The organism is Streptomyces sp. NPDC043746 (assembly GCF_056436485.1).
This window is the reverse complement of sequence record NZ_JBWKCM010000001.1, coordinates 348,155-398,096: the sequence shown is the minus strand read 5'-3', so window position 1 is coordinate 398,096 and position 49,942 is coordinate 348,155. Positions and strand designations below refer to the sequence as shown.

41 protein-coding genes and 1 riboswitch are annotated in these 49,942 nt (G+C 72.0%); of the genes, 8 read left to right on the top strand and 33 right to left on the bottom strand.

Going from position 1 to position 49,942, the window contains the following annotated elements:
- Positions 1–99: 99 nt before the first annotated feature.
- Positions 100–882: an SAM-dependent methyltransferase gene (locus AC0682_RS01880; RefSeq protein WP_478530469.1), complete on the bottom strand. Its 783-nt coding sequence runs from the start codon at positions 880–882 to the stop codon at positions 100–102.
- 118 nt (positions 883–1,000) lie between these two features.
- A complete protein-coding gene (locus AC0682_RS01875) occupies positions 1,001–2,380 on the bottom strand; it encodes a peptidase C39 family protein (protein WP_478530468.1) in 1,380 nt (459 codons plus the stop codon).
- 233 nt (positions 2,381–2,613) lie between these two features.
- Here AC0682_RS01875 and AC0682_RS01870 point away from each other — a divergent pair, with 233 nt between their 5' ends.
- Complete coding sequence (locus tag AC0682_RS01870) at positions 2,614–3,243, top strand: uridine kinase family protein (protein ID WP_478530467.1); 630 nt, start codon at positions 2,614–2,616, stop codon at positions 3,241–3,243.
- A gap of 359 nt (positions 3,244–3,602) precedes the next feature.
- A complete protein-coding gene (locus AC0682_RS01865; RefSeq protein ID WP_254813024.1) occupies positions 3,603–5,516 on the top strand; it encodes an AAA family ATPase in 1,914 nt (637 codons plus the stop codon).
- A 13-nt stretch (positions 5,517–5,529) separates the two neighbouring features.
- On the opposite strand, the gene AC0682_RS01860 is transcribed toward AC0682_RS01865, so the two are convergent.
- From AC0682_RS01860 to ribD, 8 genes are all read right to left on the bottom strand, one after another.
- The gene (locus AC0682_RS01860) at positions 5,530–5,988 is read right to left on the bottom strand and encodes a PH domain-containing protein (protein WP_478530466.1); all 459 of its coding nucleotides are present in this window, start codon (positions 5,986–5,988) and stop codon (positions 5,530–5,532) included.
- A gap of 60 nt (positions 5,989–6,048) precedes the next feature.
- Positions 6,049–6,897: an ATP phosphoribosyltransferase gene (hisG, locus tag AC0682_RS01855; protein WP_478530465.1), complete on the bottom strand. Its 849-nt coding sequence runs from the start codon at positions 6,895–6,897 to the stop codon at positions 6,049–6,051.
- A gap of 65 nt (positions 6,898–6,962) precedes the next feature.
- A complete protein-coding gene (locus AC0682_RS01850) occupies positions 6,963–7,235 on the bottom strand; it encodes a phosphoribosyl-ATP diphosphatase (RefSeq protein WP_161268897.1) in 273 nt (90 codons plus the stop codon).
- A 35-nt stretch (positions 7,236–7,270) separates the two neighbouring features.
- Positions 7,271–7,756 carry a 6,7-dimethyl-8-ribityllumazine synthase gene (ribH, locus tag AC0682_RS01845; RefSeq protein ID WP_028419750.1) on the bottom strand — a complete coding sequence of 162 codons (486 nt, stop codon included), beginning with the start codon at positions 7,754–7,756 and terminating at the stop codon, positions 7,271–7,273.
- A 42-nt stretch (positions 7,757–7,798) separates the two neighbouring features.
- Positions 7,799–9,103: a bifunctional 3,4-dihydroxy-2-butanone-4-phosphate synthase/GTP cyclohydrolase II gene (locus tag AC0682_RS01840; protein WP_254813021.1), complete on the bottom strand. Its 1,305-nt coding sequence runs from the start codon at positions 9,101–9,103 to the stop codon at positions 7,799–7,801.
- Complete coding sequence (locus AC0682_RS01835; protein ID WP_254813020.1) at positions 9,100–9,744, bottom strand: nicotinamide mononucleotide transporter family protein; 645 nt, start codon at positions 9,742–9,744, stop codon at positions 9,100–9,102. Before AC0682_RS01835 ends, AC0682_RS01840 begins: the two co-directional genes overlap by 4 nt.
- On the bottom strand, positions 9,741–10,415 hold the full coding sequence (locus AC0682_RS01830) for a riboflavin synthase (protein WP_254813019.1): 675 nt from the start codon (positions 10,413–10,415) through the stop codon (positions 9,741–9,743). The genes AC0682_RS01835 and AC0682_RS01830 overlap by 4 nt, the downstream gene beginning before the upstream one ends.
- Positions 10,416–11,516 carry a bifunctional diaminohydroxyphosphoribosylaminopyrimidine deaminase/5-amino-6-(5-phosphoribosylamino)uracil reductase RibD gene (gene ribD, locus AC0682_RS01825; protein WP_478530464.1) on the bottom strand — a complete coding sequence of 367 codons (1,101 nt, stop codon included), beginning with the start codon at positions 11,514–11,516 and terminating at the stop codon, positions 10,416–10,418.
- 160 nt (positions 11,517–11,676) lie between these two features.
- A riboswitch (FMN riboswitch) is annotated at positions 11,677–11,807 on the bottom strand.
- Between the two features lie 326 nt (positions 11,808–12,133).
- On the opposite strand from ribD, the gene AC0682_RS01820 reads away from it, so the two are divergent.
- Positions 12,134–14,515: a chitinase C-terminal domain-containing protein gene (locus AC0682_RS01820; protein WP_478530463.1), complete on the top strand. Its 2,382-nt coding sequence runs from the start codon at positions 12,134–12,136 to the stop codon at positions 14,513–14,515.
- Between the two features lie 203 nt (positions 14,516–14,718).
- Here AC0682_RS01820 and AC0682_RS01815 read toward each other — a convergent pair whose 3' ends face one another.
- The gene (locus AC0682_RS01815) at positions 14,719–15,900 is read right to left on the bottom strand and encodes an ROK family transcriptional regulator (protein WP_478530462.1); all 1,182 of its coding nucleotides are present in this window, start codon (positions 15,898–15,900) and stop codon (positions 14,719–14,721) included.
- Between the two features lie 161 nt (positions 15,901–16,061).
- Here AC0682_RS01815 and AC0682_RS01810 point away from each other — a divergent pair, with 161 nt between their 5' ends.
- From AC0682_RS01810 to AC0682_RS01800, 3 genes are all read left to right on the top strand, one after another.
- Positions 16,062–17,327 (top strand): MFS transporter, encoded by a 1,266-nt coding sequence (locus AC0682_RS01810; RefSeq protein ID WP_478530461.1) that lies wholly within the window; start codon positions 16,062–16,064, stop codon positions 17,325–17,327.
- 253 nt (positions 17,328–17,580) lie between these two features.
- Complete coding sequence (locus AC0682_RS01805) at positions 17,581–18,993, top strand: uracil-xanthine permease family protein (RefSeq protein WP_478530460.1); 1,413 nt, start codon at positions 17,581–17,583, stop codon at positions 18,991–18,993.
- A 401-nt stretch (positions 18,994–19,394) separates the two neighbouring features.
- On the top strand, positions 19,395–20,054 hold the full coding sequence (locus AC0682_RS01800; protein ID WP_478530459.1) for a DUF5995 family protein: 660 nt from the start codon (positions 19,395–19,397) through the stop codon (positions 20,052–20,054).
- 27 nt (positions 20,055–20,081) lie between these two features.
- On the opposite strand, the gene AC0682_RS01795 is transcribed toward AC0682_RS01800, so the two are convergent.
- The 5 genes from AC0682_RS01795 to AC0682_RS01775 all read right to left on the bottom strand — a co-directional run bounded on the left by AC0682_RS01795 (position 20,082) and on the right by AC0682_RS01775 (position 26,531).
- Positions 20,082–21,776, bottom strand: coding sequence for a flavin monoamine oxidase family protein (locus AC0682_RS01795; RefSeq protein ID WP_478530458.1), 1,695 nt, complete (start codon positions 21,774–21,776; stop codon positions 20,082–20,084).
- A gap of 55 nt (positions 21,777–21,831) precedes the next feature.
- Positions 21,832–22,629: a carbon-nitrogen hydrolase family protein gene (locus tag AC0682_RS01790; RefSeq protein ID WP_254813015.1), complete on the bottom strand. Its 798-nt coding sequence runs from the start codon at positions 22,627–22,629 to the stop codon at positions 21,832–21,834.
- 184 nt (positions 22,630–22,813) lie between these two features.
- Positions 22,814–23,272 carry an Lrp/AsnC family transcriptional regulator gene (locus AC0682_RS01785; protein ID WP_018490190.1) on the bottom strand — a complete coding sequence of 153 codons (459 nt, stop codon included), beginning with the start codon at positions 23,270–23,272 and terminating at the stop codon, positions 22,814–22,816.
- Between the two features lie 139 nt (positions 23,273–23,411).
- Positions 23,412–24,869 (bottom strand): aldehyde dehydrogenase family protein, encoded by a 1,458-nt coding sequence (locus tag AC0682_RS01780; RefSeq protein ID WP_254813014.1) that lies wholly within the window; start codon positions 24,867–24,869, stop codon positions 23,412–23,414.
- Between the two features lie 195 nt (positions 24,870–25,064).
- Positions 25,065–26,531 carry a GuaB1 family IMP dehydrogenase-related protein gene (locus AC0682_RS01775; RefSeq protein WP_478530457.1) on the bottom strand — a complete coding sequence of 489 codons (1,467 nt, stop codon included), beginning with the start codon at positions 26,529–26,531 and terminating at the stop codon, positions 25,065–25,067.
- A gap of 319 nt (positions 26,532–26,850) precedes the next feature.
- Here AC0682_RS01775 and AC0682_RS01770 point away from each other — a divergent pair, with 319 nt between their 5' ends.
- Positions 26,851–27,945 (top strand): terpene synthase family protein, encoded by a 1,095-nt coding sequence (locus tag AC0682_RS01770; RefSeq protein ID WP_254813012.1) that lies wholly within the window; start codon positions 26,851–26,853, stop codon positions 27,943–27,945.
- 79 nt (positions 27,946–28,024) lie between these two features.
- On the opposite strand, the gene AC0682_RS01765 is transcribed toward AC0682_RS01770, so the two are convergent.
- From AC0682_RS01765 to fmt, 4 genes are all read right to left on the bottom strand, one after another.
- Entirely contained in the window at positions 28,025–29,020 is a 996-nt protein-coding gene (locus tag AC0682_RS01765) for a sugar-binding transcriptional regulator (RefSeq protein ID WP_018490194.1), read from the bottom strand.
- A gap of 132 nt (positions 29,021–29,152) precedes the next feature.
- Positions 29,153–29,836 (bottom strand): ribulose-phosphate 3-epimerase, encoded by a 684-nt coding sequence (rpe, locus tag AC0682_RS01760; RefSeq protein WP_254813011.1) that lies wholly within the window; start codon positions 29,834–29,836, stop codon positions 29,153–29,155.
- A gap of 159 nt (positions 29,837–29,995) precedes the next feature.
- Positions 29,996–31,429, bottom strand: coding sequence for an RsmB/NOP family class I SAM-dependent RNA methyltransferase (locus AC0682_RS01755; protein ID WP_478530456.1), 1,434 nt, complete (start codon positions 31,427–31,429; stop codon positions 29,996–29,998).
- A gap of 131 nt (positions 31,430–31,560) precedes the next feature.
- Entirely contained in the window at positions 31,561–32,493 is a 933-nt protein-coding gene (gene fmt, locus AC0682_RS01750) for a methionyl-tRNA formyltransferase (RefSeq protein WP_254813010.1), read from the bottom strand.
- Between the two features lie 429 nt (positions 32,494–32,922).
- Here fmt and AC0682_RS01745 point away from each other — a divergent pair, with 429 nt between their 5' ends.
- Complete coding sequence (locus AC0682_RS01745) at positions 32,923–33,468, top strand: hypothetical protein (RefSeq protein WP_478530455.1); 546 nt, start codon at positions 32,923–32,925, stop codon at positions 33,466–33,468.
- A 377-nt stretch (positions 33,469–33,845) separates the two neighbouring features.
- Here AC0682_RS01745 and AC0682_RS01740 read toward each other — a convergent pair whose 3' ends face one another.
- The 13 genes from AC0682_RS01740 to AC0682_RS01680 all read right to left on the bottom strand — a co-directional run bounded on the left by AC0682_RS01740 (position 33,846) and on the right by AC0682_RS01680 (position 49,875).
- On the bottom strand, positions 33,846–36,011 hold the full coding sequence (locus AC0682_RS01740) for a primosomal protein N' (protein ID WP_478530454.1): 2,166 nt from the start codon (positions 36,009–36,011) through the stop codon (positions 33,846–33,848).
- A 156-nt stretch (positions 36,012–36,167) separates the two neighbouring features.
- The gene (gene metK, locus AC0682_RS01735; protein WP_254813009.1) at positions 36,168–37,376 is read right to left on the bottom strand and encodes a methionine adenosyltransferase; all 1,209 of its coding nucleotides are present in this window, start codon (positions 37,374–37,376) and stop codon (positions 36,168–36,170) included.
- Positions 37,377–37,612: 236 nt separating this feature from the next.
- Positions 37,613–38,821, bottom strand: a complete 1,209-nt coding sequence (coaBC, locus tag AC0682_RS01730; RefSeq protein WP_478530453.1) for a bifunctional phosphopantothenoylcysteine decarboxylase/phosphopantothenate--cysteine ligase CoaBC — start codon at positions 38,819–38,821, stop codon at positions 37,613–37,615.
- Between the two features lie 146 nt (positions 38,822–38,967).
- Positions 38,968–39,240, bottom strand: a complete 273-nt coding sequence (gene rpoZ, locus AC0682_RS01725; RefSeq protein ID WP_015607348.1) for a DNA-directed RNA polymerase subunit omega — start codon at positions 39,238–39,240, stop codon at positions 38,968–38,970.
- Between the two features lie 60 nt (positions 39,241–39,300).
- Entirely contained in the window at positions 39,301–39,894 is a 594-nt protein-coding gene (gene gmk, locus AC0682_RS01720; protein ID WP_216327851.1) for a guanylate kinase, read from the bottom strand.
- A 62-nt stretch (positions 39,895–39,956) separates the two neighbouring features.
- A complete protein-coding gene (locus AC0682_RS01715; protein WP_014157387.1) occupies positions 39,957–40,280 on the bottom strand; it encodes an integration host factor in 324 nt (107 codons plus the stop codon).
- A 244-nt stretch (positions 40,281–40,524) separates the two neighbouring features.
- A complete protein-coding gene (pyrF, locus tag AC0682_RS01710) occupies positions 40,525–41,364 on the bottom strand; it encodes an orotidine-5'-phosphate decarboxylase (protein WP_478530452.1) in 840 nt (279 codons plus the stop codon).
- Positions 41,361–42,473 (bottom strand): quinone-dependent dihydroorotate dehydrogenase, encoded by a 1,113-nt coding sequence (locus AC0682_RS01705; protein ID WP_478530451.1) that lies wholly within the window; start codon positions 42,471–42,473, stop codon positions 41,361–41,363. Before AC0682_RS01705 ends, pyrF begins: the two co-directional genes overlap by 4 nt.
- A 57-nt stretch (positions 42,474–42,530) precedes the next feature.
- Positions 42,531–45,839 carry a carbamoyl-phosphate synthase large subunit gene (carB, locus tag AC0682_RS01700; RefSeq protein WP_478530450.1) on the bottom strand — a complete coding sequence of 1,103 codons (3,309 nt, stop codon included), beginning with the start codon at positions 45,837–45,839 and terminating at the stop codon, positions 42,531–42,533.
- Complete coding sequence (carA, locus tag AC0682_RS01695) at positions 45,832–46,971, bottom strand: glutamine-hydrolyzing carbamoyl-phosphate synthase small subunit (protein WP_478530449.1); 1,140 nt, start codon at positions 46,969–46,971, stop codon at positions 45,832–45,834. The genes carB and carA overlap by 8 nt, the downstream gene beginning before the upstream one ends.
- Complete coding sequence (locus tag AC0682_RS01690; RefSeq protein WP_478530448.1) at positions 46,968–47,549, bottom strand: PH-like domain-containing protein; 582 nt, start codon at positions 47,547–47,549, stop codon at positions 46,968–46,970. Before AC0682_RS01690 ends, carA begins: the two co-directional genes overlap by 4 nt.
- Positions 47,546–48,835: a dihydroorotase gene (locus tag AC0682_RS01685; RefSeq protein ID WP_478530447.1), complete on the bottom strand. Its 1,290-nt coding sequence runs from the start codon at positions 48,833–48,835 to the stop codon at positions 47,546–47,548. The genes AC0682_RS01690 and AC0682_RS01685 overlap by 4 nt, the downstream gene beginning before the upstream one ends.
- A 2-nt stretch (positions 48,836–48,837) precedes the next feature.
- Positions 48,838–49,875, bottom strand: coding sequence for an aspartate carbamoyltransferase catalytic subunit (locus AC0682_RS01680; protein WP_478530446.1), 1,038 nt, complete (start codon positions 49,873–49,875; stop codon positions 48,838–48,840).
- Positions 49,876–49,942: the final 67 nt, after the last annotated feature.

Genomic DNA, 49,942 nt, shown 5'->3' with positions numbered 1-49,942 from the left:
TCCCTACGGCGATGTGGGGGGGGGAGTTGGGGTGGGGAGGAGGGCGGGGCTGGCCCCCCCCCGGCCCGGATCACTCCGGCCGGGCGGCCCCCGCCTCACTCATTTACGGGCGACGCCCGCGTACATCGCCACATCCGCGCCCGGGGTCTCCGGCCGCCACGCGGAGCAGGAGACCACCCCGGGCTCCAGCAGCTCCAGGCCGTCGAAGTAGCGCGCGACCGCCGCGGGGGTCCGCTGGGTGAGCTTCGGGGTGCCGTGCTCGTTCCAGAACGCCACCGCCTCGTCGACGTCCGGCATGTCGGGGTGGGTGACCGTGTGGGAGAGGACGAGGTGGCTGCCGGGGGCGAGCGCGTCCATGAGCCGGCGGACGATGGCGTACGACTCCTCGTCGTCCTCGATGAAGATGACGACGCCGAGCAGCATCAGGGCGACCGGCTGCGAGAGGTCGAGCGTCTTCGCCGCGGCCGACAGGATCGTGTCGATGTCCCGCAGATCGGCGTCCAGGTAGTCCGTCCGCCCCTCGGGCGTGCCGACCAGCAGGGCCCGGGCGTGCGCGAGGACGAGCGGGTCGTTGTCCACGTACACGACCCGGGCGTCGGGAGCGACGCGCTGGGCGACCTCGTGCGTGTTGTCCGCGCTCGGCAGCCCCGTACCGATGTCCAGGAACTGCCGGATGCCCTGCTCCTGGGCCAGATACCGCACGGCACGCCCCAGGAAGAGCCGGTCCGCCTTCGCGTACTCCCCGATGCCGGGGTGCAGTTCACCGATCCGGTCGCCGGCTTCCCGGTCCACCGGGTAGTTGTCCTTGCCGCCGGTCCAGTAGTTCCATATCCGGGCGGTGTGCGGCCGGGACGTGTCGATGCGCGATTCGATGTCGGTCACCCCGTCAACGTAGCGCAACGCCCGTAACTCCCCGGTGCCGGCGACGTGTTGCCCCCGGTTGTCCCCGTTGTCCGGGCCGGGCCCGGCGTGGCGTGGCTCCCCCGCCGGGCCCGGTGGGTCACAGGAGTCCCAGCGAGCGGAGCACGAGCCGCTGGGCCGGTGTCGGGTCCTGGGGCCAGAAGACGTAGCAGACCCCGCCCGAACCGCTCCTGACCCGGCCGGTCGCGTCGTAACGCTTGGTGCGGAGCCAGATGTTCTCGAATTCCCGGCGGCGGTAGACGCGGCGGACCGCCGGGTTGTCCGGGGACGCGGGGTCGTTGGCGACCACGTCGCCGGTGGGGGTGAAGCCGACCACCGTCATCAGGTGGCCCGCCGTGCCGTAGCCGGCGCCGGTCAGCTCCTCCTCCAGGAAGGACTGCGAGGTGATGACGGGGATTCCGGCGCGCACCAGCCGTTCCAGGTCGGTGAGCGTGCCGAGCCGGGTGACGACCGCGTTCAGGTCCCGGTAGGTGGCGGCGTAGGCGGCGTTGAAGGGCCAGTTGCCGCAGCCGCCGTACTGGTAGTCGTAGGTGAAGCGGGCGGCGTGGCAGACCTGGGGGTCGGGCAGGCCCGGCCGGACCCAGGCGAGGTCCTCGGCGGTGGGCTTGCGGCCCCAGTACTCGATGATCATCTGCGAGGAGGTGGGGCTGCACCAGGCCTGGCCTCCGTTGTCGTACTCCGGGTACTGGCCGACGTGGACGTTCTGGGAGTAGCGCGGGACCCGCAGTTCGCGGGAGTGGGCCGGGGCGGACGCCGGGACCTCGAAGCGGTCGGGGACGGCGGACGCCATCGCGCCGACCCGCCAGACGGTCGGGGTGAGGCGGCTGCCGGGGGTGCGGTAGAGGGTGACGCGGATGCGGTACGAGGTGAACCGCACACCGGTCGACGCGTCGTCCACCGAGAGTGCGTCGGTCCACACCGAGCTGTGCGCGTCCCCCTGGTCGTCCACCGAGGTGCGGCGGATGTCGCCGTCGCCCGAGGCCCAGCGGCCCATCACGAACCAGGGGGTGGTGGTGGAGTCGGCGTAGGTGGCGCTCAGCTCCACCGCGATCCAGGTGCCCGCGGGCGTGCGGGCGTTCCAGGAGGTGATCAGCTCGGTGGCGGGGACGGCGCAGCGGTGGGCGGGCGAGGTCCAGGTGGCGTACTCCCAGGCGGCCGTCTCCCCGGTGTGCGGGTCGGTGTAGTCGGTGCGGTCGGCGGGGTCGGCGATGGCCAGACCGGGGCGGGTGCCCGGGAGGACCCGGGTGCCGTCGCCGGAGCCGTGGCGCCAGTCGGTGTACGTGTGCCAGAAGCGGTTGTCCACGAGGGGGGCGGCCGGTCGCGGGGCGGAGGGCCGGGGAGGGGCGGGCGCCGGTGCCGGTGCGGCCGAGGCGGGGACGGCGGCGGCCGCGGTGCCCGCTCCGGCCGCCGCCACGAGTGCGGCGGTCAGGACGGTTCTGCGCGTGGTCGGACTGGTCATGGACGAGACCCCCGGGTCGTGGGTGGGAGCGGGCCGCGAGCGGCCCGCCGGGTGGGTGGTGCTGTGCGCCGCCATGTGGCGCGCCAACTATGGCGGTTCCCGGGGCGGGGGCGTCGTCAAACTGCCTCCGCCGTCCCGAGTGTCACCACTATTGGTCTCGACCACTGGCGTGACCTGCGGCGGGCCGGTTCCACGCGGGCGGGACGCCGGGGCGGGGCCCGTACGCTGGGGTCATGGACGACCTGGCCCGCCATGCCGACACCCTGCGCTCGCTGCCCGCCTCCTGCGGGCCGGTCCGGCTCGTCGCGGTGGACGGGCACGCGGGGTCCGGGAAGAGCACGTTCGCCGGGCGGCTGGCGGCGGCGCTCGGTGGTGCGCCGGTGCTCCATCTGGACGATCTCGCCACCCACGAGGAGCTGTTCGGCTGGACGGGGCGGCTGCGGGACCAGGTGCTGCGGCCGCTCGCGCGCGGGGAGGACGCCCGGTACACCCCGTACGACTGGACCGGGCGCCGCTTCGGCCCGGCGCGGACGCTGGAGGCGGCCCCGGTGGTCCTGGTGGAGGGCGTCGGAGCGGGGCGCCGGGCGGTGCGGCCGTGGCTGGCGGCGCTCTGCTGGATGGACCTGGGGCCGGCGGAGTCCTGGGGGCGCGGCCGGGCGCGGGACGGCTCCGGGCTCACGGAGTTCTGGGACGGCTGGACGGCCGCGGAGGAGCGGCACTTCGCCGCCGACCCGTCCCGCCCGTACGCCGATGTGCTGGTACGCCAGGTGCCCGAGGGATACGTGTGGGCGGAGGGACCCCGTGCGACCGCGGGAGTGAATCGTTTCGTCACCGAGGGTAGGCAGACACCCCCTCCATACTGACCAGTCGGAAGTCGACCCGGAAGTGCCCCAACTCCGCTTGACCGGGGGCCCTTACTGGTCTTACGTTCTCATTGTGCGGCTTTTCGGAGCCCCCACAGATGCGAAGCCCCCGGTTGTTCCCCCGTGACCGGGGGCTTCGTCCTGTGCGCGCACCGCCGCCCGGCGACCACACAGAGCGATACGCTCACCCTCGGTCACCGCCCGCATGATCCGCCGTTGACCGACCCGCTCCCACCTGCGCGGGTACGATGCACCTCGGTGTGGTCAATTCCCCTCCCCCGCGCAGTGATTCGGCGTGCTCCGGTGGGCATGCTGTGCGGGCGGGACATCCTGGGGGAACAGTTGGCGTGGGGGACCTGATGGACATCGGCACACAGGGCGCACAGGCCCCCGCCGACCTCGCCTGGCTGCGCGGCATGGACGCCTACACGATGGGCGCCTACCCGCAGGCCGAGGAGGAGTTCAGAGCTGCGGTACGGATCGATCCCGGCATGGCGGACGCGTGGCTCGGCCTCCACGCGCTGCGCATCGACACCGCCACCGCGCTCCTGCGCATGTACCGGCACCGCGACCGCTTCGGCGAGCAGCGGGCCCGGCACCGCCGCCCGCTCAACTCCTGGTACTGGCTGGGCTGGTGGGTGCAGCCGCTGTTGGAGAGCCCGCGCGACCTGCTGCTCGCGCACGCCTCGCACTGGCTGGACGGGCGCCATGTGCCGGAGCTGGACCGGGCGTTGGCGGGGCTGCCGCCGGTGGACGCGGACCCGCAGGTACGGTTCCTGCACGCCTGCCGCTCGTATCTGGTCAAGGACTGGGAGCAGCTCGTGCGGTACACCGAGCAGCTCGTCGACGATCCGATGCTGGGCATCGAGGCCGGGCTCTTCGGCGGGATGGCCCGGGTGCGGCTGGAGATGTACGGGCAGGCCGAGCCGCTGCTCGCGGCCGCGCTGATGCGCTGTCGCAGCGAGCAGCCGCAGCGCAAGGAGCTGCGCTACTGGCTGGCGCGGGCCCACGAGGGGACCGGGCGCAGTGCGGCGGCCCTGCCGCTCTACCGGGCGGTGCACCGGGTCGATCCGGCGTTCATGGACACCTCGGCCCGGCTGGCGGCGATCTCGGAGGGCGACGGCTACGACGACTCCGCCGATCTGGCCGCCGTACTGCTGACCGGCATCGGCTCGGAGGGCTCCGGTGGCGCGGGGGCGGAGGTGCTCCCGGACGGCGACATCCCGCTGGGGACGGAGCCGGCGGACGGCCGCGAGCCCTGGCCGGTCGGGGAGGCCGGGCTGCTCGACGAAGGGCCGGAGCCATCTCCGGTCGCCCCGGTCGAGGGGTTACGCCGCACGCGGACCCGGAAGCCACCGCCCTTCCCGGCCGGACCGACCGATCCCGTCCTGCTGGCCGAGGCGCTGGCCCAGCTGGAGCGGATGGTCGGTCTGGAGCCCGTGAAGCGGCAGGTGAACGCGCTCTCCGCGCAGCTGAACATGGCCCGGCTCCGGGCCGAGCAGGGGCTCCCGGTCCAGCCGCCGAAGAGGCACTTCGTCTTCTCCGGCCCGTCCGGCACGGGCAAGACGACGGTGGCGCGGATCCTGGGGCGGGTCTTCTACGCGCTGGGGCTGCTCGGCGGCGACCATCTGATCGAGGCCCAACGCTCCGATCTGGTGGGCGAGTTCCTGGGGCAGACGGCAGTGAAGGCCAATGAGCTGATCGACTCGGCGCTCGGCGGGGTGCTCTTCGTCGACGAGGCGTACAGTCTGGCCAACTCCGGCTACAGCAAGGGGGACGCGTACGGTGACGAGGCCCTCCAGGTCCTGTTGAAGCGGGCCGAGGACAACCGGGACCACCTCGTCGTCATCCTCGCGGGGTACCCGGAGGGCATGGACCGGCTCCTCGCCACCAACCCGGGGCTCTCCTCCCGCTTCACCACCCGGGTCGACTTCCCCAGCTACCGCCCACGCGAACTCACCGCGATCGGGAGCGTGCTGGCCGCCGAGAACGACGACGTGTGGGACGAGGAGGCGGTCGACGAGCTGCGCTCCATCAGCGGCCACGTGGTGGACCAGGGATGGATCGACGAGCTGGGCAACGGCCGCTTCCTGCGCACGCTGTACGAGAAGAGCTGCGCCTACCGCGATCTGCGGCTCTCCGGGTACAGCGGGGCGCTGAGCCGGGAGGACCTGTCCACGCTGCGGCTGCCGGACCTGATGCAGGCGTACGGTGAGGTGCTGTCCGGGCGCGGCCCGGTGGGCCGGGGGCAGCAGGAGCCGGGCGGGGTCTGAGGCGCCCCTGCCGTCAGCGGGGGCCGTCGCCGCCCGAGCGGGACTCCACGAGGGCCCGCAGGGCGCGGGCGTCGCGGATGGCCTGCTGCTTGGCCATGCCCGGCTGGATGCCGAGGGCGGGCAGACTGGTGCCGTCGCTGAGGTCGAGGAAGACCCAGGGGTCGCCGGAGCGCAGGTTGACGCGGAGGATCTCCTCCCAAGCCAGCCTGCGGCTCCGGGTGAGGTTGACGACGGTGACCCCGGCCTCGTCGGCTGTCACCCTGGGCCTGCTGAGCAGGGCCAGGACGCCGAAGAAGAGCGCCGCGACGAAGACGAAGCTGATCCGCTCCGCCACGTTGAGCCGCTCCAGCATCAGCGCGACGACGGTGATGACGAGGAACATCGCCAGTCCCACGCTCAGCAGGACCACCCGGGTGAGGGTGGGCCGGAAGGTGACCGGGAGGGCGGGGGCTTCGGGCCGGGGCGCGGACATCGGATCTTCTCTCGCGGGGTGTGCGGTGGCCGCAGGGCGCCCCGGGGGACGCCGGGGCGCTCAGAGGCGGCAGGCGTGGATGGACGTGGTGAGGATGGCACGGGCGCCCAGCTCGTACAGGTCGTCCATGATCCGCTGGGCCTCCTTGGCGGCGACCATGGAGCGGACGGCGACCCAGCCCTCGTGGTGCAGCGGGGAGATGGTCGGGGACTCCAGGCCGGGGGTGAGGGCGACGGCGCGCTCCAGGTGCTCGACGCGGCAGTCGTAGTCCATCATCACGTAGGACCGGGCGACCAGGACGCCCTGGAGGCGGCGGAGGAACTGCTGGACCTTGGGGTCGTCGGCGGGGGCGCCGTTGCGGCGGATGACGACGGCCTCGGAGGTCATGATCGGGTCGCCGATCACTTCGAGTCCGGCGTTGCGCATGCTGGTGCCGGTCTCGACGACGTCCGCGATGATCTGGGCCACGCCCAGCTCGATGGCGGTCTCGACCGCGCCGTCGAGGTGGACGATGGACGCCTGGACGCCGGACTCCTTGAGGTGGGCGGCGACGATGCCCTCGTAGGAGGTGGCGATCGTCATGCCGTCGAAGTCCTGCGGGCCCGCGGCGGTGCCGGGCTTGGTGGCGTAACGGAAGGTGGAGCGGGCGAAGCCGAGCTGGAGGATCTCCTCGGCGTCGGCGCCGGAGTCCAGGAGCAGGTCCCGGCCGGTGATGCCGATGTCGAGCCGGCCGGAGCTGACGTAGATCGCGATGTCCCGGGGGCGGAGGTAGAAGAACTCGACCTCGTTCGAGGGGTCGACCAGGACCAGCTCCTTGGACTCCTTGCGCTGCTGGTACCCGGCCTCATGGAGCATGGCCATCGCAGAGCCGGAGAGTGCACCCTTGTTGGGGACGGCGATGCGCAGCATGAGGTCAGGTTCCTTTGTGCGGAGGGAGAAAGAAGGGGCTGTGACGTGCGGTGCTCGGGATGTGCTCAGAGATGGGCGTAGACGTCGTCGAGCGAGATCCCGCGGGCGACCATCATCACCTGGACGTGGTACAGCAACTGGGAGATCTCCTCGGCGGCGGCTTCCTTGCCCTCGTACTCGGCGGCCATCCAGACCTCGGCGGCCTCCTCGACGACCTTCTTGCCGATGGCATGGACGCCCTTGTCCACCAGTTCGGCGGTGCGCGAGGTGGAGGGGTCGCCTTCGGCGGCCTTGAGCTGGAGCTCGGCGAAGAGCTCTTCGAAGGTTTTGTGTCCCATGATGGTCCTCAGAATACGGGGTCGCCGCAGGGCACTCAGCGCCAGGGTTCGCTGACGGTCCGCAGCGTGGCGGCGGTGGCCACGGCGGCGGTGACCGCTTCGTGCCCCTTGTCCTCGTTGGACCCTTCGAGCCCCGCCCGGTCGAGCGCCTGCTCCTCGGTGTCGCACGTCAGTACGCCGAAGCCGACGGGGACGCCGGTGTCGACGGTGACCTGGGTGAGGCCGACGGTGACGCCCTGGGAGACGTACTCGAAGTGGGGGGTGCCGCCCCGGATGATCACGCCGAGCGCGACGATCGCGTCGTAGCCGCGTCCGGCGAGCACCTTGGCGACGACGGGCAGCTCGAAGGAGCCGGGGACGCGGAGCAGCGTCGGCTCGTCGATGCCCAGCTCGTGCAGGGCGCGCAGGGCGCCGTCGACGAGGCCGTCCATGACCTGCTCGTGCCACTGGGCCGCGATGACGGCCACCCGCAGGTCGGCGCAGTTGCGTACGGACAGTTCGGGTGCACCCTTGCCGCTCATGGTTCTCCTGAAGCTCGTTGCGTGGACGTGGTCGGTCGGTCGTTACTGGTTGGCGCAGGGCGACGCGGGGGCGCTGTCGAGCCAGGGGAGGTCGTGGCCCATGCGGTCGCGCTTGGTGCGCAGGTAGCGCAGATTGTGCTCGCCGGCCTGGACGGGCATGGGTTCCCGGCCGGTGACGGCGAGTCCGTGGCGCAGCACGGCGTCGGTCTTCTCGGGGTTGTTGGTCATCAGCCGGAGGCTGCGTACGCCGAGGTCCTTGAGGATCTGAGCGCCGGCCGCGTAGTCGCGGGCGTCGGCGGGCAGGCCCAGCTCCAGGTTGGCGTCGAGGGTGTCCGCGCCGCGCTCCTGGAGCTCGTACGCGCGGAGCTTGGAGAGCAGGCCGATGCCGCGCCCCTCGTGGCCGCGGAGGTAGACGACGACGCCCCGGCCCTCCTCGGTGATGCGCCGCATGGAGGCGTGCAGCTGGGGGCCGCAGTCGCAGCGCTGGGACTGGAAGATGTCGCCGGTCAGGCACTCGGAGTGGATGCGGACGAGGACGTCCTCGCCGTCGTTCTCGGTGACAGCGCCGTGGACGAGGGCGACGTGCTCGACGCCGTCGACGGTGGAGCGGTAGCCGTAGGCGGTGAAGTCGCCGAACTGGGTGGGCAGCCGGGTGGCGGCCTCGCGGCGGACGGTGGGCTCGGCGCTGCGGCGGTAGGCGATCAGGTCCTCGATGGAGATGATCGTCAGCCCGTGCTTGCGGGCGAAGGGGACCAGCTCGGGCAGGCGCAGCATGGTGCCGTCCTCCCCCGCGATCTCCACGATGGCCCCGGCCGGGCGCAGGCCCGCGAGCCGGGCGAGGTCGACGGCGGCCTCGGTGTGGCCGTTGCGGACGAGGACGCCGCCGGAGCGGGCGCGCAGCGGGAAGATGTGGCCGGGGCGGACGAAGTCGCCGGGTCCGGCGGTGCCGCCCGCGAGCATCCTGAGGGTGGTGGCGCGGTCGGCGGCGGAGATGCCGGTGGTGACACCGTGGGCGGCGGAGGCGTCGACGGAGACGGTGAAGGCGGTCTGCATCGACTCGGTGTTGTCGGTGACCATCTGCGGGAGTTCGAGCCGCTCCAGTTCGTCGCTCTCCATGGGCGCGCAGATCAGGCCGCGGCACTCGCTCATCATGAAGGCGATGATCTCGGGGGTGGCCATCTCGGCGGCGATGACGAGGTCGCCCTCGTTCTCGCGGTCCTCGTCGTCCACGACGACGACGGGGCGGCCCGCGGCGATGTCACGGACGGCCTGCTCGACGGGGTCCAGGGCGAGGTCCTCGGAGAGCGGGTCGTGGCCGGGGTGCAGCCAGGTGGGCTGGGCAGTCATGCCGTGGCTCCTTCCAGAGCGGGTGTCCGCGTACGCAGCCACCAGTCGCGCATGCCCCACAGGACGAGGGCGCCGTAGATGATGTAGACGAAGCCGGAGAAGGCGAAGCCGTTGGCGAAGTTCAGGGGGACGCCGACCAGGTCGACCAGGAGCCAGGCGAACCAGAACTCGACCAGGCCCCGGGCCTGGGCGTACATCGCGACGATGGTGCCGACGAAGATGTACGCGTCCGGCCACGGGTCCCAGGAGAGCGAGGGGAAGGCGGTGAACAGGCCGCCGACGGCGAGGGTGCCCAGGGCCGCCCCGCCGATCAGCACCCCGCGCTCGCGCCAGCTGGCGAAGCGGACGGCGATGGAGCCGTCCTGTGCCTGCCGTTTGCCCCGGTTCCAGGACCACCAGCCCCACAGGGCGACGACGATGACGACCAACTGCTTGCCCGCGCTGCCGGAGAGGTGGGCGGAGGCGAAGGCGACCAGCAGGATGGCACCGGCGAGGAGCTGGGCGGGCCAGGTCCAGATGGAGCGCCGCCAGCCGAGGGCCAGAGCGGTCAGACCGATGAGGTTGCCGATCATGTCGGCCCACTTGATGTGCTGGCCGAAGACGGTGAAGGCCTCGGAGTTGAGCCAGGCGACAGCGTTCATCGCGGGTCCTGCCCGGCCCGGTCGCTTCCCGGCAGCGGGTCCTGCCCGGTCTGGTCGCTCAGCGGGCCCTGTACGGATCCGGACCGGTCGCCCAGCAGCCGCTCGACGTACTTGGCGATCACGTCCACCTCCAGGTTGACCGGGTCGCCGGGCTGCTTGTGGCCGAGCGTGGTCAGGGCGAGGGTGGTGGGGATGAGGCTGATGGTGAAGTAGTCCTGCGCCGCCTCGACGACGGTGAGGCTGACGCCGTCGACGGTGATGGAGCCCTTCTCGACGACGTACCGGGTCAGCTCGGGCGGCAGGGAGACCTTGACGATCTCCCAGTGCTCGGAGGGGGTGCGCTCCACGATGGTGCCGGTGCCGTCCACATGCCCCTGGACGATGTGTCCGCCGAGCCGTCCGCCGAGCGCCATCGGTCGCTCCAGGTTGACGCGGGAGCCGGTGGTGAGGGCGCCGAGGCTGGAGCGCTTGAGGGTCTCCGCCATCACGTCGGCGGTGAACTCGCCCTCGCCGGTCTCCACCACGGTGAGGCAGACGCCGTTCACCGCGATGGAGTCGCCGTGCTTCGCACCCTCGGTGACGAGGGGGCCGCGCAGCCGGAAGCGGGAGGCGTCGGCGAGCTGCTCGACGGCGGTGACCTCACCCAGTTCTTCGACAATTCCGGTGAACACTCAGTTTCCCTTCCGAGCAGGGGCGGGGGCGGCGGTGATGCGCAGATCGGGGCCGATCGGAACGGTTTCGGTCACTTCGAGGCGCAACGCCTGCGCGATCGTGGTGACTCCGGCGTCACCGAGGGCGGCGGGGCCGGCCCCGAGCAGGACCGGGGCGAGATAGCCGACGAGCTTGTCGACCTTTCCCGCGGCGACGAAGGCACCGGCGAGAGTGGGTCCGCCTTCGAGGAGTACGGAGCGGACGCCGCGCCCGTGCAGGGCGGTGAGGAGGGCGTCCAGGTCCAGGCCGGGGCCGGTGGCGGCGCGGGGCAACCGCAGGACGGTGCCCTCGGGGAGGTGGCCCGCCGGGGCGTCCTCGGCGACCGCGATCAGGGTGGGCGCGGTGTCGTCGAGGACCCGGGCGCCGGGCTTCACGGCCGTGGCGTTCGTGTCGACGACGACCCTCAGGGGCTGGGTGGCGCCGTCGATGCCGCGGACGCCGAGCTGGGGGTCGTCGGCGCGGGCGGTGCCGGAGCCCACGATCACCGCGTCGGCCTCGGCACGGAGCCGGTGCACGTCGGCGCGGGCCTCGGGCGAGGTGATCCAGCGGCTGGTGGCGTCGGCGGCGGCGATGCGGCCGTCGAGGGTGGCGGCGTACTTCCAGAGGACGTACGGGCGACCCAGGCGCACCGAGGTGAGCCAGGCGGCGTTCCCCGCCTCGGCCTCGGCGGCGAGGAGCCCCTGCTCGACCTCGATCCCGGCCGCGCGCAGGGTGTCGGCACCCCCGGTGGCCTGCGGGTTCGGGTCGCCGACCGCGTAGACGACGCGGCTGATCCCGGCGGCCAGGAGAGCCTGGGCGCAGGGGCCGGTGCGGCCGGTGTGGTTGCAGGGTTCGAGGGTGACGTAGGCGGTGCCGCCCCGGGCCCGTCCGCCGGCCGCGCGCAGGGCGTGGACCTCGGCGTGCGGCTCTCCGGCTCGCTGGTGGAAGCCGTCGCCGACCATGGCTCCGGAGGCGTCGGTGATCACACACCCGACGACCGGATTGGGGCTGGTGGAGCCGAGACCGCGGGCGGCGAGCGCGATCGCTCGGCCCATGGCGGTGATGTCGGCTGCGGTGGCCACCGGGTCCTCCTGCCTCTTCGGGCACGGACTCCGGGGCCTGTCGATGACGACAGATGAAGCGGCTCACCAGGAGAAACGCCGCAAACCGAAGAGAGGACGCAGGGGTCCGGCGAAACCCGGCCATGCGTCCGCCGACGGCGGCGTACCCGATGACGAACCGCCGCGCACTGCCTCCCATCCGGACTTTAACCGTCGGTCCAGGAATCCCACCTGGTCAACCGGCCGCTGGCTGCGGACGGGTCGCGGACTATAACCGCCGGTTCGGAATTGCACCGACCCCGGAGTGCGCTGCTACTGGTACGGAACCAGTCTGCCACGGACACCCCTCGGCCATGCGGGTGATCCCTGTGGGCTGGGTCACAGGAGCGGCGGGCCGGGTCGCACGGACAACGGGCGCGAACAGGTCGACACGGAACGCGACACGCGGTCGACAACGTAGTCATTCAGAAAGTTGAGCCGTAAAGGTCCAGACCTATTGACGCACTGGTCTAGTCCTCTTAATCTCTGCGTCACCTCCGAGGTTCGGTCCCACGGTGTGCGCACACCGGGACCCCGACAGACCCGCCCCCTTTCTTAGCCAGTTGTGTTCTGCCGACCTCCCCAGGAGGAACGACCACATGCTGTCCCCCACCCGAGCGAGAGCCACGCTCCTCGCCGCCGGCGCCGCCGTCGCCGGCCTGTTGATGACCTCCCTCGCCGCCACTCCGTCGGCGGCCGCCACCGACCACGAGTCCTGTCGCCCGGACGGGCTGTACAAGACCCCCGGCGTCGACACCCCGTACTGCACCGTCTACGACACCGACGGCCGCGAGAAGATGGGCGACGACCACCAGCGCCGCGTCATCGGGTACTTCACCAACTGGCGTACCGGCAAGGACGGCCGGGACCCCTACCTGGTCCCGAACATCCCCTGGACCAAGGTCACCCACCTCAACTACGCCTTCGCGCACGTCGACAGCGCCAACAAGCTCTCGGTCGGGCCCGACAGCCCCGACAACGCCTCCACCGGCATGACCTGGCCGGGTGTCGCAGGCGCCGAGATGGACCCGTCGCTGCCCTACAAGGGGCACTTCAACCTGCTCACGAAGTACAAGAAGCAGTACCCGGACGTGAAGACCCTGGTCTCCGTGGGCGGCTGGGCCGAGACCGGCGGCTACTTCGGCCCGGACGGCAACCGCGTCAACTCCGGCGGCTTCTACTCGATGGCCACCAACGCCGACGGCTCGGTCAACACGGCGGGCATCAACACCTTCTCCGACTCGGCCGTGGACTTCGTCCGCAAGTACGGCTTCAACGGCGTCGACATCGACTACGAGTACGCCACGTCCATGAAGGACGCGGGCAACCCGATGGACCACGCGCTGGCCAACGGCCGCCGCGCGGGCCTGGTCAAGGGCTACGACGTCCTCATGAAGACCCTGCGCGAGAAGCTCGACCGCGCGGGCGCCGCCGACGGCAAGCACTACCTGCTGACCGTCGCCGCCCCGTCCTCCGGCTACCTGCTGCGGGGCATGGAGACGTACCAGATGCAGAAGTACCTGGACTACGTCAACATCATGTCCTACGACCTGCACGGCGCCTGGAACGAGTACGTCGGCCCGAACGCCTCGCTCTTCGACGACGGCAAGGACAACGAGCTGGCACAGGCGGGCGTCTACACCACCTCGCAGTACGGCGGTGTCGGCTACCTCAACACCGACTGGGCCTACCACTACTTCCGCGGCTCCATGCCGGCCGGCCGGATCAACATCGGCCTGCCGTACTACACCCGCGGCTTCAAGAACGTCCAGGGCGGCACCAACGGCCTGTGGGGCAAGGCCGCCGCGACCAGCTGCCCGGCCGGTTCCGGTCTGACCAAGTGCGGTGACGGCGCGGTCGGCATCGACAACCTGTGGCACGACAAGGACGACAACGGCCAGGAGGCACCGGCCGGTTCCAACCCGATGTGGCACGCGAAGAACCTGGAGAAGGGCATCGTCGGTGACTACCTCACCGACTACGGCTTCCCCGCGAACACCCAGCTGACCGGCACCTACGTCCGCAACTACGACTCGACGCTGGTCGCGCCGTGGCTGTGGAACGCCCAGAAGAAGGTCTTCCTCTCCACCGAGGACGAGCAGTCGGTGAAGCGCAAGGCCGACTACGTGGTCGACCAGGGCATCGGCGGCACGATGATCTGGGAGCTGGCGGGCGACTACCAGTGGAACGCGGCCAAGGGCCAGTACGAGACCGGCGACACGCTGACCACCGCGATGTACGACGCCTTCAAGACGGCGGCCCCGTACGGCGCGAAGCGCTCCACGGTCGACCTGCCCACCCAGGCCGTGAACATCGACGTCTCCTTCGGCCAGTTCGCCCTCGGTGACTCCAACTACCCGATCAGCCCCAAGCTGAAGATCACCAACAACACCCAGGCCACGCTGCCCGGCGGCACGGAGTTCCAGTTCGACTACGCCACCTCCGCCCCGGCCAACGCCAAGGACCAGTCCGGCTTCGGTACGTCGATCATCCGCAGCGACCACACCGCCGCCAACAACATCGGCGGGCTCAAGGGCCCCTACAACCGGGTCTCCCTGAAGCTCCCGGCCTGGCAGACCCTGGCACCGGGCGCCTCGGTGGAGCTGGACTTCGTCTACTACCTGCCCACCTCCACGCCGTCCAACTGGACCGTGACCTTCGGCGGGAAGTCCTACGCCCTCGCCGGTGACCTGGCCCGCGGCACCACCCTGGTCGAGCCCGGCACCGGCACCAACCCGACGCCGACCCCGGACCCGACCGGTCCCACCCCCACCCCGACCCCGACCCCGACCCCGACCCCGACCCCGACGCAGCCGGGTGGCACCTGCTCGGCCCCGGCGTGGAACGCGGGCACCGAGTACCAGGGCGGCGCGGTCGTCAGCCAGGACGGCCACGAGTGGAAGGCCTCGTGGTGGACGAAGGGCGAGAAGCCCGGCACCACGGGCCAGTGGGGCGTCTGGAAGGACCAGGGCGCCTGCTAGCCCCCGCACGGAGGTGAGCCCGTCACCTCCGTGACCTCCCCGCACCGCGGGTGAAGCCCCGGCAGCCTCTGCCGGGGCTTCACCCGTCGTCGGCCGTGCCCGGTGCCGTACGGCACGCGCCGGCCGTACGCCCCGCGGGCCGTGCCGCCTCGGCTGTCGTCCGCCCGGCTGCTCGTGGAGCCGCCGTTGCGCCGTCCGCCGCCTCAGCCCCCCGGCGCGAACAGCGCCTCCTGGGCCGCGTCCCGGGCGGTGAGCAGCGCTCCGCGCAGCACCGCCCCGTCCCCCAGCGAGCCCGCCCGGACCTCGGTGCGCAGCGGGGACATGCGGGCCAGCCGGTCCTCGACCCGGGCTGCGAGCGGGGCGCCGCCCGCCTGCCCGACCGCACCCGCCAGGAGGACGCAGCCGGGGTCCAGGACCGAGACCACGGCCGCGGCCCCGAGGGCGAGCCGGTCGGCCAACTCGTCCAGGAAGAGCTCCCCCCGCTCCCCCGCCGCCGGTGCCCCCCGTACGGCCGCAGCGGCGATGGCGTCGGGGGCCGAACCCTCGGGCAGCTCGATGCCGTGCCGGGCGGCGAGTTCGCAGAGGGCCGTCGAACCGGCCAGGGAGTAGAAGCCGCCCGCGCAGTCGACCGCCGAGGGCAGCCCGGTCACCCCGGGCACCGGCAGGAAGCCGATCTCCCCCGCGCCCCCCGAGGCGCCCTGCCGCAGCCTGCCGTCCAGCATCACGGCGGCCCCGATGCCCTGGCCCAGCCAGATGAGGACGAAGGTCTCGCGGTCCCGGGCGGCCCCGGCCCGGTGCTCCGCGACGGCGGCGAGGTTGGTCTCGTTCTCCACCAGGACGGCCGTCGGCAGCCGCTGCTGGAGGGCCCGGACCAGGGCCCGGTGCCAGGCGGGCAGTCCGGAGCTGTCGCGCAGTTCGCCGGTGGCCGGGTCGATGAGGCCCGGGGCCCCGATGCCGACGCTGTGCAGGGGGACGGACCCCGCCTCGCGGGCCGTGCGCTCCAGGAGGGCGACGGCCTGTTCGACGGCGGGCCCGGTCCCGGCCTCTTCGGTGATGGGCAGAGCCGCCTCCGCGAGGGTGGTCCCCAGCAGGTCCGCGACGACCACGGAGACGCTGCCGGTGCGCACGTCGAGGGCGGCCAGGTGGGCCCGGTCGGCGACGATCCCGTACAGCTTGGCGTTGGGTCCCCGGCGGACGGCGCCGGACTCGCCGACGACATGGATCAGACCGGCTCCCCGGAGCCGTTCGACCAGGTCCGCGACGGTCGGGCGGGAGAGACCGGTCAGGGTCTTGAGCTGTGCGGCCGTCAACGGACCTTCCTGCTGGAGCAGTTGCAGGGCGAGGCGGTCGTTGATGGCCCGAGCCGTGCTCGGTGATGCGGGCATACCGGGATCCTTCCAGACCACGACGGAGCCTCTTTCCCGGGTCGGCGGAGAGGGGCCGACCGAAAGAACTATTTATCAGGCAAGGTTCCTGATAGTTTACGCGACGCAGTCCGGCCGCCTCGCGAAGCACGCGGCACTCTCAGGGGAAGGGCACAGCCCGTATGACCAAGGAACCGACCGCCGCGGCGGTCCACAGCAGGGAGCAGGTGAAGCGGGCCCGGGTCGCGGTCGCCGCCGTCTTCACGGTGCACGGGGCGGTGACCGGCAGCTTCGCCACCCGGGTGCCGTGGATCCAGGAACACGCCGGGGTGAGCGCGGGCCAGCTCGGCCTGGCGCTGGCCTTCCCCGCGATCGGCGCCTCGATCGCGATGCCGCTGGCGGGCCGGATCAGCCACCGGTTCGGCGCCCGGACCGCCCTGCGCGGGCTGCTGGCCCTGTGGACGCTGGCGCTGGTCCTGCCCGCCCTGGCACCGAACCTGCTGACGCTCTGCGCCGCCCTCTTCGTCTACGGGGCGACCGCCGGGATGTCCGACGTGGCGATGAACGCCCTGGGCGTGGAGGTGGAGAACCGCCTCGACAAGTCGATCATGTCGGGGCTGCACGGCATGTGGAGCGTGGGCGCGCTGATCGGCTCGGCCGCGGGCACGGTCGCCGCGCACATCGGCGCCGACGCCCGGCTCCACCACACGCTGGCCGCGCTGGTGCTGACGGCTCTGGGACTGGCCGCCTGCCGGGGCGTGCTGGACCTGCGCGGCGAGCCGGACGAGGAGCCGCCGCCGCGCTTCACCCTGCCGCCGAAGTCGGCGCTGGTCATCGGGGCCGTCGGATTCTGCGCGGTCTTCGCGGAGGGGGCCAGCCTGGACTGGTCGGCGGTCTACCTGCGGGACGTCCTGAGCAGCTCGGCCGGGGTCGCCGCCGCCTCCACCACGGCCTTCGCCCTGACGATGGCGGTGGCGCGCCTCGCCGGGGACCGGATCGTGGACCGGTTCGGTGCGGTGCGGACCGTGCGGGTGGGCGGGGTGCTGGCCACGGCGGGCGGGCTGCTCGTGGTGTTCTCGCCCTCCCCCGCGGCGGCGATGGGCGGCTTCGGGCTGCTGGGGCTCGGCGTGGCCGTCGTGGTGCCGCTGGCCTTCGCCGCGGCCGGGCGCAGCGGGCCCAACCCGAGCCAGGCCATCGCGGGCGTCGCCACCATCACGTACACCTCCAGCCTGATCGCCCCCTCGGCGATCGGCGCACTGGCCGAGACGACCTCGCTGGTGGTCTCCTTCGGCGTGGTGAGCGCCCTGGCGTTCGGCCTCGTGGCGGGGGCCGGGGTGCTGCGGGCGGGCGACCGGAAGGGGACCGGCTCCGGCCCGGCGGCCGGTGGCGCGGCCGCGGGCGGTACGACGGCGGGCGGTTCGGCGGCCAAGAGCCCGGTCGGAGGCTGAACCGCCCGGGCAGGAGCCGTAGCGCCGCTCCCGCGGGCCGCCGCCCGGCCTGCCGGGGGCTGAACCCGTCGCACCGGCGGGGCGTCCGGCAGCCCCGGCTCCCGCCCGTCAAAGGCCGGGGCCGCCCCGACGGCGGGGCTTCCCGGCGCACCACTACCATGGCGCTGATCTTTTCCGCAGGTGAACACCGAACACCGGGTCACGCGGCACCGCAGACCGGCCGGCACACCGAGCAGACCTTCAGGGAGCAACCATGAGCCTCGGCGTGCGCTGGACCTTGCACGGCGACGGGAAGACCCCCGCGCCCGGGGCGGTGGTCCGCCCCGACGAGCGGCTCTCCTGGCCCCGTACGTTCGGACTCGGCGCGCAGCACGTGGTGGCGATGTTCGGGGCCTCGTTCGTCGCCCCGGTGCTGATGGGGCTCGACCCGAACCTCGCGATCATGATGTCCGGGGTCGCGACCGCCATCTTCCTGCTCGCCACCAAGGGCAGGGTGCCCAGCTATCTCGGGTGCTCGCTCTCCTTCGTCGGGGTCGCGGCCACCATCCGGGCGAGCGGCGGTGACAGCGCGACCGTCACGGGTGCGGTGCTGGTGGTCGGTGCCGCACTGCTCCTGGTGGGCCTCGCGGTGCAGCGGTTCGGCGCGCGGATCATCCACGCGGCGATGCCGCCGGTGGTGACGGGCGCCGTCGTGATGCTGATCGGGTTCAACCTGGCCCCGGTGACCGCCTCGACGTACTGGCCGCAGGACCAGTGGACCGCGCTGCTGGTGATGCTCTTCACCGGCCTGGCCGTGGTCTGCCTGCGCGGCTTCCTCTCCCGGATCGCGATCTTCCTCGGTCTGGTCTTCGGCTATCTGCTCTCCTGGGTGCTGGACCTGGTCCTCGGCAAGATCCACTCCCCGGCGGGCGGTACGGAGGCCGTCGACCACTGGCGCCTGGACCTCTCCGCCGTCGGCCAGGCCGACTGGATCGGGCTGCCCTCCTTCCACGCCCCGGCCTTCGAGTGGTCCGCGATCCTGGTGGCCCTGCCCGTGGTGATCGCGCTGGTCGCGGAGAACGCCGGCCATGTGAAGGCCGTGGGTGAGATGACCGGCGACCCGCTGGACGACAAGCTCGGCACCGCCATCGCGGCGGACGGCGCGGCCTCGATGCTCTCCACGGCTGTGGGCGGCCCGCCCAACACCACGTACTCGGAGAACATCGGCGTGATGGCCGCCACCCGCGTCTACTCCACGGCCGCCTACTGGGCCGCGGCCTGCTTCGCCCTGCTCTTCGGCCTCTGCCCCAAGTTCGGCGCGGTCGTGGCGGCGATCCCGGGCGGGGTGCTCGGCGGCATCACCGTGATCCTCTACGGGATGATCGGCCTGCTCGGCGCGCAGATCTGGCTCAACGGCCGGGTGGACCTGCGCAACCCGCTCAACCTGGTCCCGGCCGCTGCGGGCATCATCATCGGCGTCGGCGGGGTCAGCCTGAAGATCACCGACAACTTCGAGCTGGGCGGCATCGCGCTCGGCACCCTCGTCGTGATCACCGGCTACCACGTGCTGCGCGCCTTCGCCCCGGCCCATCTCAAGGCCCAGGAACCGCTGCTGGACGCGGGAACGTCGGCGTACGACGAGAGGTCCGAGGACGGCGAGAAGCCCGGCCGCCCCGTGAAGTCCTGAGCCGTACGCCGAAGAGCCCGGTGGCACGCCGCCGGGCTCCTGGGTGGACGCCCGAACCCGGGCTTCGTACGCCGCGATCTCCGGCGACCCGCTCCGCGAGGCCCCGCCGCGGTTCCGGTCGGGTCTCGCGTACGGGACGAGCGCCGGGGCCCGTCCGGCGGCGGTCCCGCCCCCGGGTGGCGGCCCGGCGCTCCGCCATGACCCGGGGGCGGGACAGCCCTCAGGTGCGGGACGTGGGAGTGGCGGAGGGCGGCCCTGCGGCGTGCCCGGTGGGCGGTGCGGCCTTGCGCGCGCGGGCCCGGCGCCCCTGGAACCCCTTCTCGTGCCCCGTCGTTCGTCCGTTCCGATGAACCTTGTGCCGGTGGGTGCCGTGCCCAGCCGGTGGCTGGGACGCTCCGCACATGACGCAGACCCAGCAGTTCACGGAACCGGCAGTGCGCTCCCGACCCCACCGGTGGCCGCCGGGTGACGGGGTGGGGGTCTTCCACGACGTACGGCTGGCGGTTTCGGACCGTGCCGTCCGGTCGGCGGTTCCGGAGGCGGGACACCGGCGATCCGGCTCCCTGGAGGCGCGGCTCGCGGAGCGGTGGCTGTCGGCGCTCGACGCGGCGGAGGCGGGTGGCCGGCCGACGGAGTGCTGGCGCCCGCTGTTCCGGCACCGTCACCACCCCGGCGTACGCCCGGTGCAGTTCGCGCTCGCCGGTCTCCATGCGCACATCGCGCACGACCTGGCCCTGGCCGTGGTGGACACCTGCCGTGCGCACGACTGCGGACCGGAGGCGCTGGAAGGGGAGTTCGAGCAGGTGGGTGACCACCTCACGCTGCTGGAGGAGCGGATCCACGACGAGCTGATGCCGGACCCCGAGCTTCTCCGGGTCACGGACCCGCTGACCCATCTGGTGAGCTCCTGGAGCCTGGAGCGGGCCCGTGAGGGAGCCTGGTCGACTGCCCGGGTGCTGTGGCAGCTGCGCGGAGTCCCGGCGCTGGCCGAGGAGTTCCGGCAGCGCAGCGACGCGGGCGCCGGGCTCGTGGTGCGCTTTCTGCTCACCCCGAGCCGCTGACGCCCGCGTGCGTGTACGGCCCCCGTCTCAGTCCTCCGGCAGCTCCACCGGAGCGAGCTGGTCGTAGAGGTCGCCGGGCCCGGGGTTGGTCGGGTCGGTGGCCCCGCCGAACTGGTGCATGACGCCCCACACCGCGTTCAGGGCGGTCTGTACGGCGCCCTCGGCCCAGCCGGCCGTCCAGGAGATGTCGTCCCCGGCGAGGAAGATCCCGCGCTTGTCCTCGGGCAGCCGGTCCTGCATGAAGTGGGTGAACAGCCGCCGCTGGTAGCGGTAGTGGCCGGGCAGGTTGGCCTTGAACGCGCCCATGAACCAGGGCTCGTTCTCCCAGGAGACGGTGACCGGGTTGCCGATGATGTGGCTGCGGATGTCGACGTTCGGGTAGATCTCGCCGAGCGACTTGAGCATGACCTCCATGCGCTCCTTGGGGGAGAGCGGCAGCCACTTCAGGCTGTCGTCGCACCACGTGTAGGAGAGGCAGATGACGGCGGGCTTGTCCGGGCCGTCGTCCAGGAGGTAGGTCCCCCGGGTCATCCGGTCGGTGAGCGTCATCGACATGGTGTCGCGGCCGGTGGTCTCGTCCTTGTCCAGCCAGAACGGCCGGTCGACGGGGACGAAGAGCTTGGACGACTCCATGTAGTGGGTGCGCTCCATCGCCGTCCAGTGGTCGATCGGGAAGAGCGCGTCATCGCAGTCGATCTTGGAGAGCAGCAGCCAGGACTGGCCGGTGAAGACGGCGGCCCGGAAGGTGCGGATGTCGCCGGTCGCGTCGGTGACGGTGATGCGGTTGCCCGCCGTACGGGTCAGCCGGGTCACGGCGCCGCGCGGCTCGCCGCCGTGCAGGGAGGAGAGCGAGGTGCCCTGCGGCCAATGGACGATCTTCTGCGGCTCGCGGTCCCACAGGCGCAGCGGGAGCTGCTGGCTGCCGCCGACGATGCCGCGGTGGTGGTCGTCGGCCTCGGTGTAGACGACCCGCAGGATCTCCAGGATGGAGTTGGGGAAGTCGGTGTCCCAGCCGCCGGTGCCGAAGCCGACCTGGCCGAAGATCTCGCGGTGGCGGAAGGACTTGAAGGCCTCGGACTCGCAGAGGAAGCCGTAGAAGGTCTGGTTGTCGAGCCGCTCGACGAGCTGCGACCAGATCTGGCGGATGCGCGGGACGTCGCGCTCGCGCAGCGCCCGGTTCATGTCGGAGAAGTCGGCGCCCTCCTCCAGGCAGGCGCTCCAGGCGTCGGCCACATCGCGGTAGACCTGGGGCAGGTCGTCGATGGTCTCGGCGTAGTGCGACTCGCCCTTGAGGTCCACGACGGTGGAGGGGGTGGCCGGGGAGAGCGGGTTGGGGAACGCGCGGGTCTCCAGGCCGACCAGGTCGATGTAGTGCTGGAGCGCCGTGGAGGACGGCGGGAAGCGCATGGCGCCCATCTCGGCGGTGAGCGAGGGGTCGCAGCCGTCGAAGCCGACGGTCCGCAGCCGGCCGCCGATCTGGTCGGCCTCGTAGACGACGGGCTTCAGGCCCATCTTCATGAGCTCGTACGCGGCGATGATGCCGGAGAGCCCGCCGCCGATGACGGCGACCTCCTGGCCGTGCTCGGTCGCGGGTATCTGGCCGAGGCCGGCCGGGTGGGCGAGGAAGTCGTCGTACGCGTACGGGAAGTCCGGCCCGAACATGGTGATCGGCGGGGCGGTGGCGTCGGTGTGCTGGACGGCGTTGGGCACCGTGGACGTCATGGGGTACGGACTCCTTGCGCGAGGACTGAAGGGGGAAGCGGTGGGGGGGGTGGGCTCAGCCGAGGGAGCCGTACAGACCGGGGCGGCGGTCGTGGAGGTAGGGGTTGGCGGCGCGGGAGGCGGCCAGGAGCTGCGGGTCGACCTCGCCGACGACCAGCTCCTCGGCCCGGCCGGCCCGGGTGCGCACGGTGCCGTCGGGGCCGGCCAGGCAGCTCAGCCCGACGAACTCGAACTCGCCTTCCGGGCCGGTCCGGTTGACGTACGCCACGTACATCTGGCTCTCGAAGGCCCGTACCGGGATGACGGATTCGGCGACGAACTGGAAGGGGTGCATCTGCGCGGTGGGCACCAGCAGCAGATCGGTGCCGGCCAGGGCGTGCGCCCGTACGTTCTCCGGGAACTCGACGTCGTAGCAGATCAGCAGGCCGATCCGGATACCGTCCAGCTCCGCCTGGACCACGGTCTCCTCGCCCGGGGTGAACCACTCCTGCTCGAAGCAGCCGAAGAGATGGGTCTTGCGGTAGTTCGCCAGGCGTGTGCCGTCGGGGCCGATCAGCTGGGAGGAGTTGAAGATCCGCTCGCCGTCGCGCTCCGGGTAGCCGTAGAGGACCGCGAGTCCATGGCGTACGGCGATCTCGGCGGCGGCCTGGGCACCGGGGCCGTCGACGGGCTCGGCCAGCTCGGGGACGGCGTCCCCGATGGCGTACCCGGTCAGGAACAGCTCGGGGGCGACCAGCAGCCGGGCACCGGCCGCGGCGGCGCGTGCGGCGGCCTCGTCCAGCACCTTCAGGTTCACCTCGACGGCACCGGGCCGACCGGAACTCTGGAGCAGGGCGGTACGCAACGGAGACATGGCTGACCTCGGACGGTGCGGGCGGGGTGGGGAGACGTATCGAAGGTACGTGTCGCCGCTCGGCCCGGACAAGGCGCGAGTGTTGCGCACCGACGGTCGATTCGTTGCGCCCCGGAGCCCGGTGGCGGCGAAATGTTGCGTCGGGCATCACCGCTGGTCAGCGGGGTGATGTGCGCCACCCGTCTCAGGCCGGCGGGGCCTCCGCCGAGTAGCGGCGCAGCAGCGGTGAGAGGACCAGGACGGACTTGGTCCGCTCGACGTACGGCTCGCCCGCGATCCGCTCCAGCACCTGCTCGAAGTGGCGCATGTCGGCGGCGAAGACCTGGACCACCGCGTCGGCCTCGCCGGTGACGGTGGAGGCCGAGGCGATCTCCGGATAGCGGGCGAGGCCCTGCTTGATCGCGTCGGGGGAGGTGTTGCGGCTGCAGTAGATCTCGATGAACCCCTCGGTCTCCCAGCCGAGCGCGGCCGGGTCGACCCGCACGGTGAAGCCGGTGATCGCGCCCTCGGCGCGGAGCCGGTCGACGCGGCGTTTCACGGCGGGGGCGGAGAGGCCGACGACGGCGCCGATGTCGGCGTAGGAGCGCCGGGCGTCTTCGGCGAGGGCGTGGACGATGCGTTCGTCGAGGTCGTTCAGGCGCACGTCGGGCGGTTCACTTCTCTGCGAGGGGTCCGGCTGCGGGAGGCGGCGGGTGTGCCGCCTCCCGCAGTAGACCACGAGCCGCCGGGGGCGTGCTCGGCTCAGCAGTGGGTGGCCCGTGGGCGAGAACGGGTCCCGGGGGTCAGAACGGGAACTGCGAGCGTCCGTGCTGGACGGAGATCCACTTCTGGGTGGTGAAGGCCTCCACCATCGACTCGCCGTTCAGCCGGCCGAGCCCCGAGCTCTTCTCGCCGCCGAAGGGGACGATGGGCTCGTCGTGGACGGTGCCGTCGTTGATGTGGATCATGCCGGTGTGGATGCGCCGACCGACCCGGACCCCGCGTTCGATGTTGCCGGTGTGGACGGCGCCGCTGAGGCCGTACGGGGTGTCGTTGGCGATGCGGACGGCCTCGTCCTCGCCGTCGAAGGGGACGATCAGGGCGACCGGGCCGAAGATCTCCTGCTGGAGGACGGGCGAGTCGGCGGGCAGGTCGGTGAGGACGGAGGGGCTGACCAGGTTGCCGTCGGCGCGGCCGTGGAGCAGGGCGGTGGCGCCGGACTCGACCGTCTCGTCGACGAGCCGGGACATGGACTCGGCCTGCGAGGAGTTGATCAGCGGGCCGATCTGGGTGGCCGGGTCCGCCGGGTCCCCGACGGTGAGGGAGGCGACCTTGGCGACGAACTTCTCGGTGAACTCGGCCTCGACGGCCCGGTCGACCAGGATGCGGTTGGCGGCCATGCAGACCTGGCCCTGGTGGACGTAGCGGCTGAAGACGGCCGCGTCGACGGCGTACTCCACGTCCGCGTCGTCGAGCACGATCAGGGCGCTGTTGCCGCCGAGTTCGAGTACGGCGCGCTTGAGGTTGGCGGCGCAGACGGTGGCGACGTGCCGGCCGACCTTGTCGGAGCCGGTGAAGGAGATGACCTGCGGTACGGGGTGCTCCAGCAGGGAGTCACCGATCTCCGCGATGTCGGTGACGACGACGTTGAGCAGCCCGGCGGGCAGCCCGGCGTCCTCGAAGACCTTGGCCAGCAGCGTGCCGCCGCAGATCGGGGTGTTCTGGTGCGGCTTGAGGACGACCGCGTTGCCGAGGGCGAGGGCGGGGGCGACGGACTTGAGGGAGAGCAGGAAGGGGAAGTTGAAGGGGCTGATGACACCGACGACCCCGACGGGCACCCGGTAGACGCGGTTCTCCTTGCCCTCGGTGGGCGAGGGGAGGATCTGGCCGGCCGGGCGCAGGGCGAGCTGGATGGCCTCGCGCAGGAACTCCTTGGCCAGGTGCAGTTCGAAGCCGGCCTTCAGGTGGGTGCCGCCCAGCTCCGCGACGATGGCCTCGGAGATCTCCGGCTCGCGCTCCTCGACGATCCGCAGCGCCTTCTCCAGGACTGTGCGCCGGGCGTAGGGGTTGGTGTCGGCCCACGCCTGCTGGGCGCGCTCGGCCGCGCGGTAGGCCTGGTCGACCTCCTCGGCGGTGGCCACGGGGATCGAGGCGAGCTTCTCCCCGTCGAAGGGGTTGAAGTCGATGATGTCCCAGGACCCCTTCCCCGGCCGCCACTCGCCGTCGATGTACTGATGGGCCAGGTCAGTGAAGAAGGACATGAGATCCCTTACCGCAGAGAGGGAGGCAGCTGATTGCGGTTCATATTACTTAGCTTCCAACAGAGTTGAAGCGGGATCCCAGCCACCGCGAAAGGGGGCCCGCATCGGAGGGGCACGGGCACGGGGCCCGTGACACCGCCGCCCCTTCCGGCGCGAATGACCGGAAGGGGCAGCGGTGTTGCGGATGGGGGAGGATCAACTCCAGCTGGCGTGCAGAGGCTTGCCCTCCGCGTAGCCGGCGGCGCTCTGGACGCCGACGACGGCCTTCTCGGCGAACTCCTCCAGGGAGCCCGCACCGGCGTAGGTGCAGGAGGAGCGGACGCCCGCGATGATCGAGTCGATCAGGTCCTCCACGCCCGGGCGGGCCGGGTCGAGGAACATCCGCGAGGTGGAGATGCCCTCCTCGAAGAGCGCCTTGCGGGCCCGGTCGTACGCGGACTCGTCCGACGTGCGGTTCTTCACGGCACGCGCCGAGGCCATGCCGAAGGACTCCTTGTAGGCGCGGCCGTCGGCGGACTGCTGGAGGTCGCCGGGCGACTCGTACGTCCCCGCGAACCAGGAGCCGATCATCACGTTGGACGCGCCGGCGGCGAGCGCCATGGCGACGTCGCGCGGGTGGCGGACGCCGCCGTCCGCCCAGACGTGCTTGCCGTGCTTCTTCGCTTCGGCGGCACACTCCAGGACGGCGGAGAACTGCGGCCGGCCGACGCCGGTCATCATGCGGGTGGTGCACATGGCGCCGGGGCCGACGCCGACCTTGATGATGTCGGCGCCCGCCTCGATCAGGTCGCGCACGCCCTCGGCGGCGACGATGTTGCCCGCGACGATCGGGACCTGCGGGTCCAGGGCCCGTACGGCCTTCACCGCGGCGATCATGGACTCCTGGTGGCCGTGGGCGGTGTCCACGACGAGGGTGTCGACGCCCGCGTCCAGGAGCTGCTTGGCCTTGCCCGCCACATCGCCGTTGATGCCGACGGCGGCCGCGATGCGCAGGCGGCCGCGGTCGTCGGTGGCGGGGGTGTAGAGGGTCGCGCGCAGGGCGGCCTTGCGGGTGAGGATGCCGACGAGCCGGCCGTCCCGGTCGACGGCGGGGGCGAGCTTGCGGTTGGCGCCGTCGAGCTTGTTGAAGGCGTCGCGCGGGTCGATGTCCGCGTCCAGCAGGACCAGGTCCTTGGACATGACCTCGGAGAGCTGGGTGAAGCGGTCGACGCCGGTCAGGTCGTGGTCGGTGACGACGCCGACCGGGCGGCGGTCGCCGTCCACGACGACGCCCGCGCCGTGCGCCCGCTTGGGCAGCAGGGAGAGCGCGTCGGCGACGGTCTGGCCGGGGGCCAGCTCGATCGGGGTGTCCAGGACGAGGTGGCGCGTCTTGACCCAGGTGATGACGTCGGTCACGACCTCGATCGGGATGTCCTGGGGGATGACGACGAGCCCGCCGCGGCGGGCGACGGTTTCGGCCATCCGGCGGCCCGCGATGGCGGTCATGTTCGCGACCACGAGCGGGATGGTGGTACCGGTCCCGTCCGGCGAGGAGAGGTCCACGGCCTGGCGGGAGCCGACTGCGGAGCGGCCCGGAACCATGAAGACGTCGTCGTACGTGAGGTCGTACGGAACCACGGAGGAGTCTGTGTAGCGACCGGTACCCGGCTCAAGAAAGCGCATAAATCTCATTTTTTCATACGAAACGGCGCAGGTCGTCTCCACGAAGACACAGCAAAAGACCCCCGCGTTCGTCTGTTCCTCCAAGGTGATCCTGGAGGCCTCCTGAGAGGTGACCGGGGGTCCCGGGCAAGTGGAACCTGCCTTACCCACGGACTCTACCCGAACGGGATCCGAATCATTCGTGATCAACATCCCTGGACCCGGTGACAAGGGGTCAGGTAGCTTCAAAGCCGCAGGTCTCGGGGGTGTCCGAGGTGCCGCTCCGGCACATCGGCGGCCCCCGGCACACCGTTTGACCGGAGAGGATCCAGATCCGCCTGTGGACAGCGAACTGCCGGACATCTACTGCCCGTTCCCCCAGCGGACCAACCCGCACGTCGGGCGCACCCGTGGCCATCTGGCCACCTGGGTCAGACAGACCGGTCTGGTGCACCGCGAGTCCGCGATGAGCCGCTTCGAACAAGCCGATTTCGGTGCGTTCGTCGGCATGGTCTACCCGACCGCCGAACCCGAGCACCTCGATCTGGTGGCCGACTGGTTCGTCTGGCTCTTCCTCGTCGACGACCAGCTCGACGACGGTCACCTCGGCCGCTCCCCCGAGCTGGTGCGCGCCGTGGTGGACCGGATGCGGGCCGTGGTGGACGGCAGCGCCCCGGCGCCCCTGCCGGGCGAGGAGCTGCCCGCCGCCGTGATCGCCCTGATGGACCTGTGGGAACGTACGACACCCGACGCGGCCCCCCACTGGCGGACCCGGTTCGCCTGGCACCTGGTCACCTACCTCACGACGGCCACCACCTGGGAGGCGGGCAACCGCGCCGAGGGCGTGGTGCCGTCCGAGGAGACGTACATCGCCAAGCGGCGGCACACCGGGGCCATCCACGTCTGCATGGACCTCATAGAGATCGTCGCCCGGATCGAGGCCCCGGAGTCGCTGCACAACGATCCCCGGTTCATCACCGCCCTGGAAGCCGCCTGCAACCATGTGTGCTGGGCCAACGACGTCTACTCCTTCGAGAAGGAGCAGGTGCTCGGCGAGATCCACAACCTCGTCCACCTGGTCCGCCACCACCGGGGCTTCGGCGAGCAGCAGGCGCTGGACCATGTGGCGGAGCGGCTGGCGCTGGAGACCGAGCGGTTCCTGACCGCCGAGGACGAACTGCTGGAGCTGTATCCGGAGCTGATCGGGCTGCTGGTGCCGTATCTGGAGGGGATGCGCAGCTGGATGCGCGGGAACCTGGACTGGTCGCGCCTGACCCCGCGCTACAACCCGGCCGACGTGGGCCAGTACGAGGAGCCGGAGCAGTATCTGGAGGAGACCGTGCTGGGCATCGCACCCGACCCCGCGGAGGCCGCACCGAGCGCGGCGGAGCTCCCGCGCCAGGCGTGCGCCGCGGAGGCCCCGCGCCAGGGGTGAGGCGCTGAGGCGATCGGCGCTACGGGAGAAGGCCGGGCACCTCCAAGGGTGTCCGGCCTCCTTCGCTGCGCGCCCGGGGTCACTCCCCGTCCGGGTCCGCCCGCTCCAGCGCCGGGCGCACCCCGGCGGCCGACTCGGTGAGCAGATAGTCGGCGGCGGCGGTGTCCGTCACCAGGCTGGTGACCAGCCCCGACCGGAGTACGGCCCCGATCGCGGCCGCCTTGCGCAGACCGCCCGCGATCGCCACCACCTCGGGGATGCGGCGCAGCCGGTCCGCCTCCACCGTGATGCAGCGCTCGCCCAGATCGCGCCCGACCCGGCGGCCGTCGGCGTCGAAGAGGTGCGCGGACATCTCGGCGGCGACGCCGAGCGAGGCGTAATGGGCGCGCTCCTCGTCGGAGAGCATGTCGTGGACCGTGGAGATACCCGGCTCCCAGGAGCCGATCGAGACGGCCGCGACGGTGACCTTGTCGAAGTACTCGAAGGCGCGGGCGATACCCGTCTGCTCGCGCAGGGCCGCGGCCGTGGCCGGGTCGGGCAGCAGCATCGGGGCGTAGATCGGGTGGGCCTCGCCGCCGGAGACCTGGGCGGCCCGGCGGACCGCCTCGACCGAGCCGCGCTCGGCGGTGCCCGCGTCGTACACCCCGGTCAGCTGGACGACCGTGCAGGGCGGGAGCCGGTCGAGCGCCGCCGCCATGTGGATGGTGGAGCGGCCCCAGGCCAGGCCCAGCACATCGCCCTCGGCCACCAGCTCACCGAGGAGGTCGGCCGCGACCTCGCCCAGGTTCTCCGGGTCGGGGGCGTCGTCCTGCTCCTCGGCCGGGGACTCGACGACGACCGCGTGGCGCAGCCCGTAGCGGGCCCGGAGCGCGTCGGAGCGTTCGGCGTCCAGCTCGGCCGGCACCCGGATCTCGATCCGTACGAGATCACGTTCCAGGGCCGTCTCCAGGACCCGGGCCACCTTGAAGCGGCTGACGCCGAACTCCTCGGCGATCTGGATCTTGGACTTGCCCTCCAGGTAGAACCGGCGGGCCATGGCCGCCGCCTGCACCAGCTCCGCGGGTCCCATCCGCATGGCTGACCGACCCGCCGAGATGCCAGACACCGCGATCTCCTCACTGCTGTTCACACGCCCGATACGCCTTCATCCTGTCAGATCCGGCGATCCTTGATCAGCCCCGTCGGGCCGCGTTCATCTGCCCTTTGCTCAGTGGCCGCACGCCCAGGGCGCGGCCGCCGTGACCGCCTCCGCCTGCGCCCGCAGACCCCGCACCGCCGCCGCCGGGTCCTCGGCCCCGTACACCGCCGACCCCGCGACGAAGACGTCGGCGCCCGCCTCGGCGCACCGCTCGATCGTGGTGGCGGAGACCCCGCCGTCGACCTGGAGCCACAGCTCCAGACCGTGCTTGCTGATCAGCTCCCGGGTGCGGCGGATCTTCGGCAGCATGATGTCCAGGAAGGCCTGGCCGCCGAAGCCCGGCTCGACCGTCATGATCAGCAGCATGTCCAGCTCGGGGAGCAGGTCCTCGTACGGCTCGACGGGCGTGGCGGGCTTGAGCGCCATCGACGCCCGCGCCCCCTTCGCCCGGATCTCCCGCGCCAGGCGCACCGGCGCCGCGGCGGCCTCGGCGTGGAAGGTGACCGACCCGGCGCCCGCCTCCACGTAACTCGGGGCCCAGCGGTCCGGGTCCTCGATCATGAGGTGGCAGTCCAGCGGGGTGTCCGTGGCCTTGCCCAGCGCCTCGACGATCGGCACACCGAGGGTCAGGTTGGGCACGAAGTGGTTGTCCATCACGTCGACATGGAGCCAGTCCGCGCCTTCGACCGCCTTCGCCTCCTCGGCGAGACGGGCGAAATCGGCGGACAGGATGCTGGGGTTGATCTGCGCCATGCCCCCAAGCCTGCCATGTTCCGCGCCGGTTCCTCGCCTCGGCGGTCGCCAGAGGCTCACCCGGCCCTCACAGTTCGCACATTCTGCGCATTTTGCCAGCGCTTTACCGTTCTTTTGCCATGCGAGGGGGGCGGGAGGGGCCGGTTGTCAGGGCGGTATTCAGCCGGTCCTGCGCAGCAGAGCGAGATACATGGCGTCGGTCCCGTGCAGGTGCGGCCAGAGCTGGACGTCGGGTCCGTCGCCCAGCGCGGGCACGCCCGGCATCAGCGGACGGGCATCGACCCACTCGGCCTCCACCGGCTCGCCGCCGCGCCCCTTCAGCACGTCCTCGACGACCACCCGGGTCTCCGCGAGGTGCGGCGAGCAGGTGGCGTAGCCGACGACGCCCCCGACCCGTACGGCCTGCAACGCCTCGCGCAGCAGGGCGCGTTGGAGCGGCGAGAAGGCCTCCAGGTCCTCCGCTCGGCGCCGCCAGCGGGCCTCGGGGCGGCGGCGGAGCGCGCCCAGGCCGGAGCACGGCACGTCCATGAGGATGCGGTCGAAGGTGCCGGGGAGCCACGGCGGGCGGGTGCCGTCGGCGGTGACCACCTGGTACGGACCCGGGTTGCCGGCCAGCGCCCGCTCGACCAGCCGGGCGCGGTGCGGCTGCTTCTCGGCGGCGAGCAGGGTGGCGCCCCGCTCGGCGGCGAGGGCGGCGAGCAGGGCGGCCTTGCCTCCGGGGCCCGCGCAGCCGTCCAGCCAGCGGGTGTCCCGGCCCTCCACGGGGACGGCCGCCAGCGCCGCGGCCACGAGCTGGCTGCCCTCGTCCTGGACGCCCGCCCGGCCCTCCTGGACCGCCGCCAGGGCCCCGGGCTCGCCGCCCTCGGCCATCCGCACGGCGTACGGGGACCAGCGGCCCGGCAGCGCGTTCTCGTCGCCGAGCGCCTCGACCAGCTCCTCGGTGGTGGAGCGGCCGGGACGGGCCACCAGCGTCACCTCGGGCCGCTCGTTGTCGGCCTCCAGCAGGTCCTCGATCCCGGCCCGGCCGCCGCCGAGCGCGTCCCAGAGCGCCGAGACGACCCAGCGCGGGTGGGAGTGGACGACCGCGAGGTGGTCCTCGGCGTCCTCGTCGTAGGGCGGCGCGACCTTCTCCACCCAGCCGTCCAGGTCGTGCGCGGATACCTTGCGCAGCACCGCGTTGACGAACTTCGCCCGTCCCTCGCCCAGTACCACCCGGGCCAGCTCCACGCTGGCGGAGACGGCCGCGTGGGTGGGGATGCGGGTGCCCAGCAGCTGGTGGACGCCCATGTTCAGCACGTCCAGCACCGGCGGGTCGACCTCGCGGAGCGGCCGGTCGATGCAGGCCGCCACGATCGCGTCGTACGTGCCCTGGCGGCGCAGCGTCCCGTAGACCAGCTCGGTCGCCAGCGCCGCGTCCCGGCCGTCGAAGTCGCCCTTGGCGCGGGCCTTCTTCAGCAGCGGCGGCAGCACGAGGTTGGCGTACGCGTCCCGCTCGTCGACGGCCCGCAGCGCCTCGAAGGCGAGGAAGCGAACGGGGTCCTTCTTGGGACGGCGGTGGGGCTTGGCGGGACGGCGACGCGGCTGGTCGTTCACGTGGAAGGTGCTCCGCTGAGGGTGAGGGGACGAACCCTCCCAGCGTACGTCGCCGCCGTCGGGCACCCGAACGGGCGCCCGGAACCCGGAAGCGGGCCTCGGAGGCCGAGCACCTCGCCGGAGAGCGGGGCTCAGAGGCCCAGCAGCTCGCCGGGGGCGATCCGGACGCCGCGCGCCCAGTCGGCGGCCTTCATCGGCTTCTTGCCCTGCGGCTGGACCCAGAGCAGCTCGACGGCGTGCGAGCCGGTGCCCGCGTACACGTTGTTCTTCGCCGCCGACAGCTCGCCGGGCGCCAGGTCGGTACGGTCCAGGACGGGCGTGGCCTGGACGAGCTTGAGCCGCTCGCCCCGGAACAGGGTCCAGGCACCGGGCGCGGGGGTACAGCCGCGCACCACGCGGTCGACGCGCAGGGCGGGAGCCGACCAGTCCACCTGGGCGTCCTCCACGGTGATCTTCGGGGCGAGGGTGACACCTTCGTGGGGCTGGGGTACGGCGTGCAGGGTGCCGTCCTCGATGCCGTCCATGGTGGCCGCGAGCAGCCCGGCCCCGGCGAAGGCGAGCCGGGTGAGCAGGTCGCCGCTGGTGTCGGTGGGGCGGATCTCCTCGGTGAGGACCCCGTAGACCGGCCCGGAGTCGAGCCCCTCCTCGATGAGGAAGGTGGAGGCGCCGGTCACCTCGTCGCCGGCCATCAGGGAGTGCTGCACGGGTGCGGCACCGCGCCAGGCGGGCAGCAGCGAGAAGTGCAGGTTGACCCAGCCGCGGGCGGGGACGTCCAGGGCCACCTTGGGCAGCAGGGCCCCGTAGGCGACGACCGGGCAGCAGTCCGGGGCGATCTCGCGCAGCCGGGCGAGGAACTCCCCGTCGCGGGGCTTCACCGGCTTGAGCACCTCGATCCCGGCCTCGGCCGCCCGCTCGGCCACCGGGCTGGCCACCAGTCGGCGTCCGCGTCCGGCGGGGGCGTCGGGGCGGGTCACGACGGCGGCCACCTCGTGGCGGTCGGAGGCGATCAGGGCGTCCAGGGCGGGGACGGCGACCTCGGGGGTGCCGGCGAAGACGAGCTTCATGGGTGGCTGACTGCCTCTCGGGCTTCTCGGACTCCTGCGCCTCTCGGGCGGGCCAGGACGTACGGTGACGAGCAGCACACCAGTCTAGGGGGTGGCCCCAGGGACGCACGGGGGGCTGTGGGCGCGCTGCCGATCAGGGGGCCGGCCGCTTCGCCTTCCCGGCGATCGGGGGGCTCGACCACCGTCAGCGCACCGGCCATCGGGGGCGCTCGCCCGCTGCGAGCGCACCGGTGATCAGGGGGCTCAGTCGCTCCCGCCCGCCCCGCGATCAGGGGGCGCACGTGCGCCGCGCACGCCCCGTGCATATGCACATACGCCCCGATAGCGTGACCACATACCCGGCTCGGGCGTTGGTCAAAGGAGATTGACCGAAGCGGGTCGCCCCGATGCGGCCCGATCCCTTTCAACGCCGGTTCGAGAGGCTTCTTCATGGCCGACCACGCAACCCACGACGCCCAAGCGCGGGCCAGCCTGCATCTCCTGGTGCGGGACATCGAGCGGGTCCGGCGGCAGGTGGACGCGCTGCGCACACTCACCGCCCAGCTGGGCAACGTCTACCGCCCGCGCCGCTCCGGCCCCTCCGCGGGCTTCGTCGTCTACGGCAGGGCCCCGGCCCCCACCGTCCGCCTCGCCCAGGAGCTGCGGGACAGCGTCGAGACCCTGGTCACCGCGGCGGTGGACTTCGACCGCTCGCTCGGCTTCTCCTGGGACGCGGTGGGCTCGGCGCTGGGGGTCACCAAGCAGGCGGTGCACCGCCGTTACGGCACGCGCCGGGCCACCGCGCAGTCGGGGGCCGCCGAGACGAAGGCCGACGCCACGACGGCCCCCCGCCCGGTCGTCGTGGGCCCGGGCGGGGGATCCGCCGTGCCCACGGTCCCCGCGGCCCGCTCGATGCCGCCGCAGCCGTCGGCGGTCCAGCAGCCGCTCCGCGAGGAGCTGCGCCCCGGGGCCTTCCCTGGCCCGCGCAACGGCTGACCCCAGGGCCTGCCTGACACGTACGCCCCGGAGCGGCGGTCTCCCCGGCCCGCCGCCCCGCACTCGTGACCGACCCCGGAGACGCCCCCGCTGGGCGGATGAGCCCCCGGCCTCGGGTCGGCACGGCTCCGGACCCGCCTGCCCGTCGCCGGCTCGGCCACCGGCCGCTTCCCGCGCTCCCGGCCCGGACCGGCGGGGCCCTTCAGCCGAGGACGGTCCCTGCCTGGCGTCCTGGCCGACACGGCTCCGTACCGCCCGCTCGGCCCTCTCCCCCGCCCGGCGCGACCGGCCGGGCGCTCCTCCGCCGCTGCCGCGGACCGGACCCGCGCCGCGGGCCCGTCCGCGCGAGCCCACGGCAGGACCTGCCGCCCCTCAGCTCACCCGATGTCCGGCGGATCGATCCTGATCCGCACCTGTTCTCCCCCGCCCTTGGCTGTCCGCGCCGCCTGGGCCGCCTTCAGGGCGCCCGCGAGCGCCGCCCCGCGCCCTGGCACCACCCGGATCAGGACGCGCTCCCAGCTCTCGCCCACCGGGGCGTCCGAGGGGCGGCGGGGGCGGCCGGGCTCGGTGGACGGGACCGGGACCGGGCCCAGGATCTCGGCCTCCGGCGGCAGGGCGGCGGTGTCGAGGAAGGACGCCAGGGCCTCGGCGGGGCCGGTCACCGATGCCATCCGGGATACCGGGGGGAAGCGCAGCTCGGCCCGGTCCGCCAGCTCACGGCGGGCGAACCCGGCCGGATCCCAGCGGACCAGGGCCTGCACCGGCCGCAGCGTGGGCTCGGCGACGATCACCACCGTGCCGCCTTCGTCCTGCCCGCGCACCAGCGCCCCGGCCGCCGTCCACCGGCGCAGCGCCTCCTCCCCCGCCCGCAGGTCGGGTCTGCCGAGCATGGCCCAGCCGTCCAGAAGGAGCGCCGCCGCATAGCCGCCCTCGGCCACGGGCTCGGCGCCGGGTGTGGAGACGACCAGGGCGGGGGCGGCGGGCACCGCGTCCAGGATGTGGTCGCGCCCCGAGGTGCGGACGGGCACGGCGGGAAAGGCCCGGCCCAGCTCCTCGGCGGTGCGGCGGGCGCCGACGATCCGGGCGCGCAGCCGGTTCGAGCCGCACTCCGCGCAGTGCCAGGCGCGCTCGGCCTGTCCGCACCAGGCGCAGTTCAGATCCTGCTGGTCCGGGGCTTCCAGGGGTCCGGCGCAGTGGCGGCAGCGGGCGGGGGTGCGGCAGCGTTCGCAGGCGAGGCGGGGCGCGTACCCGCGGCGGGGCACCTGGACCAGGACCGGACCGGTGCGCAGGCCGTCGCGCACGGTCTGCCAGGCGAGGCTGGGCAGCCGGGCGGAGCGGGCGGCGCCGTCCCGGGCCAGCTCGCCGTCCCCGACCGTACGTATCAGGGGCGCGGCCCGCCGCAGTTGCTCCCGGTCCGCGAGGAGGGGCAGCGCCCAGCCGCTCTCCACGAGCTGGGCGGCCTCGACCGTGCAGCCGATCCCGCCGAGCAGGAAGGCGCACCGGCCCTGGGCGGCCCGCAGCTCCAGGACCTCGCGGACGTGCGGGAAGGGGGCGTTGGTGTCGCTGTGGCTGGCGTCCCCGTCGTCCCAGACGGCGACCAGCCCGAGGTCCCGGACGGGGGCGAACATGGCGGCCCGGGTGCCGACGACCGCCCGCACGGAGCCCCGGCGCACCGCGAGCCACTGGCGGTAGCGTTTCTCTGGGCCGGAGTCGGCGGTGAGCAGGGCGTGCCGTCCGGCGCCGAGCACCTCGGTCAGGGCGGCGTCGACCCGTCCGGCGGCCCGCCCGTCCGGGACGACGACGAGCGCGCCGCGCCCCGAGGAGAGCGTGGCGGCGACGGCACGGCCGATCTCGGCGGGCCAGTGCGGGCCGGGCAGGGCCGTCCAGACTGCCCGGGGCGCGCCCCCCTCGGCCAGGGCGCGCAGGAAGGCGGGGCCCTGGCCGTACCGCTCCCAGGTGCCCGGATCCGGGGGCGGGGGCGGCGGCAGCGGGTCCGGAGAGGGTCTGGACTCGGCGCGGCCGTTGCGGGGCGGCACTGCGAGCTGGAGGACGTCGGCGAGGCTGCCGGCGTACCGGTCGGCCACCGCGCGGGAGAGGGCGAGCAGCTCGGGCCCGAGGACGGGCTCCGGGGAGACCACATAGGCGAGGGCGGCCAGCGCGCCCTGGTAGTCGGACTCGGCACGGCGCTCGACGATGAACCCGTCGATCAGGCCGCCGCCCTCGCGCCGCCCGCCCTGCACGTTGCGCCGCCCGGCACCGAACCGCACCCGCACCCGCACCCCGGGCTGCGCGTCGGCGTCCAGTTCCGCCGGGACCGCGTAGTCGAAGAACTGGTCCAGGTGCAGGACCCCCTTGTTGACCAGCACCCGGGCCACGGGCAGCCGCTCGGCCAGCGCGGCCCCCCGCCAGGTGCGCGGCTTGGCGCGCGGCACCTTGGCCCGGCGGACGGTCTCCCGGATCAGCGCAAGCTGCTCCGGCGCCCCGGCGCCGGGCTCGGCCGCCCCGGCGCCCGGGTCGGCGGACTGCTCGTTCTCGCTGCTCACAGCCACAGTCCTACCAGACGGCAGTGACAGCGTCGGTCCCGCGCGGACGGCGGAGCGGCGGCCGGGCACAGCAGCGGGGCCCGGCCACCGCGTTCGGTGTCCGGGCCCCGCTGTCGCTCGTCGGCGACGCTCTGCGGTCCTTGCGGACCGGCGGCGTTACAGACCGGCGGCCGCGCGGAGGGCGTCCACGCGGTCGGTGCGCTCCCAGGTGAAGTCGGGAAGCTCGCGGCCGAAGTGCCCGTACGCGGCGGTCTGGGCGTAGATCGGGCGGAGCAGGTCGAGGTCCCGGATGATCGCGGCCGGGCGCAGGTCGAAGACCTCGGCGATCGCGTTCTCGATCTTCTCCGTGTCGATGGCGGCGGTGCCGAAGGTCTCGACGAAGAGACCGACCGGCTCGGCCTTGCCGATCGCGTACGCGACCTGGACCTCGCAGCGGCTGGCGAGACCGGCGGCCACCACGTTCTTCGCCACCCAGCGCATCGCGTACGCCGCCGAGCGGTCGACCTTGGACGGGTCCTTGCCGGAGAAGGCGCCGCCGCCGTGGCGGGCCATGCCCCCGTAGGTGTCGATGATGATCTTGCGTCCGGTGAGGCCGGCGTCGCCCATCGGGCCGCCGATCTCGAAGCGGCCGGTCGGGTTCACCAGGAGGCGGTAGCCCTCGGTGTCCAGCTTGATGCCGTCCTCGACGAGCTGCGCGAGCACGTGCTCGACGACGAACTCGCGGATGTCGGGCGCGAGCAGCGAGTCCAGGTCGATGTCGCTGGCGTGCTGCGAGGAGACGACCACGGTGTCCAGGCGGACCGCCTTGTCACCGTCGTACTCGATGGTGACCTGGGTCTTGCCGTCGGGGCGGAGGTAGGGGATGGTCCCGTTCTTCCGCACCTCGGACAGGCGCCGCGAGAGGCGGTGCGCGATGTGGATCGGGAGCGGCATCAGCTCCGGGGTCTCGTCGCAGGCGTACCCGAACATCAGGCCCTGGTCGCCGGCGCCCTGCTTGTCGAGCTCGTCCTCGTCGCCCTCGACCCGCTTCTCGTACGCGGTGTCGACACCCTGGGCGATGTCCGGCGACTGGGCTCCGATCGAGACCGAGACGCCGCAGGAGGCACCGTCGAAGCCCTTCTTGGAGGAGTCGTAGCCGATCTCCAGCACCTTGTTGCGCACGAGGTTGGGGATGTCGGCGTAGGCCTTGGTCGTGACCTCGCCCGCGACATGCACCAGACCGGTGGTGATCAAGGTCTCGACGGCGACGCGCGAGGCGGGGTCCTCGCGCAGGAGCGCGTCGAGAATCGTGTCGCTGATCTGGTCAGCGATCTTGTCGGGATGACCCTCGGTGACGGATTCCGAGGTGAAGAGACGGCGGGACACATCGCTCCCTGGGGTTGCAGCGGCTGCTGGCTGATCATGGGCGGTACGTCCGAGAGCTGCGCTCGGCACGCACCGTCGACCAGTTTATCGGTCACGCCCGGCGCGCGGGGCATCCGTCTCGCCCCTTGGAGCGCGACAGCCCGTGACACGGCGGACACCTGAAGGATAATCCACCCTCCCGGACGGGAGTTACATCCCGTTATGAGCCATTTTCAGCTCGACGGAGGGGGCGATTGTCACATCTTCCGCAACCGGGCCGCAACGAGATCCCAGACCGTGTCCGCGAGCGCTTCCTTCGGTCCGTAGGGCACCGGGGTCTCCGTCCCGTCCGCCCCGAGGACGACCGCCTCGTTCTCCTCGGAGCCGAAGGTCTTGCGCTCCCCCACCTCGTTGACCACGAGCAGGTCGCACCCCTTGCGGCGGAGTTTGGCCCGGCCGTTGGCGAGGACGTCGTCGGTCTCGGCGGCGAAGCCCACCACGAGCTGGGCGGGGCGGGCCCGCTCGGCGGCGACCTCGGCGAGGATGTCGGGGTTGCGGACCAGGGGGACGGTGGGCGCCTCTTCGCCCTCCGTCTTCTTGATCTTGCCGGGAGCGTACGCGGCGGGCCGGAAGTCGGCCACCGCCGCCGCCATCACCACGACGTCCGCACCGGATGCCGCCTTCAGGACGGCCTCGCGCAGCTGGACGGCCGTCCCCACCCGCACGACGTCGGCCCCGGCCGGGTCGGGCAGCTGGGTGTTGGCCTCGACCAGGGTGACGCGGGCGCCCCGGGCCACGGCGGTACGCGCCAGCGCGTACCCCTGCTTGCCGGAGGACCGGTTGCCGAGGTAGCGCACCGGGTCCAGGGGCTCGCGGGTGCCGCCGGCGCTGATCACCACATGGCGGCCCGCGAGATCGGGCTCGGTGACCCCGCGCGACAGCATCCGGCGGCAGACCTCGAAGATCTCGCCCGGGTCGGGCAGCCGGCCCTTGCCGGTGTCGACGCCGGTGAGCCGCCCGACGGCGGGCTCGATGACGACGGCGCCCCGGCGGCGCAGGGTGGCGACGTTCTCCTGGGTGGCCGGGTGCTCCCACATCTCCGTGTGCATCGCGGGGGCGAAGACCACCGGACAGCGGGCGGTCAGGAGCGTGTTGGTGAGCAGGTCGTCGGCGAGCCCGTGGGCGGCCTTGGCCAGCATGTCGGCGGTGGCCGGGGCGACGACGACGAGGTCGGCACCCTGCCCGATCCGCACGTGGGGCACCTCGTGCACCTCGTCCCAGACCTGGTCGGAGACGGGGTGGCCGGAGAGCGCGGACCAGGTGGCGGCACCGACGAAGTGCAGGGAAGCGGCGGTCGGGACGACCCGTACATCGTGCCCGGACTCGGTCAGCCGACGCAGCAGCTCGCACGCCTTGTAGGCGGCGATGCCCCCGCTGACCCCCAGGACGACCTTCGGCTTGTCCACTGCGTCTCCCCGCACTCGGCAACGTTAAGAACGTGCCCCCATGCTGCCTCACCGCACCGAGCGTGTTCACCCGGCCCCGGACACACCTCAGGCCCGGCGGGCGGGCCGCCGGGCCTGAGATGGAACGAGGTGCGTGCCGTCCTTGCCTACTGGGCGGGGCCTTCGATGGGCTCCGAGGTCAGCAGGCCCGCGTTGATCTCGCGGAGCGCGATCGACAGCGGCTTCTCGTGCACGTGGGTGTCGACGAGCGGACCGACGTACTCGAGGAGACCCTCACCGAGCTGCGAGTAGTACGCGTTGATCTGACGCGCGCGCTTCGCGGCGTAGATGACCAGGCTGTACTTCGAGTCGGTGGCCTCGAGGAGCTCATCAATCGGCGGGTTGATGATGCCCTCGGGCGTGGTGATGGAAGAGGACACTCTCTGCCTTCCGAAGGGGGTGTAGATCAAAGATCAGGGGATCTGGACGATCACGGAGATCTAAGCCTGAAGCATCAAGGCTAGCAGCTCGCGGGCCACGTCCTCGACGGAGGTGTTGACGAGCGTCGTATCGAACTCGGCCTCGGCGGCCAGTTCCACCCGGGCGGCGGCGAGTCGGCGCTCGATGACCTCGGGCGCCTCGGTGCCCCGGCCGGTGAGCCGGCGGACCAGCTCCTCCCAGCTCGGAGGGGCCAGGAAGACCAGGCGCGCGTCGTCCATCGACTGACGGACCAGCCGGGCGCCCTGGAGGTCGATCTCCAGCAGGACCGGCTCCCCCGCCTCCAGGCGGTCGAGCACCGCCCGGCGCGGCGTGCCGTAGCGGTTGCCCGCGAACTCGGCCCACTCCAGCAGCTCACCGTTGGCGATGAGCTTGTCGAACTCCTCGTCGTCCACGAAGAAGTAGTGGACGCCGTTGCGCTCCCCGGGGCGGGGCTTGCGGGTCGTCGCCGACACCGACAGCCAGACCTCGGGGTGCACGGAGCGCATATGGGCGACGACCGTACTCTTGCCGACCCCGGAGGGGCCGGAGAGCACGGTCAGCCGCGGACGTACGTCCGGGGGTACGGGGGACGTCCCCCGGGATGTTGCAGCCATGGACCGATTATCCAGGTTCTCAGGGGTGCCTGAGAACGCCGGGCGGAACGGCGGCCGGAACGTCAGGCGGCGCTGCCTCCGAACTCGCGCTCCAGGGACGCGATCTGGTTGGAGCCGAGCCCCCGTACCCGGCGGCTCTCGGAGATGCCGAGACGCTCCATGATCTGCTTGGCGCGGACCTTGCCGACGCCGGGCAGGGACTCCAGCAGGGCGGAGACCTTCATCTTCCCGATGACGTCGTTCTCCTGGCCCTGCTTGATGACCTCGTGGAGGGAGGCGCCGGAGTGCTTGAGTCGATTCTTGACCTCGGCCCGCTCCCGGCGAGCCGCGGCGGCCTTTTCGAGCGCGGCTGCGCGCTGTTCAGGGGTAAGGGGCGGAAGAGCCACGCCTACGTCACCTCGGATGTCGATCTGTCGGATACGGACCGGTGGGGAAGCTGGACGCCCTCCACCAGGTGAGCGACGAACACACTGTGCTCGGTCGCTCTCGACGGAGACTAGCGGCCAGGGCCGCCGTAGTCAGCGAGAACAGACGAAAAGTCCTGGTCAGCCTTGGCCGACCAGGACATTTACCGCATAACCACCGGGTTTCCGGTCAGTAACTCGTCAACAGCCCGTAAACATGCCAGGGTCAACTGCCGGAGACGGCTCCGCGGACCTCGTCCGCGAACCGCGCGGCGGCTTCGCGCAGCCCTGACGCGTCCGGACCGCGGCGCAGCACCCCCCTGCTCACGCTCGGCACCACGTTGCCGACCGCCGCCCCGAAGACCCCCGGAAGGTCCGCCGGGGTCGCCCCCTGGGCGCCGATGCCGGGGGCGAGGAGCGGTCCGTTGATCGCCAGGTCCACCCCCGCGTCCCCGAGCGTCGCCCCGACCACCGCGCCGACCGAGCCCATCGGGGCCGCGCCCGCGTTCTCCGCCGCCATGTGGTCGAGCATCAGCTGCGCCAGCGAGCGGCCGTCGGCGGCCGTGGCCCGCTGGACCTCGGCGCCCTCCGGGTTGGAGGTGAGCGCGAGGACGAAGACGCCCGCACCGCAGGCGGCGGCCGCGTCCAGCGCCGGGCGCAGTGAACCGAACCCGAGGTACGGGGAGACCGTGACGGCGTCGGAGAAGAGCGGGGAGTCCTGGTCCAGGTAGGTCGCCGCGTAGGCCCCCATGGTGGAGCCGATGTCGCCGCGCTTGGCGTCCATCAGGACCAGCGCCCCGGCGGACCGTGCCTCGGCGACGGCCTTCTCCAGTACGGCGATGCCACGCGAGCCGAACCGTTCGAAGAACGCCGACTGCGGCTTCAGGACGGCGACCCGGTCGGCCAGCGCCTCCACGACGGTCCGGGTGAAGCGCTCAAGGCCCGCGACGTCGTCGTTCAGCCCCCAGGAGGTGAGCAGCGAGGCGTGCGGGTCGATACCGACGCAGAGCGGTCCGCGGGTGTCCATGGCGAGGCGCAGCCGGGCGCCGAAGGGTTCGGGGGTCACAGGGCGGCCTTCTTCCGGGTATCGGCGCCGACGGCCTCGGCGAGGGTGGCGTACGGGGACGCGGCGAGCCGGGCGGCGAGGCCCTTGTGAACGGCCCGGGCGTAGAAGGGGCCCTCGTAGATGAAGGCGCTGTAGCCCTGCACGAGGGTGGCACCGGCCAGGATGCGCTGCCAGGCGTCCTCGGCGCTCTCGACGCCCCCGACCCCCACCAGGGTGATCCGGTCCCCCACACGGGCGTACAGGCGGCTCAGGACCTCCAGGGAGCGCTCCTTGAGGGGCGCCCCGGAGAGCCCACCGGTCTCGCCCACCAGCTCCGGGGCGGACTTCAGCCCGAGCCCCTCGCGGGCGATGGTGGTGTTGGTCGCGATGATCCCGTCGAGCCCCAGCTCCACGGCGAGGTCCGCGACCGCGTCCACGTCCTCGTCCGCGAGGTCCGGGGCGATCTTGACGAGCAGCGGTACGCGACGCCCGGTGACGGTGCGGTCGGCGGCCTCCCGTACGGCGGTGAGCAGGGGGCGCAGGGACTCGGTGGCCTGGAGGTTGCGAAGACCCGGGGTGTTGGGCGAGGAGACGTTGACGACGAGGTAGTCGGCGTGGGCGGCCAGCCGCTCGGTCGACTTCACGTAGTCGGCGGCGGCCTCGTCCTCCGGCACGACCTTGGTCTTGCCGATGTTGACGCCGACCGTGGTGCGGAAGACCGGGTTACGGGACGCGAGCCGGGCGGCGACGGCGGCCGAGCCCTCGTTGTTGAAGCCCATGCGGTTGATCAGCGCCCGGTCCGCGACGAGCCGGAAGAGGCGCTGCTTGGGGTTGCCGGGCTGCGGCTCACCGGTGACGGTACCGATCTCGACGTGGTCGAAGCCGAGCATCGCCATGCCGTCGATCGCGACCGCGTTCTTGTCGAAGCCGGCGGCCAGCCCGAAGGGACCGTGCATCCGCAGGCCGAGCGCCTCGGTGCGCAGCTCCTTGTAGCGGGGCGCGAGAGCGGCGGCGACGAAGGTACGCAGGACGGGGACGCGGGCGACGAGGCGGATCCAGCGGAAGGCGGTGTAGTGGGCCTTCTCGGGATCCATCCGCTTGAAGACCAGCCGGAAGAAGAACTTGTACATGGGGAGATGTCCTCACAGAGAGGGGGACACCGTTTCCGGTGTCCCCCTGCTGGGCTGCTAGTCGCGGGCCGCTGTCAGCTGCTCGGCGTGTTCTTGGAGTGAGCGGACGCCGACGTCGCCGTGGTTGAGGGCGTCGATGCCCTGAACCGCCGCGGCGAGCGCCTGGACGGTGGTCAGGCAGGGCACGGAGCGGGAGACGGCGGCGGTGCGGATCTCGTAGCCGTCGAGGCGGCCGCCGGTGCCGTAGGGGGTGTTGACGATGAGATCGACCTGCCCGTCGTGGATGAGCTGGACGATCGTCTTCTCACCGTTGGGCCCCGGCCCCTCGGACTGCTTGCGCACGATCGTGGCGTTGATCCCGTTGCGCTTCAGCACCTCAGCGGTCCCGGAGGTGGCCATCAGCTCGAAGCCGTGCGCCACCAGCTCCCGGGCGGGGAAGATCATCGAGCGCTTGTCCCGGTTGGCCACCGAGATGAACGCCCGCCCACTGGTGGGCAGGGGGCCGTAGGCGCCTGCCTGGGACTTGGCGTAGGCGGTGCCGAAGACCGAGTCGATACCCATGACCTCACCCGTGGAGCGCATCTCCGGGCCGAGGACCGTGTCGACGCCGCGGCCGTGGATGTCACGGAACCGCGACCAGGGCATCACGGCCTCCTTGACGGAGATCGGCGCATCGAGGGGCAGGGTGCCGCCGTCGCCGGTCTTGGGCAGGAGCCCTTCGGCGCGGAGTTCCGTGATGGTGGCCCCGAGGGAGATGCGGGCGGCCGCCTTGGCGAGCGGGACGGCGGTCGCCTTCGAGGTGAAGGGGACCGTGCGGGAGGCGCGGGGGTTGGCCTCCAGGACGTAGAGGATGTCGCCGGAGAGCGCGAACTGGATGTTGATCAGTCCGAGGACGCCGACGCCCTTGGCGATGGCCTCGGTGGAGGCGCGCAGCCGCTTGATGTCGAAGCCGCCGAGCGTGATCGGGGGCAGGGCGCAGGCCGAGTCGCCGGAGTGGATGCCGGCCTCCTCGATGTGCTCCATGACGCCGCCGAGGTAGAGCTCGGTCCCGTCGTAGAGGGCGTCCACGTCGATCTCGATGGCGTCGTCGAGGAACCGGTCCACCAGGACCGGCCGAGTGGGGCTGATCTCCGTGGACTCGGCAATGTAGGACTCCAGGCGCGCCTCGTCGTACACGATCTCCATGCCGCGCCCGCCGAGGACGTAGGACGGGCGGACGAGGACGGGGTAGCCGATCTCGTCGGCGATGGCCTTGGCGGCGGCGAAGGTGGTGGCCGTCCCGTGCTTCGGGGCGGGCAGCCCGGCCTCGGCCAGGACGCGGCCGAAGGCGCCGCGGTCCTCGGCGGCGTGGATCGCTTCGGGGGAGGTGCCCACGACGGGCACCCCGTTGTCCTTCAACGCCTGCGACAACCCCAGCGGTGTCTGGCCACCGAGCTGGACGATGACACCCGCGATGGGGCCGGCGAGGGATTCGGCGTGGACGATCTCCAGGACGTCCTCCAGGGTGAGCGGCTCGAAGTAGAGCCGGTCGGAGGTGTCGTAGTCCGTGGAGACGGTCTCGGGGTTGCAGTTGACCATCACGGTCTCGAACCCGGCGTCCGACAGGGCGAAGGAGGCATGAACACAGGAGTAGTCGAACTCGATCCCCTGCCCAATGCGGTTGGGCCCCGATCCGAGGATGATCACCGCGGGCTTGGTGCGGGGGGCGACTTCGGTCTCCTCGTCGTAGGAGGAGTAGAAGTACGGGGTCTTCGCGGCGAACTCCGCGGCGCAGGTGTCGACCGTCTTGTAGACCGGGCGGATACCGAGCGCGTGGCGGACCTCGCGGACCACATCCTCACGCAGCCCGCGGATCTCCCCGATCTGCGCGTCGGAGAACCCGTGCCGCTTCGCCTCGGCCAGCAGCTCAGCGTCCAAGCGCTCCGCAGTGGCCAGCTCGTCGGCGATCTCCTTGATCAGGAAGAGCTGGTCGACGAACCAGGGGTCGATCTTCGTCGCCTCGAAGACCTCCTCCTGGGAGGCTCCGGCACGGATCGCCTGCATGACCGTGTTGATACGGCCGTCGGTGGGGCGGACCGCTTCGGCGAGCAGCTCGGCCTTGTCACCCGGCTCGCCGGTGAAGGCGAACTGCGAACCCTTCTTCTCCAAAGAGCGCAACGCCTTCTGCAGGGCCTCGGTGAAGTTCCGGCCGATCGCCATGGCCTCGCCCACCGACTTCATGGTGGTGGTGAGGGTGGCATCGGCGGAGGGGAACTTCTCGAACGCGAAGCGCGGGGCCTTGACGACGACGTAGTCGAGGGTCGGCTCGAAGGAGGCCGGGGTCTTCTCGGTGATGTCGTTGGGGATCTCGTCCAGGGTGTAACCCACCGCGAGCTTCGCGGCGATCTTGGCGATCGGGAAACCCGTCGCCTTCGACGCCAGAGCCGAGGAGCGGGAGACACGCGGGTTCATCTCGATGACGATGACCCGGCCGTCGGTGGGGTCGATGGCGAACTGGATGTTGCACCCACCGGTATCGACACCGACCTCACGGATGATCGCGATACCCACATCCCGCAGCCGCTGGTACTCCCGGTCGGTCAGCGTCATCGCCGGGGCGACAGTGATCGAGTCACCGGTGTGGACACCCATCGGGTCGAAGTTCTCGATGGAACAGACGACCACGACGTTGTCGTTCTTGTCGCGCATCAGCTCCAGCTCGTACTCCTTCCACCCCAGAATCGACTCCTCCAACAACACCTCGGTCGTCGGAGACAGGGTGAGGCCCTGGCCGGCGATCCGGCGCAGTTCCTCCTCGTCGTGGGCGAAGCCGGAGCCGGCGCCGCCCATGGTGAAGGAGGGGCGGACGACGACGGGGTAGCCGCCGAGGGTGTCCACCCCGGCCAGGACGTCGTCCATGGAGTGGCAGATCACCGAGCGGGCGGACTCGCCGTAGCCGATCTTCGCCTTCACCGCCTCGACGACGCCCTTGAACAGGTCGCGGTCCTCGCCCTTGTTGATCGCCTCGACGTTCGCGCCGATGAGCTCGACACCGTACTTCTCCAGCACCCCCTGCTCATGCATCGAGATCGCCGTGTTCAGGGCGGTCTGGCCGCCCAGGGTGGGCAGGAGCGCGTCGGGGCGCTCCTTCGCGATGATCTTCTCGACGAACTCCGGGGTGATCGGCTCGACGTAGGTGGCGTCGGCGATCTCGGGGTCGGTCATGATCGTGGCCGGGTTGGAGTTGACCAGGATGACCCGCAGGCCCTCGGCCTTGAGGACGCGGCAGGCCTGGGTGCCGGAGTAGTCGAACTCGGCGGCCTGGCCGATGACGATCGGACCCGAGCCGATGACCAGGACGGACTGGATATCGGAGCGCTTAGGCACGCTGGCCCTCCATCAGAGAAACGAAACGGTCGAACAGGTAGGCGGCATCGTGCGGGCCGGCAGCGGCCTCGGGGTGGTACTGGACACTGAACGCGGGGCGGTCCAACAGGTGCAGGCCCTCGACCACCTGGTCGTTCAGACACACGTGGGAGACCTCGGCACGGCCGAACTCCGTGTCGGACACCCGGTCCAGCGGTGCATCGACGGCGAAGCCGTGGTTATGGGCGGTGACCTCGACCTTGCCCGTCGTACGGTCCTGCACCGGCTGATTGATGCCACGGTGGCCGTACTTCAACTTGTAGGTGCCGAAGCCGAGCGCCCGGCCGAGGATCTGATTGCCAAAGCAGATACCGAAGAGCGGGGTGGAGCGCTCCAGCACGCCACGCATCAGAGCGACGGGGTGGTCGGCGGTGGACGGGTCACCGGGACCGTTGGAGAAGAACACCCCATCCGGCTTCACCGCGTACACCTCCTCCAAGGTGGCCGTGGCGGGCAGCACGTGCACCTCGATGCCGCGCTCGGCCATCCGGTGCGGCGTCATCCCCTTGATACCGAGGTCGATCGCGGCAACGGTGAACCTCTTCGCCCCGATCGCAGGAACGACGTACGCCTCCTCCGTCGCCACCTCGGCAGAGAGATCGGCGCCGGTCATCTCAGGGGCCTGACGGACCTTGGCGAGCAAGGTGCCCTCATCCGGGATCGCGTTACCGGAGAAGATCCCCACCCGCATCGCACCCCGCTCCCGCAGGTGACGCGTCAGGGCACGGGTGTCCACACCACTGATCCCGACCACACCCTGCGCCGCCAGCTCCTCATCCAACGACCGCTGGGAGCGCCAGTTGGAGGGCTTGCGGGCGGGATCACGCACGACGTAACCGGAGACCCAGATACGACCCGACTCAGGATCCTCATCATTCACACCGGTGTTGCCGACATGCGGGGCCGTCATGACGACCACCTGCCGGTGGTACGAGGGGTCAGTCAGCGTCTCCTGGTAACCCGTCATCCCCGTCGAGAACACCGCTTCACCGAAGGTCTCCCCCACGGCCCCGTAAGCACGGCCACGGAAGGCGCGGCCGTCCTCCAGGACGAGTACGGCGGGGGTCCGGTCCCCCCGGGTGGAGATCGTCATCGTGCGGTGCCTTCCGTAGTGGTGCTGGTGAGGTGGTTGACGGCGTCGACCCAGGCCTGGTGCTCGGCGGCGTGGTCGGAGCGGAAGCCGGAGTCGATCAGGGTCTCGCCATGCGCCCAGGTAATGATCAGCAGGCCGCCCTCGGGGAGGACCTTGCCGGCGAGCGCCTTGTCCAGGCGGGCCTCGCGCAGGGACTCGGCCGGGATGAAGAAGTCGTTCGCGCCGGGGCGTACGACGTCCAGGCCGCGGGCGGTCAGCGTCAGCTCGGCACGGCTGCGGGTGCCGAGGCCGTGCGCGACGATCCGGTCGAGCCACTGCCCGGCGGTGGTGGAGGCGTGGTAGCGCCCCTCCAGCGTCAGCAGGGTCTCGTCATCGGCGAAGCCCTCGGGCGTGGTGGCCGGCTCGGGCAGGTCGGACTGGAGCCGTCCGCGCCATTTCCAGCCCTCGCGCATCAGCCAGTAGACCAGGGCGATGAAGATCAGCAGGCCGATCACCCAGGCGATGCGGGCGGACCAGTCCGTCACTTCCGCCGACTTCTGCTCGGCGGCCAGGAGGTACAGGGGGGTCAGTGTTGTCACGCGAGCTTCCCGTCGACGACCGTGGCACGGCCCCGCAGGAAGGTGTGGGTGACGCGGCCCGGCAGCTTGCGCCCCTCGTAGGGGGTGTTGCGGCTGCGGGACGCGAAGCCCGCGGGGTCCACGGCTCCACGGTATGCCGGATCGACCAGGGTGAGGTTGGCGGGCTCACCCGCCGAGACGGGACGGCCGTGTCCTTCGAGACGGCCGATGGCCGCGGGGCGGAACGACATGCGGTCCGCGACGCCCGCCCAGTCGAGCAGACCGGTGTCCACCATCGTCTGCTGGACGACGGAGAGCGCGGTCTCCAGGCCCACCATGCCCATGGCGGCGGCCGCCCACTCGCAGTCCTTGTCCTCGTGCGGGTGCGGGGCGTGGTCGGTGGCTACGCAGTCGATGGTGCCGTCCGCGAGGGCCTCGCGCAGGGCCATGACGTCGGCTTCCGTACGCAGCGGCGGGTTCACCTTGTAGACGGGGTTGTAGGTGCGGACCAGCTCGTCGGTGAGGAGGAGGTGGTGCGGGGTGACCTCGGCGGTGACGTTCCAGCCCTTGGACTTGGCCCAGCGGACGATCTCCACCGAACCGGCGGTGGAGAGGTGGCAGATGTGGACGCGGGAGCCGACGTGGGCGGCGAGGAGGACATCGCGCGCGATGATCGACTCCTCCGCGACGGCGGGCCAGCCGCCGAGGCCGAGTTCGGCGGAGACGACGCCCTCGTTCATCTGGGCGCCCTCGGTGAGGCGGGGCTCCTGGGCGTGCTGGGCGACGACGCCGTCGAAGGCCTTCACGTACTCCAGGGCGCGGCGCATGATCACCGCGTCGTCGACGCACTTGCCGTCGTCGGAGAAGACCTTCACCCCTGCGGCCGAGTCGTGCATCGCGCCGAGTTCCGCGAGCTTCTTGCCCTCTAGGCCGACGGTGACGGCGCCGACGGGCTGGACGTCGCAGTAGCCGGACTCCTTGCCCAGGCGCCAGACCTGCTCGACGACACCGGCGGTGTCGGCCACGGGGAAGGTGTTGGCCATGGCGTGGACGGCGGTGAAGCCACCGGCCGCCGCGGCCTTGGTGCCGGTGAGGACGGTCTCGGAGTCCTCGCGGCCGGGCTCGCGCAGGTGGGTGTGGAGGTCGACGAGGCCCGGCAGCAGGATCTGGCCGACCGCCTCGATGACGGTGGCGCCGTCCGGTGCCTCGATGCCGGTGCCGACCTCGGCGACGGTCTCGCCGTCGATCAGCACGTCCTGCGGCTCACCGCCGAGGAGGCGCGCACCGCGGATAAGGATCTTGCTCATGGTTACTTGGTCTCCTCGGTACGGGCGGGGGCCTCGGTACGGGCGGGGCTCTCGGTACGGGCAGAGCCTTCGGGGCGGGCGGGAGCGGACAGGGCGGTGTCGGAGCCGCCGAGCAGCAGGTAGAGGACGGCCATCCGGATGGAGACGCCGTTGGCGACCTGCTCGACGACCGTGCAGCGGTCGGAGTCGGCCACCTCGGCGGTGATCTCCATGCCCCGGACCATCGGGCCGGGGTGCATGACGATGGCGTGCTCGGGCATCCTGGCCATGCGCAGGCCGTCCAGGCCGTAGCGGCGGGAGTACTCGCGCTCGGTCGGGAAGTAGGCGGCGTTCATCCGTTCGCGCTGCACACGCAGCATCATCACCGCATCGGACTTCGCCAGCACGTCGTCGAGGCTGTAGCTGACGTCGCAGGGCCACTGCTCGACGCCGACCGGCACCAGGGTGGGCGGGGCCACCAGGGTGACGTGCGCGCCCAGGGTGGTGAGCAGGTGGACGTTGGAGCGGGCGACTCGGCTGTGCAGGATGTCGCCGACGATCGTGATGCGGCGGCCTTCCAGGTCCCGGCCGAGACCGGTGTCGGCGCCGACGAGGCGCCGACGCATGGTGAAGGCGTCCAGCAGGGCCTGGGTGGGGTGCTCGTGGGTGCCGTCGCCGGCGTTGACCACCGCCCCGTCGATCCAGCCGGAGGTGGCGAGCCGGTAGGGGGCGCCGGAGGAGCCGTGTCGGATGACGACGGCGTCGGCGCCCATCGCCTCCAGGGTCAGCGCGGTGTCCTTCAGGGACTCGCCCTTGGAGACGGAGGAGCCCTTGGCGGAGAAGTTGATGACGTCGGCGGAGAGCCGCTTGGCGGCGGCCTCGAAGGAGATGCGGGTCCGGGTCGAGTCCTCGAAGAAGAGGTTGACGACAGTACGGCCGCGCAGGGTCGGGAGCTTCTTGATCGGCCGGTCCGCGACCCGGGCCATCTCCTCGGCGGTGTCGAGGATCAGGACGGCGTCGTCGCGGGTGAGGTCGGCGGCCGAGATGAGGTGGCGCTTCATCTGGGGTTCTCCGGTGGCTGGAGGAGGGTTGAAGGCATGCGGGCGCGCAGGAGCGGCCCGTACGTCC

What these genes read in the sequence shown, in the direction of transcription:
- AC0682_RS01875 (WP_478530468.1), bottom strand. Translation starts at nt 2,380, where the DNA reads ATGACCAGTCCGACCACGCGCAGAACCGTCCTGACCGCCGCACTCGTG.
- AC0682_RS01870 (WP_478530467.1), top strand. Translation starts at nt 2,614, where the DNA reads ATGGACGACCTGGCCCGCCATGCCGACACCCTGCGCTCGCTGCCCGCC.
- AC0682_RS01865 (WP_254813024.1), top strand. Translation starts at nt 3,603, where the DNA reads ATGGACATCGGCACACAGGGCGCACAGGCCCCCGCCGACCTCGCCTGG.
- AC0682_RS01860 (WP_478530466.1), bottom strand. Translation starts at nt 5,988, where the DNA reads ATGTCCGCGCCCCGGCCCGAAGCCCCCGCCCTCCCGGTCACCTTCCGG.
- hisG (WP_478530465.1), bottom strand. Translation starts at nt 6,897, where the DNA reads ATGCTGCGCATCGCCGTCCCCAACAAGGGTGCACTCTCCGGCTCTGCG.
- AC0682_RS01850 (WP_161268897.1), bottom strand. Translation starts at nt 7,235, where the DNA reads ATGGGACACAAAACCTTCGAAGAGCTCTTCGCCGAGCTCCAGCTCAAG.
- ribH (WP_028419750.1), bottom strand. Translation starts at nt 7,756, where the DNA reads ATGAGCGGCAAGGGTGCACCCGAACTGTCCGTACGCAACTGCGCCGAC.
- AC0682_RS01840 (WP_254813021.1), bottom strand. Translation starts at nt 9,103, where the DNA reads ATGACTGCCCAGCCCACCTGGCTGCACCCCGGCCACGACCCGCTCTCC.
- AC0682_RS01835 (WP_254813020.1), bottom strand. Translation starts at nt 9,744, where the DNA reads ATGAACGCTGTCGCCTGGCTCAACTCCGAGGCCTTCACCGTCTTCGGC.
- AC0682_RS01820 (WP_478530463.1), top strand. Translation starts at nt 12,134, where the DNA reads ATGCTGTCCCCCACCCGAGCGAGAGCCACGCTCCTCGCCGCCGGCGCC.
- AC0682_RS01815 (WP_478530462.1), bottom strand. Translation starts at nt 15,900, where the DNA reads ATGCCCGCATCACCGAGCACGGCTCGGGCCATCAACGACCGCCTCGCC.
- AC0682_RS01810 (WP_478530461.1), top strand. Translation starts at nt 16,062, where the DNA reads ATGACCAAGGAACCGACCGCCGCGGCGGTCCACAGCAGGGAGCAGGTG.
- AC0682_RS01805 (WP_478530460.1), top strand. Translation starts at nt 17,581, where the DNA reads ATGAGCCTCGGCGTGCGCTGGACCTTGCACGGCGACGGGAAGACCCCC.
- AC0682_RS01800 (WP_478530459.1), top strand. Translation starts at nt 19,395, where the DNA reads ATGACGCAGACCCAGCAGTTCACGGAACCGGCAGTGCGCTCCCGACCC.
- AC0682_RS01795 (WP_478530458.1), bottom strand. Translation starts at nt 21,776, where the DNA reads ATGACGTCCACGGTGCCCAACGCCGTCCAGCACACCGACGCCACCGCC.
- AC0682_RS01790 (WP_254813015.1), bottom strand. Translation starts at nt 22,629, where the DNA reads ATGTCTCCGTTGCGTACCGCCCTGCTCCAGAGTTCCGGTCGGCCCGGT.
- AC0682_RS01780 (WP_254813014.1), bottom strand. Translation starts at nt 24,869, where the DNA reads ATGTCCTTCTTCACTGACCTGGCCCATCAGTACATCGACGGCGAGTGG.
- AC0682_RS01775 (WP_478530457.1), bottom strand. Translation starts at nt 26,531, where the DNA reads ATGCGCTTTCTTGAGCCGGGTACCGGTCGCTACACAGACTCCTCCGTG.
- AC0682_RS01765 (WP_018490194.1), bottom strand. Translation starts at nt 29,020, where the DNA reads ATGCGGATGGGACCCGCGGAGCTGGTGCAGGCGGCGGCCATGGCCCGC.
- rpe (WP_254813011.1), bottom strand. Translation starts at nt 29,836, where the DNA reads ATGGCGCAGATCAACCCCAGCATCCTGTCCGCCGATTTCGCCCGTCTC.
- fmt (WP_254813010.1), bottom strand. Translation starts at nt 32,493, where the DNA reads ATGAAGCTCGTCTTCGCCGGCACCCCCGAGGTCGCCGTCCCCGCCCTG.
- AC0682_RS01745 (WP_478530455.1), top strand. Translation starts at nt 32,923, where the DNA reads ATGGCCGACCACGCAACCCACGACGCCCAAGCGCGGGCCAGCCTGCAT.
- gmk (WP_216327851.1), bottom strand. Translation starts at nt 39,894, where the DNA reads ATGGCTGCAACATCCCGGGGGACGTCCCCCGTACCCCCGGACGTACGT.
- AC0682_RS01705 (WP_478530451.1), bottom strand. Translation starts at nt 42,473, where the DNA reads ATGTACAAGTTCTTCTTCCGGCTGGTCTTCAAGCGGATGGATCCCGAG.
- carA (WP_478530449.1), bottom strand. Translation starts at nt 46,971, where the DNA reads ATGACGATCTCCACCCGGGGGGACCGGACCCCCGCCGTACTCGTCCTG.
- AC0682_RS01685 (WP_478530447.1), bottom strand. Translation starts at nt 48,835, where the DNA reads ATGAGCAAGATCCTTATCCGCGGTGCGCGCCTCCTCGGCGGTGAGCCG.
- AC0682_RS01680 (WP_478530446.1), bottom strand. Translation starts at nt 49,875, where the DNA reads ATGAAGCGCCACCTCATCTCGGCCGCCGACCTCACCCGCGACGACGCC.